The sequence below is a fragment of the Phormidesmis sp. 146-33 genome (genome assembly GCF_052939515.1).
The window spans coordinates 1-43,852 of the sequence record NZ_JBJPHU010000053.1; the positions used below are offsets into that span (position 1 = coordinate 1).

The 43,852-nt window shown below is 46.7% G+C and carries 32 protein-coding genes and 1 other RNA gene; 9 read left to right on the forward strand and 24 right to left on the reverse strand.

Annotated features, from left to right (window positions below):
- The first annotated feature begins 109 nt into the window (after window positions 1–109).
- Window positions 110–496: a transfer-messenger RNA gene (gene ssrA / locus ACJ2PR_RS20225) on the forward strand.
- A 362-nt stretch (window positions 497–858) separates the two neighbouring features.
- Here the strand turns inward: ssrA and ACJ2PR_RS20230 are convergent.
- The 24 genes from ACJ2PR_RS20230 to ACJ2PR_RS20345 form a co-directional block, all read right to left on the reverse strand.
- Complete coding sequence (locus ACJ2PR_RS20230; RefSeq protein ID WP_446878310.1) at window positions 859–1,053, reverse strand: hypothetical protein; 195 nt, start codon at window positions 1,051–1,053, stop codon at window positions 859–861.
- 368 nt (window positions 1,054–1,421) lie between these two features.
- Complete coding sequence (locus tag ACJ2PR_RS20235; RefSeq protein ID WP_446878311.1) at window positions 1,422–1,742, reverse strand: hypothetical protein; 321 nt, start codon at window positions 1,740–1,742, stop codon at window positions 1,422–1,424.
- 292 nt (window positions 1,743–2,034) lie between these two features.
- A complete protein-coding gene (gene crtC / locus ACJ2PR_RS20240) occupies window positions 2,035–2,946 on the reverse strand; it encodes a cyanoexosortase C (protein ID WP_446878312.1) in 912 nt (303 codons plus the stop codon).
- 25 nt (window positions 2,947–2,971) lie between these two features.
- Complete coding sequence (gene hpsJ-C, locus ACJ2PR_RS20245) at window positions 2,972–3,580, reverse strand: HpsJ-like protein, cyanoexosortase C-associated (protein WP_446878313.1); 609 nt, start codon at window positions 3,578–3,580, stop codon at window positions 2,972–2,974.
- A gap of 238 nt (window positions 3,581–3,818) precedes the next feature.
- Complete coding sequence (locus ACJ2PR_RS20250) at window positions 3,819–4,490, reverse strand: PTPA-CTERM sorting domain-containing protein (RefSeq protein ID WP_446878314.1); 672 nt, start codon at window positions 4,488–4,490, stop codon at window positions 3,819–3,821.
- A 661-nt stretch (window positions 4,491–5,151) separates the two neighbouring features.
- Window positions 5,152–5,733: a hypothetical protein gene (locus ACJ2PR_RS20255; protein WP_446878315.1), complete on the reverse strand. Its 582-nt coding sequence runs from the start codon at window positions 5,731–5,733 to the stop codon at window positions 5,152–5,154.
- Between the two features lie 832 nt (window positions 5,734–6,565).
- Window positions 6,566–7,759, reverse strand: a complete 1,194-nt coding sequence (locus ACJ2PR_RS20260; protein ID WP_446878316.1) for a glycosyltransferase — start codon at window positions 7,757–7,759, stop codon at window positions 6,566–6,568.
- 6 nt (window positions 7,760–7,765) lie between these two features.
- A complete protein-coding gene (locus ACJ2PR_RS20265; RefSeq protein ID WP_446878317.1) occupies window positions 7,766–8,938 on the reverse strand; it encodes a glycosyltransferase family 4 protein in 1,173 nt (390 codons plus the stop codon).
- Between the two features lie 191 nt (window positions 8,939–9,129).
- Window positions 9,130–10,389: a glycosyltransferase family 4 protein gene (locus ACJ2PR_RS20270; protein ID WP_446878318.1), complete on the reverse strand. Its 1,260-nt coding sequence runs from the start codon at window positions 10,387–10,389 to the stop codon at window positions 9,130–9,132.
- Entirely contained in the window at window positions 10,386–11,813 is a 1,428-nt protein-coding gene (locus tag ACJ2PR_RS20275; protein ID WP_446878319.1) for an O-antigen ligase domain-containing protein, read from the reverse strand. The genes ACJ2PR_RS20270 and ACJ2PR_RS20275 overlap by 4 nt, the downstream gene beginning before the upstream one ends.
- The gene (locus ACJ2PR_RS20280; protein WP_446878320.1) at window positions 11,810–12,778 is read right to left on the reverse strand and encodes a glycosyltransferase family 2 protein; all 969 of its coding nucleotides are present in this window, start codon (window positions 12,776–12,778) and stop codon (window positions 11,810–11,812) included. Before ACJ2PR_RS20280 ends, ACJ2PR_RS20275 begins: the two co-directional genes overlap by 4 nt.
- Window positions 12,775–13,899, reverse strand: coding sequence for a glycosyltransferase family 4 protein (locus ACJ2PR_RS20285; protein ID WP_446878321.1), 1,125 nt, complete (start codon window positions 13,897–13,899; stop codon window positions 12,775–12,777). Before ACJ2PR_RS20285 ends, ACJ2PR_RS20280 begins: the two co-directional genes overlap by 4 nt.
- 172 nt (window positions 13,900–14,071) lie before the next feature.
- The gene (locus tag ACJ2PR_RS20290; protein ID WP_446878322.1) at window positions 14,072–15,205 is read right to left on the reverse strand and encodes a glycosyltransferase family 4 protein; all 1,134 of its coding nucleotides are present in this window, start codon (window positions 15,203–15,205) and stop codon (window positions 14,072–14,074) included.
- A 23-nt stretch (window positions 15,206–15,228) separates the two neighbouring features.
- Window positions 15,229–16,359, reverse strand: a complete 1,131-nt coding sequence (locus ACJ2PR_RS20295; protein WP_446878323.1) for a glycosyltransferase family 4 protein — start codon at window positions 16,357–16,359, stop codon at window positions 15,229–15,231.
- A 41-nt stretch (window positions 16,360–16,400) separates the two neighbouring features.
- Window positions 16,401–17,240 carry a hypothetical protein gene (locus tag ACJ2PR_RS20300; protein ID WP_446878324.1) on the reverse strand — a complete coding sequence of 280 codons (840 nt, stop codon included), beginning with the start codon at window positions 17,238–17,240 and terminating at the stop codon, window positions 16,401–16,403.
- Window positions 17,241–17,546: 306 nt separating this feature from the next.
- Complete coding sequence (locus ACJ2PR_RS20305) at window positions 17,547–19,643, reverse strand: HAD family hydrolase (protein ID WP_446878325.1); 2,097 nt, start codon at window positions 19,641–19,643, stop codon at window positions 17,547–17,549.
- Between the two features lie 73 nt (window positions 19,644–19,716).
- Window positions 19,717–20,664, reverse strand: a complete 948-nt coding sequence (locus ACJ2PR_RS20310; RefSeq protein ID WP_446878326.1) for a glycosyltransferase family 2 protein — start codon at window positions 20,662–20,664, stop codon at window positions 19,717–19,719.
- 30 nt (window positions 20,665–20,694) lie between these two features.
- On the reverse strand, window positions 20,695–20,862 hold the full coding sequence (locus tag ACJ2PR_RS20315) for a glycosyltransferase (protein WP_446878327.1): 168 nt from the start codon (window positions 20,860–20,862) through the stop codon (window positions 20,695–20,697).
- Between the two features lie 13 nt (window positions 20,863–20,875).
- Window positions 20,876–22,309, reverse strand: a complete 1,434-nt coding sequence (locus ACJ2PR_RS20320) for a glycosyltransferase family 4 protein (RefSeq protein ID WP_446878328.1) — start codon at window positions 22,307–22,309, stop codon at window positions 20,876–20,878.
- A gap of 68 nt (window positions 22,310–22,377) precedes the next feature.
- Window positions 22,378–24,225: a heterocyst formation ABC transporter subunit HepA gene (gene hepA / locus ACJ2PR_RS20325; RefSeq protein WP_446878329.1), complete on the reverse strand. Its 1,848-nt coding sequence runs from the start codon at window positions 24,223–24,225 to the stop codon at window positions 22,378–22,380.
- A 269-nt stretch (window positions 24,226–24,494) separates the two neighbouring features.
- Window positions 24,495–25,415 carry a heterocyst development glycosyltransferase HepC gene (hepC, locus tag ACJ2PR_RS20330; RefSeq protein ID WP_446878330.1) on the reverse strand — a complete coding sequence of 307 codons (921 nt, stop codon included), beginning with the start codon at window positions 25,413–25,415 and terminating at the stop codon, window positions 24,495–24,497.
- Window positions 25,416–25,418: 3 nt separating this feature from the next.
- On the reverse strand, window positions 25,419–27,635 hold the full coding sequence (locus ACJ2PR_RS20335; protein ID WP_446878331.1) for a GumC family protein: 2,217 nt from the start codon (window positions 27,633–27,635) through the stop codon (window positions 25,419–25,421).
- Between the two features lie 35 nt (window positions 27,636–27,670).
- Window positions 27,671–28,759, reverse strand: coding sequence for a glycosyltransferase (locus tag ACJ2PR_RS20340; protein ID WP_446858310.1), 1,089 nt, complete (start codon window positions 28,757–28,759; stop codon window positions 27,671–27,673).
- 699 nt (window positions 28,760–29,458) lie between these two features.
- A complete protein-coding gene (locus ACJ2PR_RS20345; RefSeq protein WP_446878332.1) occupies window positions 29,459–30,928 on the reverse strand; it encodes an SLBB domain-containing protein in 1,470 nt (489 codons plus the stop codon).
- A 1,097-nt stretch (window positions 30,929–32,025) separates the two neighbouring features.
- Here ACJ2PR_RS20345 and ACJ2PR_RS20350 point away from each other — a divergent pair.
- The 8 genes from ACJ2PR_RS20350 (at window position 32,026) to ACJ2PR_RS20385 (ending at window position 43,410) form a co-directional block, all read left to right on the forward strand.
- Window positions 32,026–33,501, forward strand: a complete 1,476-nt coding sequence (locus tag ACJ2PR_RS20350; RefSeq protein ID WP_446878333.1) for a hypothetical protein — start codon at window positions 32,026–32,028, stop codon at window positions 33,499–33,501.
- Between the two features lie 912 nt (window positions 33,502–34,413).
- Window positions 34,414–35,844: a hypothetical protein gene (locus tag ACJ2PR_RS20355; protein WP_446878334.1), complete on the forward strand. Its 1,431-nt coding sequence runs from the start codon at window positions 34,414–34,416 to the stop codon at window positions 35,842–35,844.
- Window positions 35,841–36,881, forward strand: coding sequence for a DUF1822 family protein (locus ACJ2PR_RS20360; protein ID WP_446878335.1), 1,041 nt, complete (start codon window positions 35,841–35,843; stop codon window positions 36,879–36,881). The genes ACJ2PR_RS20355 and ACJ2PR_RS20360 overlap by 4 nt, the downstream gene beginning before the upstream one ends.
- Before the next feature lie 229 nt (window positions 36,882–37,110).
- Window positions 37,111–39,540: a CHASE2 domain-containing protein gene (locus ACJ2PR_RS20365; protein WP_446878336.1), complete on the forward strand. Its 2,430-nt coding sequence runs from the start codon at window positions 37,111–37,113 to the stop codon at window positions 39,538–39,540.
- Window positions 39,537–40,277 (forward strand): DUF928 domain-containing protein, encoded by a 741-nt coding sequence (locus tag ACJ2PR_RS20370; RefSeq protein ID WP_446871714.1) that lies wholly within the window; start codon window positions 39,537–39,539, stop codon window positions 40,275–40,277. The genes ACJ2PR_RS20365 and ACJ2PR_RS20370 overlap by 4 nt, the downstream gene beginning before the upstream one ends.
- 321 nt (window positions 40,278–40,598) lie before the next feature.
- Window positions 40,599–40,865, forward strand: coding sequence for a hypothetical protein (locus tag ACJ2PR_RS20375; protein WP_446871713.1), 267 nt, complete (start codon window positions 40,599–40,601; stop codon window positions 40,863–40,865).
- Between the two features lie 688 nt (window positions 40,866–41,553).
- Window positions 41,554–42,243, forward strand: coding sequence for a sigma-70 family RNA polymerase sigma factor (locus tag ACJ2PR_RS20380; protein WP_446867288.1), 690 nt, complete (start codon window positions 41,554–41,556; stop codon window positions 42,241–42,243).
- Between the two features lie 243 nt (window positions 42,244–42,486).
- Window positions 42,487–43,410: a DUF1822 family protein gene (locus ACJ2PR_RS20385; RefSeq protein WP_446878337.1), complete on the forward strand. Its 924-nt coding sequence runs from the start codon at window positions 42,487–42,489 to the stop codon at window positions 43,408–43,410.
- Window positions 43,411–43,852 lie beyond the last annotated feature (442 nt).

Below are 43,852 nucleotides of genomic sequence, written 5' to 3' on the forward strand. Positions count from 1 at the left end.
CTGTACCCAACTCCTAGCCAGAATCCCCCGTGCTTCAGCCGGGGGAGTGGCTCAATTTTAGAAACCATTTACCACGGCCACAATCTCACGCTATAATGAGAGAACGCACGGGGCTGTAACGGTTTCGACAGGTTGGCGAACGCTACCACGTGATGCAGGTCGAGAGGGAGTCCACTCTCGTAAATACAGGCTCAAAACACAGTACATGCGAACAACATTGTACCCTTTGCTCGTAAAGCAGCAGCAGTTGCCTAACAAAAACCTCTCATAGGTTCGAGCGTCTACGGTTTGACACCGTTAAGGATCGTAGACAAACCCCAACGGTTGCTCTAGACGATCGCCTCTGGTCGGTTTTCTAGCTAAGACAATACTAGAGAATCCCACTGTTCGGGATAATGAACAGTTCCCGCTTGAGGATCAGAAAAGCTAAACCTGTGAACGATCGGGGTACTAATACCCAATTTGGACACGGGTTCGACTCCCGTCAGCTCCACTACAACTCGTCGCTTTAGATTCAAATCTTTGTGCGACTCAGCCCGAAGGTTAGACAACTTATTTAAGACTCATCTCGGAGATGAGTTGTCTAACCTCTAACCCCAATAAACTTTCTCCAAGCTCTCGCGATCAAGACGGCATTAAAGCCTGCGCTAATCGACAAAGCGCATAATAGATTACTTCAAGCCAGGATGCTTGGGTGGCGGCAACTTCTCTACAACACTGCCTACCGCTGGTCACACATTAAAGACTTTACAGTAGACTTCCTGCCTGAATACCTGGCGATCAATGTTAGCTTCGCAAGTGCCTTCGGCAACGCGGCTATCAGAACAAAGTCCACCTTCGTGCACTAAGAGCACATTTCTAAATTAATTGGCATTGAAATGGAAGTCCAGCTTTTTGACATCGCGCGCTATCGGTTGAGAACAGCCCCCCATAGCTCGGCTTGTGAGGTTTGCGGGTGTCTTTGAGATAAGCGAGGCGAATTTGACGCTTGAGAACAGCAAGCAGTGCCAGCTTCTTATTGTGCGGCGGCAAAATGGCAACGAGCAAAGGCACCTTTCACAAAGACGACTGTTATCGATGCACCGATTTGACCCAGACAATCCCCTCTGCCAACAGCAAGCCAGAATCGAAACAGTGCAGCGCAACGGACTACGATTGTTAACAGCGACAGTTGAAGGGACTGGTTAACGCACAAAACTTGGGTAAATTGGAATTATTATGCAGATGTTTGGCGTTCGGAAGAATTTTGTAGCTCGACCGATGTTAAAGCCCCTCAAAATTGGCAGCTTGGGGGCAAAACCGCCAAACAACAGAGCGAAAAGACTTCATCAAATCGACAAAGGCTCAGTACCATGCTTGTATTATGCAGGTTCCCTAGAGTTGGGAAAAAGCACTAACAATGTTACTTCAGAGATTCCCGGTTAGAGAACATTAAGTTTAAGCACCACTAAACCCACTAGCGCGACCAGACCGAGTGCCTGACGGAAATAGTTTACTCCCTCAAGTAGCTCTTGCCATGCCCAGGTAAATAGAGCACCAAACGCGACTAAATCTAATCCTGTGTGAAGAGTGCCGTTGGGAATCACGACTTGAAGTAAAGTTGCGGTCAACCCAACCAAAAGCGGCAAATTGGGCATCTGAGCAATCACGATGTTGCCCTGATCATCTCGAAATGTACGATCGAACAAAGTGGCGTTCTGAGCTTCAATGCTCTCTGGATTGCGGTTCAATTGGGACGACATTTGATCTATGTGAATGTGTTTGAAATCAAATGTTAGCGCTGTTCCGCCGCCTCGGTGCCTGACTAAAGTAAGAGAATAAAGTAAGAGAATCGCCACCAGCTTTTGAGAGATATCCCCAAAGGCAATGTTGAGAATTAAGGCTAACTTCTAACCTTCACCAGACACTTGTCTAATCTCGATCGTTTAATGCGTCCTCGTCAGGGCTGACACCTTGAATTTCCTCCTGCCCCAAAAAGAGGGAAAAAGTCAGCCAAGTTGCAGAGTAACGATTGTTAAGTTAGTCATTGGGGAATCAAGAACGCGACTTACGGGGCTGTAGTTGCAACATCCACATAATCAAGTAGTAGTAGAGCGTGAACAGAACCCCAGAGAAAATCTGTCCCCCGATCGGCCCATGCCAAAACTCAAATGAAGCCTTGCCCCAGTAGACGGATGCAAAGGTCAGCAGCACAATGCGAGGAATGTTTGTCAGCAAGGCTAATGTGATTCCAAATCCAATCAAACCAATAGTTCTCAGCCAGTTTAGTTTGAGAAACAACCCCAAGACTAACCCAGTGAATGCCAGCGTAATTGCCATATCAAATCCACTACAACCCCCTAACACCTGTACACCACCTGTCGGAAGCGTGATAGTGTCATTAAGAGAAACAGCGGGTTGCCCGATCGCCCTGAGCGCCAGACCTGCAAACCAGGCCATACCGTTTTCTAGCATGTTGAGAGGAGTCAAAAGTCGCCAAACTGTACTACTCAAATACACATAATCAGCGTACAAACTAGCTAGTAGTAAAACAGCGGGAAGTCGATATTTGAGCAAAAAAGCGCTGCCCCAGGTACTCAAGACAATTCCCACAAGCACTAACATGCAAATGAAGGCTTCTAGCGAAGATGAAAAGCGACAGAATGGAAAGAAGCCTGCTCCTCCCAAAATCATGAGATACCCGATGACTCGATCGTCTTCAGCCGCTCTAAGTTGTTTGATTCGAGATCGTTGTTGCCAAAGGTGCTGTACACCCAAGTAAATAAAGGCAGCATTCAATAAGACACTGGGTGATCCGTTGAGGGTGCTTCTCCAGAGAATGCTGAACCAGGTCGGGAAGTAACAGGCTCCTACCAGTACACCAAAGGTCACAATGCAGTGGTGAGGAGTCTTGATACTATACTTCAGCAGCTTTGGCCCATTGCGGACGATCGTTTGCCATTGCATAAGGGGGGACTAAGACGGGGAGCAATTAGTTTCTAGTAGACCGGATTCCAAATTGACCTAAACCAATTAAAGCAATCCCCACGACGACCAGGTTGCCGACGCTAGCAATGCCTGTGCGAATGACGGAGGATTGAGCGTTCTGCTTAAGAGATTCGACCTGGCGATCGAGGAGTTGAGGCACTTGTTTAAGCTGTTCTGGCTTGAGGTTGGGAGCCGCAGACGGATTTTCTTGAAGTTTATCTAATTGCGTTCTGACCTGAGCGGCCTGGTTGCTGATATTCGTGAAGGCGAGTTGCTGAAATACCAGGCTATCGCGAATTACCAGAATGCTAGACAGGGTAAAAATTCCTCCTACTACCAGGCAAGTTAGGGCAAGCCGTTTTCGCCAGAGACGTAGGTCTAGAATGCCATACATCAATAGGGCTAAACCAAAGAGCAAAATGATGCTGCGATCGCTCATCTGTTGTAGGAAGCCGATGCGCCACTCGATCGAGGTGACATTAGGTGGAACTGCCAGCACCAGCATATCGATGAGGAAGCCTGCGAGACAAGCGGCCCCGACTAACCGACAAAGCGATTTGGCACCATAGGAACTGGTACTACCTTGAGCAGAGAGAGAAGTCATACTAGCCATAAGACACCTGAAAGAGGCTGACGATACCAAAGAGAGGGATACAAGACGTATCTGATAAATGATTCAACAACTGGATTGCGAAACCGGAGCTAAGATTACAATCTAGCGTGGGTAGAAAGGGGGATTTTGAGTTACAGTCTTCTCCTGTTAGAAGGAAGCTTTCAACTCTAGTCCCCCAAGAAAGTAAGGCAGATCAACCCCCATCAACTTGAGCCGATGAGAGTTCTACCTATTCTGATTAGGCTTCGGTTTCTACTTCTACAGCTTGCTGTTTCCGCTTCCGCAGCACCCCGGCACCTAGCGCCAAAAGACCTGGCAGTAAAGCAGGGGTGGGAACAGCGGTCAGAGATAGAGAGTAGCTGCTGCGAGTAACCCCAGGGAGTTGGGAGGTGAAAAGACCTGTCGCAGCGATCGAAGACGTACTAGTTCTGAAAATACCAGCAACAGTAGCGTCTCCATTACCAGTGTTGTAAATGAACTGAGTCAGATCGAAGAATACGGGTGTGGTCCTTAAACCACCTAGAGAAAGGTCTAGACCCGAGATGAAGTTAGAGATCAAACCATTGAAGGTGAGTGTTGGTGCACTACCAGTTAAGGCTAGATCTTTAATGCTAGGCAAAGGAGACACAAGAACACTAGCAATGTTAGCATTCAAAAAGCTGCCTGTGTTGCCCCCATCAACACCAATCCCTTGACCAGAAATCGCATTATTGAGGGGATTGGTAAGGCTGAAGAAGTTTAGGGCGTTGCCACTCAAAGTTACACCACCACCTGTCACGCCTGGAGACGACAAATTAATGGTGCTGCCTGGGGAGATTGAGGCTGCTTGAGCAGGAGACACGGCTACTGTTCCGACCGTTACCGTTGCTGCAACTGCTGCTGCTGCAAAGAAAGTTTGCTTGAGATTCATAATCGTTGTTACCTACCAATGTGTACAGTTGTTTTGAGTTGAGCCGTTCAGACTAAACCAGGCAGGCTACCTGCATGTAATGTGTGATGATATTCATAGCACAGGTGAATGTTAGGGAAAACACCAGACCAAACACATCGCAACTAAGGAGTCAGCTTGTGAGTTGAGTCTAAGACCTGCCAATTTTTGGTAGCCTGGCAATGCACCGCTGGTAGATTTGATAAACTCCAGAAAGCCCCAGTAGAATTTCTAGGATCACGCACCCAACATGTTCTTTTAATCCCTCCATCATTGTACGTGTTATCGCAGAGGGACGAACAGTGAAACTAACATCTTCACCGGAGGTTAATACAATATGACAGTTTGAAGAACGTCACTCTCCGAGTGTTTACGTAACGTCTGAGAAAAACCAGCAAGCCCGTCCTAGCCTTAAATTTATCGCCAAAAACACAGTGCTGCTATTGGCAGGTAATTGTCCTGCTAGAGTTATCAAGTCCGCTATCAGTAACGAAGACTTACAGTAAAATGGATGCTTGGGTCGCCTGGATGTGTAATCAAAAAAGCTTGAATCGCGATCGCCCCAGTCTGTGGCTTGCTTCGATCTAACAAATAACCGTTGTTGCAATAGTTACCGTACCTGCCCTTCCTGTACAAGATTGCTTTATTTACGCTTTGCAGTCCGCTTGCCGTTGCTGTAGAGACAACAAAGTTTTGGCGCAACTTCGACGATCGAGCAGCCATACTTTCGCACAAAGCGACCAAGGCTCTCAGCGTGGCGCAAAATCACCGCTATCGGATTGATCCCATGCCAAACAAGCCAAATGCTCCAGTTGATTAACTTTAAGGTGTTGTAGAAAGCAGGTCGAGTCAGCCACTCATGTACTGCAACTCTTGCCTCATCCAAAACACCTGCATACTCAGCCTCGATCGGAACATCACAAAACATAGAAGAATAAAATCCATGAATTCCGCTTACCCTTTGATTGCTGATCACAATGCGGTCTAAACAACTAACTTCAAAATGGTAGAGATTGTGGTAGCTCAGTGCTTCGCCACGTATCATCAAGGGACGGTCTACGAGTTTGACTTCCTCGGAACTAACACAGCCCAATTGCTTGCGGAGGGTGTTGTCTATCTCAGGTCGCCAGTAGGGTCTAAATTTACGAGGGGGAGCGGACTGTTGTAAACAACCCACTGTGCCAATATCAGCCTGTATCAACTCAATGAGCATTTCTACTTCCATCTAAAACTCCTGATCTTAAAGCCAAGGAAATCTGGTACAGAAATTCCGTAGATGCAATAGAGACGATGCACCGATGTGCGACTTCTTTAAGCCTCCTTTGGGGGTTGGGGGAATCGACTTGTAGATAGCCTCCCGTTGAAGTTCCTGGCGGGAGCATCCCAATTGTGTAGCCCAGTCTTTCTGCCCTCACCCTCTCCCCAGGGAGCAACCGTGTACACACAAGTCGTTGTCGCTTCGTTTCAGGCGGCTTCAGCCCCCTAAATCCCCCATGCTGGGGGACTTTGACCAAGGAAAGATTTCCAAAGTTCAAAGCCATGACGACGGCTCAAAGTTCCCCATTTTTGGGGGATTTAGGGGGCGAAGGGTCTCAGCAATGACAGATCGATCAACTTGTGTGTACACGGCAGCCCCAAGGAGCAAGAGATCTGACTCCCTTCTCCCTGGAGAGACGGGCTGGCGAGGCTCTCGCCCCACTTCGTGAGGAGGGAAATCCGAGAGTTTGCACAATTGGGATGCTCCCGTTCCTAGCTCTCTCGAAAAGGACGGCATGAGTCTAAAGCACATCGCGCTAGGATCGTTCTGAGAGCCATATCCTCTCAAGAATTTTTGAGAAGCTTAAAAACTGGAAAAAGTAGCCCTGCACCCTTTCTCCTAGCCATTACCTTGAATTATCAGGAAAGAAACCCTAGTAGATTCCTGCCAACTCTTTGTATTATGCGAAACTTTCTAAAATAAAGCAATCGTATAAAAAGCAATCACTAATAATCAGCACTCTATGGAACTAGAATTAGACATTTTGCTGAGACTGACGTGAAGCCCTTACATCCCCTAATCACTCCATCGTCACTTGAGAAGTCGATCGCTGCGGGATCTGTTGTAGAAGTTGAGCAATTTGTTGATTTGTGACGGTTAGGTGAAAGCGCTGTCGAGCGACTTGTTGGGCGTGAACTGCGATCGTCTGACTGTGATCTGGGTGATCTCGACAGTTTTGAATCGCTGCTGCCAACTGCAAGGAATCTCCTGGCGGAGTCAACCAGCCTGTTTGGTTGTGGGTGATTAGCTCGATCGCGCCTCCTGCTGCTGCCGCTATAACAGGTCGCCTACACAACATTGCCTCTACAATCACTCGTCCAAATGGTTCTGGTGCTGTTGAGGTATGGGTAATTAGATCACAAGCCGTCATCAGAGCAGAGATATTCGTCTGAAATCCCAAAAATTGTACCCGCTGTTGTAGTCCCAACTGTTTTACTTGTTGGTGCAATTGTTGCACGTATGCCTCTTCGCCAAACAGTGCATCCCCCACAAAGATCGCCATCACCTCCTCTGGACAGTGGGTGAGCGCCGTTAGCAGAATGTGCTGTCCTTTCCAAGGAGCGAGCCGACTAAAATGACCTACAACAAATTTGCCTGCGTGCTTTAAGTTCTCCAATGCTGCGGGACGCTCAACACTGATCTGCTCAGAAGAGTTCATGGAGGGTGCTACATCAGATTCTAGTGCAAACCCGTTGTACACGACAGTGGTTAACTCTGCTCGTCCCCCTGCTGCTACAAATGCCTGCTGTGTTGCTTGGGAGTTGGCAATGATTCGTGAAGCAAATTGATTGGCAAGTGTCACCGCGAGACGAAGATTCGATCGGCTAAAGTGTTCCTGTGACAGAATATCGTGCAGGTGATACACCAGAGGACGACAGCCGAAGTAACTAGCGATCGCTCCCACAACTAGCGCTTTCTGGGTATTAGCATAGATGAGATCATAATCCTGGCTCAGGTAGATGACTTGCTGAATCAAAGGCACCAGCCGCCAAAAACTCCCCAGACTATGCAGGAAACTGCTATCTTTACGAACCTTGAGTGACTGCTCAGACAAGACTCGTACCGGAATCTTGGCTTGCTCCAATCGCTGTCGGAAAACACCATCGGTAAACAATCCCACCAAACAAGCATCCCCATAGTATTTAGCAATGTCGAGAAGACACAGTTCTGCACCTCCTAAATTGCCCGTCTGGTCTAGAAACAGAATTTTCATCGCTGTTTAACTTAGTAACACAGTGCGAACTTGGGGCGCGATCGTTTGCCAATCAAACCGATTACAAGCATACTCCCGACACTCCTCCCGCGTGGGCAATGACAAGGCACCTGTTAGTAGATCAATAATGTGATCGGCAATTTCGTCTGCTTCTGGCGTTAGGGTGACTAGATCTGGACTCAAAGGAGCTAAAACTTCAGGCATTCCTCCCACAGGCGTACACATTGCTGGAGTGCCACAGGCTAGAGACTCAACGAGAATTAAACCAAACCCTTCTAAGCTCTGACTGGGAACTACAGTCAAATCCGCCGCCTGATAAGCAATAGGTAATAAATCATCCGGGATGTACCCCAAGAGTTGAACATGATTGCTTAACCCCAATGCCTGCACTTGTTGTTCTAGGGGGTCGCGCAGGTGTCCTTTTCCCGCGATCGCTAACCACACTTCTGGCACCGCTTGCTTAACGCGAACCATTGCTTTTAGTAGTTGCGGTAGTCCCATCCGTTGGACAAGACGACGAGGCGTAAACAAAATCTTGCGATCGGGGTGCCAGTTTAATTTAGCGCGGGCCGCCTGACGAGAAAGATTGGGCTGAAACGTTGTGGTATTAACACCGCCTGGAATAATGTGAATCTTCTCCCACGGAACGCGATAGGTTTCATGCAGCAATTGACCAAAGGCTTTACTCAAAACAATGAAGCGATCGCTGCGGTTATAAACTTGTTGTTCTAACCAGCATTGAAAGTAGTATTTCAAGTTCTGTTGTTGGGCACTCTCCATTGCCCAAGGCCCATGAAAAGTAAACGTAACTGGAACATCTTTGGGCAGTTTTTCCAGAATTGGAAAGCTGTAGAGGGCAAAATGCAAGTTAATGGCGTGAGGGCGATGTAGAGATCTTTGAGAAAATTGTTGCCGAGCAGACCATAACCGATGTAGTAGAGGCTGCTTGGAAACAGCAAGATTAGTCATCATAATCGATGAATTTGTTAGCGTGGCTGGCAACTCTAAACCACACAACTCAACCTGATCGTTTTTGGCAGCAAGTTGCTGAACTAACTCATACACATAGCGATTTAACCCACCTGCAATGTTGGGAGACCACTCTAATGCTACTAAAAGAAGTCTCGCAGCTTCATTAACCGTGTTTTCCCTTTCCAGTGTTGTTGTGTCTACAGTCATAGTTTTTTGAAGGTGAAATCGACGCTGCAAGGTAAGTAAAATTGCAGAAATGGTAGCTTTTGAAGAAAGAAGTAGTAGATCGTTTCGACTGCACCTCAATTTAAGGTACTGGGATCAAATCGAACTTCCTCTCTAGCTTTGAATTCGCAACTAAGGCAATAGAGCAAACCCAATGATGCAGGCATAAGTTTCTAGTACGGAGCTATGTGATTCAACAAAAGCTCTTGGTAGAGAGCAACTGTAGACTGAACCATGTGAGGGATTGTGAATTGTTGGTTAGCAGTTTTCACGGCTGCTTCTGCCATCTGATTCCTTAAGTGACCATCTTCAACAAGTTGCTTTAATCGTGCTGCTAATTCCTCAGATTGATTGAAGGGTACAATAAATCCGTTCATTCCATCTTGGATCTGGTCAAATGCCCCAGGCCCCGGAGTACGAACTGGAACTACTCCACATAGCATTGCTTCAGGAATAACTAGGGGAAATCCTTCTGCAAGACTGTGGCTTGGTAGAACTAGAGCATCCGCAGCCCAAAGTACTTGGCGAGTGTCAGTCATGCCAAGCAAGCGGACTAGATCAGAAACACCCGACTGAGTAACCTTTGCTGCGATCGCTGCTTTCTCATTGCCGTATCCTTTCCCAGCGTACAAGCCAATGATCTCAACGCCTGCTGACCGCAAGTGGGCGATCGCTTCCGTCAGAACAGCATGGCCTTTCTCTGGAGCCAACCGCCCCACATGACAGACGACCCAATCTTCTGGCTTTAATCCAAACGCCTCCCGTGCTTGGTGACGCTCTGTTGGGGTGGGAGGACGAAAGTAATTTTGATCAACCCCATGACAGATTAATCGGATTTTCTCCTTGGGAATCTCCAGTCCTATTTCAAAAGCCTGCTGTAATTCGCTACTGATAGCAATCATGCGATCGCCAAAAATAGAGCCAACATAACGGCTTAATACTCTACTCAACTTAACATCACTTCTCTCAGCGGCAGGCAGTAAATGACAGGTTGATACATAGGGAATACCATACAGTTGCCGCATAAGATAAACATAGGGGCAAAGCGTTAGAGAATGTACATGAACAATGTCAGGACTGAACTGACGGATAGCAGAAGCAAGTTGAAATAACGCCCGAACAGCCTGTGTCGCGTTTTGAATCGTAGGCTTTAGGCTTGAGAAGGGCATGAAGAAATGTTGAATCCCCTGCGCCTCAAATCGAGAAATGGCTCGTAATGCTTCATCTCGCGCTTCACTGGAACCAGCAGCCAAGTTACAAGCTAGAGCAACCTCCCAGCCCTGCTCTATCAGACTTTTTGAGAGTGTTAGCAGATGGACTGTAATCCCATTTTCACCCCACAAATCGCCTAGTACAAATAGGACACGCGGCTTGCAGTGAGCTTGAGTTGATTGGTGAACCTGCACAGAAGTAGAAATGGGTGTAATCGTCATAAAACTGACTCCTCAGATCGATTCACGTCAGATGATGTTAATGGGTTGCGATAGTACTGAATGGCTGCCAGACCCAATCCTAAAAATCCCCACAGCAACATTCCAGTAACTCCAACAAGAACTGTATTTAGCAGGAAGCGTGCTAACACAGTTAACACAACCGCTTGAATGACTCGAATAAATGGATCAATGCGAGTGGCGTTGGACTGAAAAACTTTAAGTAACAGCAACAGTAAGCCAATCAGATAAGGTAGTCCTCCTACCCAACCTAAATCTAACAGCATCAAAAATAGTGAACTATCGATCGGAGGGCTGCCAGTACCATCTCCCGTAATATTCGCTAAAGCGCCGTCTAGTTGAGTTGCATAAAACCCTTTTCTATCATTAGCGCTACCGTCATTCTCTAAGTCAGAGAACGTTGACAATCGAGAGTTGAGTAGCCCAGCGAACGGCTCAATAATAGCAAGCGGTACAACGCATAGTGCCATTACAAGTAGAGTTACGTGCATCCGAACCTGGGCACGTCCTTGCAGCAAAGCAATTAAAGAGAGTAATCCGACGAACCATCCGAGCCAAGCAGAGCGCATGATGGATAACAAGAAGCTTAAATAACCCACGATCGCGGCGGGCAATTGTAATGGAGTCTTACTGTGAAATAGCACAAGCAGCCCACCAGCCATTACGCCCCCAAAAGGCTCAACAGAATTTAGCGTACTCCAAACTCTTATCCCCATTGGTTCAGGGTTGCCCATCGTGGTTAGCTTAGTGCTAATTAACCAAAACCGATCCCATTCTGGTGCAACGAAGTACTGATACACCCCATACGCCCCCATCACCAAGACTGCCCACACAAAAACTCGCTCCAGATTGCGCCGATACTCTGGATAGTGTCGCCAATGGGCAAATAGATGGAAGCCGAAGGTAATGGGTAAAATCCATCCTAAAAAAGAGAGTGTTGCTGGTACAGGTTCACGACTAAGCAATCCAATGCAAAACGCATACCCTATCCCTGCACCAGCCAGAACAAAGGGGAGTGCACCTCGCCGGGACAAACGAGGGAGATGTTGCCAGACTGTGATGAACGTGAGCAGCGCGACGAGTGATGGTGCTAATAGAATGGGACTGGGATCGGTAAAACTACTTCGATAGTCTGCCAGCCGCCGAACCAGGGGAGTCAGAAACCAGAGCCACCAGCTAAAGCCTACATAAAGTAGGGGTGCGCGATAGTACAGCACAAAGCCAACGACAAAAGCTCCAGTCGGAAAAGCAACATTAAGGATGCTTCCAGCACCAACCAGGACAAGCATTGTAGTAAATGCAATTAATACCAGAATGGACATCCAAGCAGTGGCGGGTTGAAAGTCAAACCAGGCTGCTTGAGTGCTGAGGCGATGATTTGGAGTCGTGCTGGCCATCCCTTTCATAGTGAATCACTCTTTGGCAGATGTAGTAGATCAGGTGGTTGGTAGCTACTCCACCAAGTCTGGCAGGCAAGCCAGCGGGCTGCTAGAGATACGAAAAGTTTTTGTTGAGCAAGGTAAGCTCCTCTAGGTAAAAATCGCAAATACTGTAGGAAGCCTGGTGCGCTGCTTGTCCCAATCAAGACTGCCCAGATAACAAATATGAGCCGTTGAGGAACAGAGAAATGCTCCAGTAGCGCTAAAGTCTCATTGTGAACAGCATTGCTGAATGCAAGGGCATTAAATTGATCTCGCTGATCTTCATCAAATCGCTGTCCGCGAAAGTGATCAACTGCGATCGCCGGATCATAAATTAGCTGCCAACCTCGTTGTCTGACTGCCAGACTAAATGCCAACTCAAAATGCACCTGGGCACCTGTTCCTCGCATTCGTGAATCAAACCACAACCCCTGAATTGCGGTACGGCGAAAGCTCATATTGACTCCCTTGAGGACATCTACCTCGCGAGCGGCTCCAATGCCAATGTGGTGATTGCCAATCACTCGTCCAGACCACTGCACCTTGCCCACGATCTCACGCGCACCTGCTTCAAGTTCTGTGCCGTGATAAACCCAATCTCGACCGCCTACTCCCCCAATTTGCTCACTGGCTTGAAAACAGGCTTCAATCTTGGCTAACCACGTTGGATGGGGGCCAGCATCATCATCCGTAAAGGTAATAATATCCCCTGTCGCAGCTTCCAGCCCCCGATTCATAGCGGCAACAACTCCTGGCACCTGCACTGTAACAATTTGGAGCAGCAGGCGATCGCAGTTAAAGTCCCTCAACCATGACCAGGTATCTGCATCGGTATCTCGAACAATGAGTAAGACCTCATCGGCTAAACGAGTTTGTTGTTGCAGGGCTTCCAGGCAACGCTGTAAATCTTGAGGACGGCGATAGGTTGGGATAACGACGCTGATTTTCATCGCTGACCCACTTGCTCAAAGACATCAACGTAGCTTTTTGCTTTACTACTCCAGCTATGCTGTTGGGCGATCGTGCGTCCCATTTGTCCCATCCGAGTTCTCAGGTCAGGATCATTGGCGAGGTTTCTGAGTGCTTCTGCCAACGCTGTCGAGTCTTCTGAATCCCACAGGACGATTCCGCAGTCTGGCGTTACAATTTCAGCCGCTCCTGTTGTAATCGCTGTGATAACGGGCAATCCTGCTGCCATTGCTTCACTCACGACCATGCCAAAGGGTTCGTATCGGGAAGGAAAGACAAATAAATCGACGGCTCGCATGATCTCAGGCAAATCACGACGGTAGCCCATGAAATATACTCGATCGCTCAGTCCCAGGTTCGCGGCTAATTGGGGATAAGGGCTTCCATCGGTTGTGCCGACGATGGCAAGATGCAACTCAGGCACCTGCACTAGCGCTTGAAGAACCGTATCAAGATTTTTGCGATTGGTGCGAATGTCTCCAGCAAACAGGGCAAGGGGAACCTGCTTGGGTAAGCTGAGTGGAGTGCGATCGACAGAACCTGGTGAAAATTCGTCAGCATCAACGCCGTTGTAAATCACGCGAATACGATCGTCTGGAACGCCAACCTCCAGAAGCTCTTTCTTGACTCGTTGTGAGACAGCAATGATGTGTTTTGCTCGATGAAAGGCCTGTTTTTCCCAATGCGCATTTAAGACGGTGTAAAGCCACTGATAAGCGCTATGGGCATCGCGACGGATGTGAGAAATGTGGGAAGGCGATCGCAACCAGGCGCTATGGACAAACTGAACAGTATTGATATCACCGGAAGCTGAGGTGACAGCGCCATAAACTTGCACGACATCAAACTGTTGGCGATGAGTTTGCAACCATTGAGCACTCCGTTGGGCGAACACCAGTTCTTTGAGAAGTCGAGTTGGATATCCCTTAACAGGAATATTAACCCAGTTGACTTGGCTATGCTGCTGTAGGTCTGATGCCAGGTTTGTTGCAAGCAGAGTGACCTGATGCCCCTGCCGAATTGCTTCCCAGACAATTTCATAGTTGGCGCGCCCCTGTCCATCGCCTTTGATGACGCTAGGCGTTACGATACAGAGTTTCATTGGTCAGTATTTCCTAGATTCATTATGGCAAGTTTCGTTTTAGAGTTGCTATCTGTGTAGTTATCCATCTATGAGGACTCAACGTTACTGCATGGATAGACTTCCTTGTTGAGATGGGAAACAGAATGACTGTTGTCCAGGGGTCAACTAAGGCGCTGCATGATAAATAAGCTCAACAACGATTTTTTTCATAGAGTTCTAAAGTATGCTTCGCAATGGAACTCCAGCTATAGCTCTGTGCAGTAGTATAAGCGTTACGTCGTAGTTCTTCCAGTTTGAGGCGATCGCTAATCAACTCCTCCAAAGCCTGAACAATTGCTTCACTATCCCGTGGTTGAACTAAAATTCCATTTACTCCATCTGTTACAATTTCCATTGGCCCTGGTGTTTTTGTCGTAACGGGTGCCAATCCACACGCCATTGCTTCTGGCAGTACTAAACTAAAACCTTCCGATAGCGTGGGAGAGACCTTGATGTGATGTCCCTGAAGAAGAGCAGGCAACATTTCATGATCGTAGTGAGGAACGACTTTGACGCGATCGTGTACCTCAGAATCAAAATCAGCATAAACCTGTGTCTCTGAAGAGCCAGTTCCTAGGAAACTAACCATGACCTGTGGATACCGCAACAGAATCTGATTCAGTGCGGGTGTTCCATAGTGAATGCCTTTACGGGGAATATAACTACCAACTTGAGCAATACGAATAATGTCTGTTGGGTCTCTAGGGGTTAGTTCATAGGGCAAGCTCGTAAATTTTTTGGGGATACCATTCGCTACGATTTGTGCCCGTTCAAGTCGAACACCTAAATTCTCCACGGCATACTTCAGGTCAAGTTGGTTTAGTAACACAGCTAAATCAGCATCACGCAGCGAACTGGACACTTCCCAAAGCCGAAATCCACCATGATAGAAGGGATATTTCCAACTCAATGACAAATTACCGCGCTCTGCTTCTGTCAGATTTTCCAGATGCATGATGTGTTCTAGTCCGTGACTTCGCGTGACTAGCAGTGGGTTCCTGTCAGGGTTACGATGACGCAATTTTGCCCAAACCCAAGCATCTCCTGTTGATGCATCAATTACGTCCAGGGATTGCTGTTGTGTCAAGCCGCTAATATGTCTAGCAACAAACATTGGAAAGACGATCGCTTTAACAATTCCAGGCAGTTTGGGTGGTAGATCACTGAAGGAGTAGAAATGCACATCATGCCCTAGTCTGCGGTATTCTTGACCAAGTTGCCAGGTAACACCAGGAGCACCTGCATTTGGATCAAGGTCATGATGAATGGTAAGTAAAATGTTCATAGTTGAGATGGTTCAAATCTTACTCATCGATAAGCCCTCTGAATGTAAAAATCCTCAATTGCTTTTTCATATATTTTTTTCAGCCTATTAACATGAATGTCCATTGTGAATTCTTTTAGAAACAAGGCATAACCCTGTTCGCCTAAGTGGTAGCTCTTTTGATAATTGATACTTAAGTCGGTGATGGCATCAGACAACTTCAAGGTGTCATTAACTGGAACAAGAATCCCTGTTTGTTCATGTTGTAAATATTCTGGAATCCCACCTGCACGACTGGCAATCACGGCTCGGTGACGGGCATAGGCTTCTAAGGTAACTAACCCCGCAGGTTCAGGCCAAACACTTGGGAAGATCACAGCAAAACACTTTTCATAGAGTACGTCTAGCTTTTCAGAGTTACACCAACCATGCCAAACAACACGATCGCTCAATCCCAGTTGATTAACTAATTTCTCTATTTGAGGTTTATACCAACCATCCCCAGCAATATCAAGCTGAATCAGTGCACTCGTTTTTACTAAGGCAGTGATCAACCATTGAAGACCTTTGTCAGGAACAATGCGCCCTACAAACAAAATTCTTTGATTCCGGTGTATCTCCTGTGTTAAAGGGGCAAAAGTGCTTTTTAGAACTGCGACACCGCATCTTAATGTGACAGTCTGTTCCAAAGGTAGGCCATTCTTAATTAATTGGCTACGAACATAATCACTATTTGCAATAACAGGGATTTTGAGTTTTTTCAGTTTGCTTAATAATTGATAGGAGGTTGATATTTTATGGACAATGTTTTGAGGTCGCTTGCTACCACAGCCGTCTACTAAATGCCCCCAAGTACATCCCATGACCGACATAGAGCGCGGGCAACTGACTGTAGTACTTGGTAGATAATGAGTTCCACTCGGACAGTAAGATGCATGATTGTGAGCTGTGAAAATTGAGGGGCATTCTCCAGTGATTTCCCCTATTGCTGTTTCTTCGTGCGCGTGAAGCAGTTTGAACTGGCTCTGATCCAGGCTCTTTAGAGATCTAATGATATGTTCACTCACTCCAGGCATTTTGTGGCTCGCTAGGGTAGAGACATAAGTCTCAAGCCCCCCTCCTCCCTTGCTGACAAGACTGGAAGCACACAGATAAACCAGCTTTTCGTAGTTCATTAGCTACCCTAACCCTATAAATCTTGTTCAAATCGATTGTCCTAAAGGCCTACGTTAAACCAAAATTTGTGCCTAACATCGTTAACGTAGTGTCTTAAAGCTATCTCACCACTAGCATATTTATCACAGTAGATAAATTGATCCTCAACGCTCAGAACATATTGATCAGGATTCAGTGGTAATGCCTGATTATGATGCAGTGTCAGATGAACCAATGTTTGCTCAGTGAAGTAGTTATTGAGTTCTTTCAGTTTTGATAATCGATGCAACGCAAAATCCCAGTTTAGATAGTCTTTGAACAAAACAAACCCTGCATTAATGGGGTTCAAGTTCTCAGATTGAGAGTAAATGATTCGCTGATCGAACTTAGCAGCGCAGTCAGGCAAGTATCGACAGATTCGGTCTTCTGACAAGAGCAAATCAATTAAATCTGCTGCCCCTGGGAAAAATAGAATATCAGAATCAGTATAGATAGTTGCTCCAGTAATCGGCAAAGATAAAAGAGCTGCTAACTTCTTTCCCATTGCTTGTTGTGCTGCATATTCATAAACAGCCTGAGGTAAATCCTTCCGAATTAATTGATTAATAGAAACAACTTGAACGCAGGGATGGATCTGGTGGAGTAGATTACAGCTTGATTCGGTGTAGCTACCATCTGAAATTACAATGAATTGCTCAGGAATTCCAACGTGCTGAATAAGCGATCGAATACTAGCAATCTGCTCGGGTAAATCTCGTTCGCAAGAAAGCGCGTACACTGTAACTGGAGTTTTTTGAGTTTGAGCAATGGGTTGCCTTACGATTTGAGGAAGAGCAGCCTTGTATATAGACCGAGTTATACGTCCTCGCAGCCTTGCAGTATGGTAGCCAACATTCACCATGGATTGATTTCGGTGTGAAACGACAGATATCTTCAGTCAGGATGAGGAGCGTCAGCGTTTTGAACCCCTGACCTCAATCACCTTCTAATCAGTTTAAGTAAATCGAGATAAGTTCTTGAAGCCCCCTAATACTTAACCATTCCCTCATCTGCTGCCCATTTAATTTCGGTCACTTGCTAGTTGCGTCCGAGGTTAATTTAAGAATTTCATAGGGTTGTTACCGCAATCGCATTTGGAATCGTTCAAAAAAATGTCCGAAGTATTGTTTTAAGAAACTCAACTCCTACTGCGCGAAACTTGGCGTAATCAATTGCAGCCTCTGGAACTGAACTTCAATCGTGCAACGAGGGAAATATTGGTAAGAATAAAGCTGCGGGATAGCAAAATAGCAGGGCAAGACTGTACTGCTTTTTTAGCTAGATTCCAAGCTAGTTGTTCCTTTCCTACAAGGTGTGCTTGTTGAGCAGAGCGAGCATAATTTAAGCTATCTCTCAGTCCTTTAATGATCTGGAGAACAACTTTTGCGAAGGGTGCGCTGCGTTGAATTGACGCAGGAAGCCAGACAAAATTGCTGACATAATGTTTGTCAAACATCATTCTAAAGCCATCTACTAGAGAGTAAGCGGGCGCAAGGTCATGAACCGTATCTTCTAACTGTTGATCTGAAAATGATTGACTACCGAACACTTGGGCTTCCTCTTTGTTTGGGGAATGGATAAAGGCTCTCAGCACGTCCTCTGTCACTTGATGAAAACACTTTACTTCACAGTCTTCAGGCTGCAAATAATCAGTCAATCGCTCAGTAAAATCTAGAATGGCTTGCTGCTGCACTAAGACTCCCCATTCGAGACCTCTTTCATTTTTCTCAGATCGCAGTATCGGAATGTAATGCTGGTCTTGTTTCTCGTATCTAACTGTGCTGCCATGATCCGCAGCCAGGGAAAGCTCTAAAATCGGAGAACTGCTGAGCGATCGCCGTTCAGTGATGTTATCAGGTTCTAAGAAGCAAGGAATGAAACGATCGACTAAAAATGGTGTAATCCGTCTTTCTAATCCAAAGTAAAACCCTGTCACTCCCTCTGGCGGATAGAGATTCGCGATCGCTAAGATTTGGCTGAATGAGCGTTGCGATCGCCCAGTCCAGCCAGAATCGACGATCGCAAACGGTGTCCCGTCACCAATACCTGTTTGTTTGAAGTAGCCGATCGCTTTTTCTCGATAGGTAGCAGCCAGGTCAACAATCCGATCAATGATTTCCCGATCCTGAAATGCTGATTTCAGGGCCGTGAACTCTTGATCTATCAGGCTTTTATCCCACATCGGGGCAGGTAAACTGTAACGTGTGAGCGCCTCAGCAATCTGTTCGGGTTGAAGGTTGACACGGGCACACGCAACCCGCACTGAAAAGAATGCAGGTCTATCAAAGAGCCATTCCTGCTCATTTTCACCAATTTGTTGAATTGAGGGAAAGTGAAAAGCTTGCCGGGAACCATAAAAATATTGACAATCAATGTCATAGCCCCACTTACGGCAGATAATTTGGGCGATTTTCCAGAGAATTTGTCCGTCTCTTGCCATGAAATACAGCCTCCGGATTCCCTGACGCTTCGCCTCCTGCAAGACCCAATGCACAAATCCGAAAAATACAGGGCCGATGACATTGGCAGCTGTATTCCAAATTATTTGCCGATGCCAGTCTTGTTCCTGGCAATGCAATCGAGATAAACGACTGGCACCTGCTAAAAGCGAACGAAATCGAAGTGGCAAGTGTTCGTTGTCTGCAATAAGTTCTTCATAGCAATTTAGATGTGTTTCTAGGAAGGGCTGTACTTGAATACCTAGTTTTTTGGGGACTTTGATATCAGAATACAAATTGTCTCCGGTGTGGTGGAGCTGAGAGGCTTTAAGCTTCTGCTGGGTGAGATGATGTTGGAATAGTTGTCCGGATACCTTATGAAGTCCGACTTCATTGGAGACATGCAGTACATCACCCTCTGCCCAAATTTGATGATCTTTGAGAAAGCGTCGAATCACCTCTAAGGGTAAGTACATATCTGAGAGATAAGCGATCGATTGATTTTGCTGATGTAACGCTTGAATTTTGAGCTGAGTGGCTGGAACTGGACGGAGGCTAGCACGTTCTAGTTGAATTTCATTGTGCATTGCTTTCTTGCTATCTATTTCGCTCCAATTCAAGGATTCAGCTAGTTGATCATAAATTTCCTGTAGTGTTACTTCATTCGTTGTAGATCCTTGTCTTGCTTTGTCCTCAGCTTTAATTCTCAGTTGACTCCAAGCTTCTGGAGAAATTGTAATTAGACCGCCGTACTTTAAGTGATTGCCTAACTCCCAAAATAAATCGGTTGGTTTAGCCCAGATGCGAGTCAAGATCGTGTCAAACACATCAAATGAGTGAAAGTGCGGCCTGATTGATTCAAGAGTCGGGTAAGATTGTTTCATAGAAGTTGCAAATTAGTTAAACTTTTTCGCTTTGTGCCCAACCCAATAATCTTGAATGTAGGGCTTTATAAGTCTGAGGTTTCAAAAATTGCTTGGCAGCAATCAAGAAAATTAGGTGAAGATAAGAGATAGAGAATATTAATTTTGGTCTTCTAATGAAAGCCTGCTTGGCGAACCAAAAAGCTTCATGAAAATCGTTTTTAATCAGGTATCCCCAAGCATATAAAGTGCACAGATGGCTAGAGCCAGTTCTTTCTACATTCTTAAATTCTTCTGGAGCTGACTGAAACGAACGTTCCATTACCCGATCAACTTCTTGAATCATTAACCTGAAGTTTGTAGACATACTATTGGGATATCTACGATATTGAACTAGTGGTTCTTGGATCACAAAAATTGGAAAATGCAGAGCAATGCGTAACCACATATCCCAGTCGGCCGCCGAGCTAAGGCTGCGTTCAAAAAAACCTACTTTTTCAAAACAAGTGCGTCGGACTAATGGAGTGCTACCGCAATAAAAGATATTAGAGCGAAATAGTTCTTTTGTAAGATCCTTCCCAGCTTCAGAACAATCATAGAGATCGATAAAATTTCCGTTGCGATCGACATTAGCTATCCAAGAACTTACCAAACCAACGTCTGGATGTTTTTCCAAATACTCTACTTGCTTTTCTAACTTCTCAGCTTCCCAAATATCATCAGCATCTAAAAATGCTAAATATTCACCTTGAGAAGACCAAATGCCCGTGTTCCGGGCTCCTGATAAACCTTGATTTTCTTGAGAAATTAGTTTTACTCTTGAATCTTTGATCTCAGAAGCCCATTCTACAATGCCATCAGGGCTTCCATCGTTAATGATTAAAACTTCAAAATCAGTAAAGGTTTGGTTTAGGACGCTTTCTAACGTCTCTGGAAGATAAGCCATTGCATTGTAAGCTGGGATAATAACTGAAACTTTGGGCATAATAACTCCTATTTTAATAACATGATTGCATTATTCTGTTACTAGCCTGATTCGTGGATTGTTATAGGATAGGATGATGTTACGACTGCTATCTGTAAACCCATCGTTAATGGTCAAAACCTCAAAGTCTTGAAAGGTTTGTGACAAAATGCTACCAATCGCCTCTCGAAGATAGCGATCACCATCATACACAGGCATCAATACAGTAACTTTAGGCCTTTTGTCTCGCCTCTTTTAGAACGTTCTCGTACAAAATGCTGTAACGCTCAATCATCGTCTCTGTTGAAAACAACTCCTGTGCCCGTTGACGGTTTTTTGAACCAATACTCAATCGCCGTTCACGATCTTCTAGAAGCTCAATAACAATATCTGCTAAAGCATCGCTATCACCAGGTGCAGCAAGCAGATTACGATCACCAAGAATTTCAGGAATCGCGCCGACATCATAACCAACAACTGGAAGCCCCATACTCATGGCAAAAGGGCTTACCTGTCCAAAACTTTCCCAATATACGGGAGCAATAAAAATGCTCATCTTCTCAAACTGATTAGGCAGTTGCTCATAAGAGACATAGCCAGTGAAAGTAAAAGCATCAGTGACACCAGCTTGTTTTACAGCGTCCTGATAGACTTCTAACAATTTGCCACCCCCTACGATAAGAACCTTTGTTTGTGAACGACGCTGAACAACTTTAATGAAAACATCAATAGCCGTTTCATTAATCTTGTCGCCATCTAAGCGGTAGACCATGCCAATGCAATCATCTGGAAAATCAGCAGTATCTTTTCTTGAAAAGAAGCAAACATCTGAACCAGGATAAACCGTTACATTTCGGCTGTTTAGGTGACCATGCTCACAAGCAACATAGTCACTAACATAGACATAGTACTTCACCTTATCACTGACGTAAGGATCAGTTGGAATATTAATGTTTTCAATCACACTGTAATTGTTTACTTGGATAGCCTGAAATACCTTGTCGTACCACTTCCAATCTCGTCCAACCCAATCATTCTCATGTGTACCCAAATAATGAATATGAACAATATCGGGCTGAAGCATTTGAAGGATTTGAAGCGGTTCACGAAAACCTTTAAACTGCTCAAATAGATGGATATTTATTCCTGCATATCCAGCAATATCTGGGAGTTCTTTAGTAATTACTTCTTGTTCAAAACGATGCCCCAAATGTTCAATCAAATCTACAACTAGTTGCGCCGAGCCACCCGTTCTAAAATTCCCGATAACGTGTAAAATCCGGGGTCGTCTTTCCTGAATAGGATGAATAATTTTAACCTGATATGGTTTGAAATCAGAGCTAAAATTTTTCTGGTTTCGGGAGCTTCTCTTCTGTTTAAGGATATCCTCTTTAAACCCATGGAGCTTATGTCTAAGGAAATGATACCTTTCGCGTAGTTCACGCTTTGTAGCTTTAAGAGTATAAAAAATTAGATAGTGTAGGTCTGAAAACATCTCTAACTGAGTGTAGAGGTGTTGATTTTCCACCCGAAGGGTATCAAATTTCGTTCTTAATGTTTGAATTTTTTCTGAAGACATACTATAAATATCAGTTTGAGATACATCTAGTATTTCTGAGCTAGAGGAATAAATCGATTTATTTGATTCGGTTTTTGATGTATCCACGTTCCAGGTTCTCCTAATAACAAAAACATTACATACAGTACGGAAATTGGTTCTAAACAAGGGTTGGTCTAACTGGAAGCCCCTGATTCATGTTGCATTTGGTGATACTTCCAGAGCCTACTGTGTTGTTCTAACAACTCTTGATATTTCCCTTGCTCTACAATTCGTCCCTGCTCAAGAACTACTACTTTGTCAGCTTTAGCGATCGTAGATAAACGATGCGCGATCGCTACCACCGTTCGACCTACCGACAGTTTCTCAATCGCGTCTTGAATCAACCGTTCTGATATCGAATCCAATGCGCTGGTCGCTTCATCCAAAATCAGAATTTCGGGGTTTCGTAGTAGAGCACGAGCAATCGCAAGGCGCTGACGCTGACCACCAGACAAGCGCACACCCCGATCGCCCAACAATGTATCAAAGCCCTCCGGCATATCGCGAATAAAATCTAGAGCATTTGCCCACTGAGCCGCCTCGATAACTTCTGCCTCTGACGCTTCAGGACTCCCATACGCAATGTTGTCGCGAACACTGGCATTAAAGATGAAAGTATCCTGACTAACCACCGCCAGCTTGCGTCGGAGTGAATTAACTTCAAATTGACACAAATCTACACCATCTAATCGGATTTGTCCCTGAGTCGGGTCATAAAACCGTGGAATCAAATCTACTAAAGTCGATTTACCTGCACCCGAAGATCCAATTAGAGCAGTCATTTTACCTTGTTCGATCGTCAGAGTAATATCTTGTAGAACTAGATTCAGGGGATCATAACCAAAGTCTACTGCCACAAACTCGATCGCTCGTCTCAAACCCAAGAATTGCTGTGTACCATTGTCGAAGTAGGTCTTGTCCTGTGTTTGGAGCAGTTTCTTTAAGCGATCGGCAGCCCCTTTGACGAAATTAAGCTGCATTCTAGTGCCATTGACCTCTTGCAAAATAGGAGCCAGCCGAAACAGCACAAAGAAAAACGTTAGTAATGAAGCGACCTGAAGTGTTCCCTGAGCTACGAAGAAGGTGAACGAAACCACAATCATCACAATCAGAATGGTAGTCGCGATGCTTTCTCCTAACGGTCTGACGATCGCCATCGCGACCACGGCTCTCTTAGAGGTACTTACTAAATCAGAACTTGCCCGATAGTAGCGTTGACGCTCAAAATCATGTGCTGCAAAAGCATGGACTGTGCGAATCCCATTGATAAATTCGATCGCTCTTGACGTAAAGTTCTCGCTGGCAATGGAAACCGCATAACCTGCTTCTCGCACTCGCGCATTCAAAGTAGAGATTCCGACTATCAGTAGGGTAAAGAGGAGGAGTGCAGCGATCGTGACTTGCCAAGAAATTAGAAATAGCGCTGTAAAATAAACCGTCGAGGTTAACAATCGAGTAATTAGAAACGCAGTCCCGCTAAAAACGGTTTTAAACCGCTCAATCTCGGTAGTAATCGTATTGACCAGTTCACCAGAACGAGTGGTAACAAAAAACTTGAGTTGGACTGCCTGAAGCTGCTCGAAGATCTGTTTTCGCAGCCGATCCATCAGCAAGAACTGAGTAGTTTCAGTGTAGATAGAGGATAGATAGCCGAGCGTCGATCGTAGCCAAGTCGTCAATAGAATAATCCCAGACAGACGATAGAGCCGATTCGTCGCCGATGCCTGACTGCCCAAAACCCACTGATCCAACCACTCAATCCCAGTTTGAAAAGCAGCAGCATCCGGTGTGGTCAGACTTTGCAAAAAAGACATCAGCAACCCAATTCCAACACCTTCCAACGCGGCTGCCAGCAAAGAGAAGACGATCGCTAGAATAGCCACACGAGGGAAATACTTAAACTCTCGCAAAATCAGATAGTGGTCTTGCCAAAACCGGGTTGTCCTCAGCAGTTTGTAAAGAGGCGAGCGGATTAGAATCATGCCTTATCTATAAGCTCCCAATTAACTTCTATGCACTTAGTTAGAATCTTTTCAAAAGGAGCTAATAAGCCCCAAATTCTGGAATTACTCTGGAGATCCTCAGCAAAGATGTCTAAATTTAGTCACACTGTCCCTACCATTCCACCTTCCTAACTAGCAAACAAGCTTTAACGGAAGGCTACGTTGGAGGGACTGAGATCTTAAAGACCGTCAAAGTCCACTCCGAAAGAATTCTAAAACGATTGAGTTGTCGATCGTCGTTTCTGAAGTTAGTAAGCGCCAAACCCCGAAAGTACTTTGGGAATTGTCAGCAGCAAAAACTTAAAGTCTTGCCACAGTGACCAATCCGCCAAATACTGAAGATCCCGTCGATTCACCGCATCCAAATCCAACTGGTGCGATCGCCCCTCTACCTGCCATGCCCCCGTGATTCCTGGTAGTGCATTCAGTCGATGTTGTAGTGCAGGTTCAATTCGCACAGCGTCATACAACGCCCACGGACGCGGGCCCACTAGGCTCATCTCCCCACGCAACACATTCAACAATTGCGGCAATTCATCCAGACTATAGCGACGCAGCCAATAGCCGAGTGGCGTAATGCGGGGATCATCTTTGCGCTTATGTAGCCCTGGTTGATCCGTCATGACTTGATGGTGCAAGGCTTCTGCATTAACAACCATTGAGCGAAACTTGATGATCTGAAACAGCCGACCACGTTCTCCGACTCGCCATTGACGAAAAAACAGAGGGCCTGGCGAAGTAAGGACGATCGCGACCACAATGCCAATCATCAAAGGACTCAACAACACAAGCAACAAGGCTGCTGTAAAGACATCGAGCGATCGCTTCACCCACCAGCCAATAGAATTTTGCCAGCGCGGAAGTTGTCGGGTTACTGGAATGCGTAAATAAGTAAGTTTGCCTGCCTGCTGACAAGCCTGTGCCCAGAGTCGCAATCGGGCTTCACCTAGTTTGACATCCAGCTTCACCAGTTTGATGGGCGATCGCTGCAAGCAGTCAGCCAAGGACTGCGAATCGCGAATCGGCGGAAAAACCATTCCACGATTTTGAGACGCATACTCAACAATTAGTTGCTTTCGTCGCCACCGAAGGTCGTAGTGAGTGGTTGGAATAAACTCAGTGGCAGTGGGTAGCGGGCAGTAGTCCAGAATAGAGAGGGATGGATTCATGATCTAAGAAGCTTGAGCTTGATAAAGGGTATCTATCGTGGCAACCTGAGTAGAGCCATTGGCAACCACTCCAACGAGATTTAACGAACTGAGAGCAGCGATCGCTTGAGTCACCTCATCGCGCGTCACTCGTCCCATGCGTCCCACCAAAATCACTCCTCCACAGCAGGAAGCCGCCAGTATGGTATCGACCATCCCCAACACAGGCGGCACGTCGAGCAGGACTAGATCATAGGATTGCTCAAACTTTGCCACCACTTCCCGCATCCGTCGAGAACTGAGTAGTTTTGCGGGATCACTCGGAATGGGGCCAGAGGTCAGCACAGCAATGTTGCCGCGTAAACTAGAATTCTGCTGAGTATCAATGTCTTGGGGCAGTGGAGCATTGCTAGTAAGGAGGGTAGAGAGTCCCTGATCGTTGGGGAGATTTAGAATCTGGTGCAAACTGGGACGACGTAAGTCTGCATCAATCAACAACACCCGTTGGTGAAGTCGCGCTGCACTAATTGCTAACCCCATAATCAGCGTTGATTTGCCTTCTCCCGCGAGCGCAGACGTGACGACCAAAGAGTTTAATGGCTGACCCTTCGTCAAAAGCTGAATGTTTTGATAGAGCAAATCCAGTGATTCTCGCATCGATCGCTCTTGAAGAATCTGATTGAGCGAAGGCGGTAACTCTCTAGTCTTGCGAAAAGGCAGACTCAGCATCGTAGGATTGAGACCCTCCTGGGCCGCTAATTCAGGAATCACACCCAACAGCGGCACAGGAGACTGCTTTTCTAGCTCATCCGAACTTCGCACAGCACTGTCAGCAGCATCACGAGCAAAGGCTGCAATCCCACCCAAAAACAATCCTGCTACGACTCCCACTAATACGTTTCTAGAGAGATTAGACCCCGACGGGAAGCCGAGTTGAGGTTCTTCGACAACTTGCCAGTCAAAGCCTCCGCGCGCAATTTCTAAGCCAAGTTCTTGACGAGCTTTGAGCAGTTCCCGCAAGGTTTCACGATTGAGTTCAACTTCTGGCTGTAGTCGTCCGTAGGCAGCGAGCAGCTTAGGAAATCGCTTTAGGGCTTCTCGTACTTGCTGTTCTGTACTAAGTAGGCTGCTATAGCGGGCAACAGCGGCCTGAAGTTCTACCTGGGCGGTGGCGAGTTGACCTACTAGACCTAAGTCCAGAGTATTGAGTTGTCCTTTGGTCAAGAGGCTTTCATCAGTGCGGCTGACCAAATCGGTGCCTAGGATTCGTCCTGCCTCCTCGCGCAACAATCCCAAGAGCCGCTGACGCTGATCCACAAGCTGTTGGACAAAGGGCGTAGTGTCCTTAAATCTCAGACGTTGCTGCACGAGGGCTAAGTCATTCTTCTGCACCTCAACAAGCAGATTTTGATAGCGAGACGATTGACTTAACCGGGCTGAGAGGGTTGCTTCTTGAGGAGCCAGCGCTAGTTGTTGCTGTAAGGTGCTGTAACGACTGCGGAGTTCTCGAATTTTGATGAGGCTGGATTGCTTCTCTTGTTGGATTTGCTGAAGTAGTGCAGCCTGCGTTTTAGCTTCTCCTTCGGGATCGATTAGTTCTTGTTCGCGTCGAAAATCTTCTAAAGCGGTCTCTGATCGCTTCATTTTGTCGCGAATCTGGGGTAGCTGCTCATTGATAAAAGACAGTCCTCGCCCTAATCGTAGGCGTTGTTGTTCGAGGTTATAGTCGAGATAAACTTGCTTAAGGGCTTTGAGAACTCGTTGTGTTTTGGCGGGGTCAGTATCGGTATAGCTAATTTGAAAAATTTTCGTGGTGCCTTTGTCTGATCCGACTTTGGTATCTGTTCCGCCCAGTCCGATCGTTAATCCGCTTTTCAAACTCAGCACACTACTCGGATTATTCGCATCCAGTTCGGGATAGTCCGTCTGGAGCGATTTCATCGCTTTTTGCAACAAGGCTGAACTTTGCAGCAGACTAATCTGAGTAGCTGGGTCGATCTCCACATTAGAATCGGCAAAGTCTGTTGTTTTTTCGGCTTTGCCCTTGTAGTAAGGCTCCACTAACAACTGCATTGAGCTAGCGTAGCTCGTTGTTTGACGAGAGGCATAGTAGGCTGAAACTCCTAGCACGATCGTAAAGATGCTGGCAAACAAAAAGCGTCGTCGCCATAAGACAGTCAGAATTTGCCCGTAGCCCGGATCGGTTTCAGCCGTTGGTTTTGTGAGGTAAGTCGGATTCATGGCGGACGCAAAAAGAGGTGGGGAGGCAAGGCGGCTTAAATAGAAGGCACGACCTGATTGATCACGCGATCGACTTGACTAAAAAAAGCAGGCTCCGAAAAATGACGCACCACATGATCTCGAATCTGTTGATAGTTCCAGGAGATGTCTCTGGCTTCGACGATCGCCGTTTGCAGCGATTCGGGAGTTTGACGGTTAAAAAATACGCCCGTCTGCCCTGGAATTTGAGTATCCAACACGCCACCCGCACCGTAGGCAACGACAGGCGTACCGCTGGCATTGGCTTCTACTGGAACTAGCCCATAGTCTTCTAACGCAGCTACTACAACAGAGCGGGCATTTGCCATCAAGTTTTGGCGTTCTGCATCACTGACATGACCGAGGAATTGAATGTTTTTGGAAGCGCGTGCCTGGAGGCGATCGCGTTCGGGCCCTTCCCCCGTGATCAGCAAAGGTAGCTCTAACCAGTTGAAGGCTTCAACAATTACATCAAGACGCTTGTAGCTAATTAGACGGGCCGAGGCGAGGTAGAAGTCTGCCTTGTGAGCGCAAAATCGGAAGCAGTTAGTATCGATCGGGTAGTTAATCACGATCGCAGCTTTGCCGTAAATCTGTCGAATCCGTTGAGCAACAATGGTGGAGTTAGCAATGTAGAGGTCAGGTTCTTGAGCATACTTGCGGTCAAAATCCCGCATTACGTGAAAGATTTTTTGCAATAGCGGATAGAAGCGTTGATAGTTGTAGTACTCCCGCAGATAGGTGCGAGTATCCCACAAAAACCGCGTGACATTGTGGCAAAAGCAAATGTGGTAGGCACTGGGTCGCTTTCGTACTGATTTGGCAAAGCTGGTACTGCTACTAATAATCAAGTCGTAGTCACTCAAATCAAGGGCGCGAAATGCTGGGTAATAGAGCGGGGCTAACATGCGGAAGTGTTGGGCTGCACCTGGAATCTGTTGGAGTAGCGTTGTATTAACTGATCGAGTGCCTAAATCAATCGTGCGATCGGGGTCATAGAGAGAGGTAAAAATATCGGCTTGAGGATATCGTTTGCAGAGTAGCTCAAACACTCGCTCTGCCCCACCTCGTTGGGTTAGGTAGTCATGAACCAGAGCAATCTTCATCACCGCAGACTCACTAAGTAAAATTAAACTGAGAGTTAAGACTGCCCCTGAATTGAAGTTAGAAAGTTTAGACGGCTTGTATGTAGATTCACGATTAGTGATGCGGTGGTCTGCGTGAATCTGTAATTGCTCGGAGCGTTAACTAAGTGGTATTCTTACAGAGCATTATCACCCAGTTTGGGAAGTGACACATCGGTTTTTACTTATTTTTACGTAAACTTAATAATCCAAAAGTGCGTTTTATACTTTTAGAACATTCTTCCACGATCTAAGCAAACCTGCTGTAAAAGCACGACCAGCAATTCCACTGAGACGATACAAAAGCAGTCGATTCGTTTACTAGACTGGCACCACAAAGCCTGATTATCAGGGTAATCTACGCCTTTAAAGACTTCGTTTATAGACTACATCTCACTGTTGTTTTATAACAAGCATTAACCATAAACTCACTTCAAAATGTGACCTCATGACTAAGAACTGTTGTCAAAAATTTAACAAATAGTCCAACTTCTTAGAAAGACGAAACAGCGAATCAAAAGGACTTGAGTAAATTGGTAGGTGTTGCTGATTGAAGGGATGAATGCGTGGGAGTTGTTAATCTTTTCGCCCCCTAAATCTCCCTAAATGGGGGACTTTGAATAGTTAGTTCCCCTTTGCATTTGGGCAATTCATCCCCTGATTCAGCAACGCCAATTGGTATTACAAGCCAAACAAGCGGAAGAAACTAAAGATGCCTGTAAACGGGGCTGTGATTGCACCCAACGTTTCTGTAACGCCTGCCAAAGGCGATTTGCGAACAATAATCGTGTCATTGTTGCGTAACGCTGGGTTATTTTGCTCGTTGACTCCCTGATCAAAATTGATGGAGACATCACGCTTAGTCACGGTGCCATTGGGATTTAAGCGAACTAACGTCACTGATCGTTTTCTAGCGCGACTGTTAAAGCCTCCTGCGGCTAGTAGTGCTTGATTTAAAGGTGTGTTGGGCGCAACGGTGACTGTTCCGGCACGTTCTACTTCACCCACAATGTTGACCGCAACGCGATCGGGTGAAAAACTTGCCACAGCAATTCGAGTGACTTCCTGATCATTCATTGCGGTAGCGGTGGGAATCTCGATCGTGTCGCCATCCTGTAAAGGTAAGTCTTGCAGCACATCCCCCGCCGACAGCAGTTGCCAAAAATCGATTTTGATTCGCTGCTCTACTCCTCCAGCAGACAGCCGACGCACCTGGATATTACGAATATCTGCTGATTGAGTAATGCCCCCTGCAATCTGAATTGCCTTTGTCACGCTGGTTGCTTGAGATTGGTTAACCCCTTGACTGCCCCCACCTCCAGCATCACTAATGGTATAGGGGCCAGGACGGCTGACCTCACCAACAATCGCAATTTTGAGTGGACGAGTGCTGCGCGTAGCAAAGTTAGCATTGGCGAGTTGACGAGCTTCTGCCAAATTGACGTTAGTAGCAGTGGGAATGTAAACACTATCACCATCCCGCAGTCGCAGGTCTTGACGAGTGTTGCCCGCCTGCAAAAGCTGCCACAAGTCCACGGTTAAGACTTCATCTTGATCAGGTGTCGTCGATCGCCGTCGCACCTGTACCCGTCGTAAGTCTGCTGCTTGAGTCACCCCTTCGGCAAGCTGCAAGGTGCGCGTCAGATTTGGGACGGTCTCATTGCCGATCGTATAAGAGCCAGGACGGTTGATTTCTCCTGCAAGAACTACCGTAATTGGGCGTGAGACGGTCAAACTGAGGGTGACGATCGGGCGTGTTAAATAAGGCGTAAACCGCGCCACAATCTCATCAGATGCCTGTCTTAACGTTTTACCCTGAACAACAATCGCCCCAGCTTGAGGAAAGTTAATTGTGCCATTGGGCAACACTAAATATTCTCCGCTAAACTCCGGCACACTAAAGAACTCAACTCGAACCCGATCGCCCGCTCCTAACACATAGCCATCCGACTCCAAGGTAGAAGCAGGTTGAGAAGGAGGCATCGGCTTGGCAGCATGCGCGATCGTGGCAGGAAACAAAACTGCACTTAGTAACAATGTCAAGAGCAAAGGTTGACTCATCGCGATCAGCCAGTGCCAACACAGACTATCTCGCTGACTTACAACAAGGGTGCTTCTGCAAACAGGTCGAATGGGGCGTAAATCCTTCATGAGACAGTTTAAGGCTAGAAAGTTTCAGCGTTGTAACCGTAACCAGGTCACTAAGGTCATAATCGCAACCAGAGCCAACTGAACGTTTGGAGAATCCCTAAGTGTTGAATAATGGGTATGACGAGCACTTTGTCTCGATCGCAAACCATATCGCCATCAAAACAAAGTTGCAGGAAAACTGGCACATGGTCGTCTTCCCACAACTAGTTACTGAGCCACTGCGTGTATTCCGGAGCTTTTCTACAAATAAGAATAAATTAGCCAAAGTACCGAAGTTTTACGGCTTTATACTTAGAGGCTAAGAGGTTAAGCGTCAAAAAGCTGTATACTCCTACGACCAAAAGAAATAAGGACTTGAAAACCGCGCAAACTGCTTGTAAACAGTCCTCACAGATAGGCTGGAGAGCTTCAGTTAAAGGAGTCGTTTTAAGTGCAAGCTTGCGATCGAGTTTATTTAAAGTAGCCTGTAATACTAATCCAGAAGTTTTTTAGGATCTATGGAGGTATCTCGATCGCCTCTGTTTATTTCTCAGCGTGACTGTGTTCTCGGTTACTTAAGGCGCGTCCCTGTTCAAGTCAACTTCCTCCTTATATAAGGTGGTGACTTTAGTCCTGATGAAGAAACCTGATTAAAGTGAATTTACCAACTTGTCTCACTTTTATTGATTGAGTGGCATTGTACATCTTTGTGTAATTTCGATAAAGCCTTTTCCGAAATTGTACTGACTGGTACTGTCATAGCTATTATTCTACCAGGGGGATCGACTAAGCCAAGTTAGCAAGATTTAGGGCAGCATTCACCGTAAGAAGAAATACATTTTTGATACTGCAAAACCAGCCACGCTGACTAGCAGCACATATCACTTTCATGGAGCATCTTGAGACAATCAAATTCATCCATAGACAGGAGAGTAGCTACAACTAAAAATCTTATTCGCAAGCTACCAAACTCGGATAGATAGCATTGCTTTCCCCTTCTATAAATCTTCCTGATTCTCCGTACAAGGTCTGTAACAATAAACGGATAGCATCGGACTCATCTGGTCAGTGAAAATAGCGTTGAATATATCCCTGTGGTGGAGAAGCGTTGGACTGATATGAACTCGATCTCAAAGAGAGCAATTAGCTCCATGTGGCACGATCGCCGCCTCGCTCGAATTACCCAAAGACCAACAAAGATCGCTCCGTCTGGACTAGAAGATCGCAGTAATTTCAGGAGCTTGCCCACGATGACTGAGTTTGATCAGTCCAAAGAACCGCAGGATAGCAGCCTTGAACAAGTCACTAGTCCTCAAGACCCTGTGATGAATACGATCGCTCAAAAAACAGCATTCAAAAAAGAATCTTCTAGCGAAACAACGACTCCGACGAACGATGACACAGTGTCCGAAACCACAAAAGCTCCCTATGAGACAATACAGCAGGGGCCAATCACCTATTTTCGCTACTACTACGAAGATGTAGAACAGCCTGCTTACTTCACCCCAGACACTGCGGAAGCCTCTACTTCAAGAAATCTTTTACCCTTTTATCTAGCGGGCGGTAGTGTTTTAGGAGTAACCCTGATTTCTGGCATTGTGATTGCTAGTTTAGCCAACAATTCTAAATCTCAGTCTCCACAAAATACAACTCAACCCGAAGTCAAAAAGACCCCCAAACCCAAAAAGACCCTGCCCCAAGTTGCTCCACCCGAAGTTATTCCCCAATCACGATCGACTCCAGCAAAATCTCGCCAAAAACCTAAAGACGCACCCCCCCAAAAATCCTCTGCGGCTCCAGTTCAGTCTTCTTCGGAGCTACTTGTCCAGCAGTCCCTTTCGTTGTCTGATCCTTTACCAGTTCCCACAGTTCCGGTGATTAGGCAACCCTTGACGGGTGACTCAAAGCAACTCCTCGCGACTAACTCGAAACGACCCCTGGCGGATAACTTGAAGGGATTGCTTCCCAAGTCTTCTCCAGCGCTCCCCGCTCTGACGGCTTCGCCGCTCACGCCCTCTGCGAGCCTGCCAACTCCTTCGCTGCCTCCAACTCTTTCTAATGAGACGTTTGCGCCTACTTCTGCGATCGCCGCATCTTCAAGCCAACCGACTACCGATGCTCGTTGTGTGAGTCCCCAAGTCAAGGCTGATCCCTCTTCTGCAACTAACAATCAACGCTTCTCCGATCGAGCCTCCAGACCCGTTTCTGAACTAGTGATAGGGGAGATTGCTACAAGCTCAAAAGCCGAGATTGCCAGGGATGCGCGACTCAAGGCGGCTCAGACGGTAGACCCTTCCCTATCCAATGCGGACAAAGAGCTACAAGCGTTTTTAGACCTTCCGCAGAAGTTTCCGACGAGTGCTGGAATTGCCGTTTTGCCATTGCCCTGTGACATTGCACAAACCGCGATCGACAAGCCACAAGTAGGGGAGTTTACAGTGTTGAAGTTAGATCCTCAAAACTACCAAAAACGCTGGGAAACAAGCAGCAAAAATCCCCAGGCGCTGACCCCGATCTATGGATTTGTGGACTATAAGCAGCAATCGATCGTTTTACTAGCGAGACAATCTATAGAGAGCAGACCTCGTGACTGAATTGTAGATGCCTCCTTAAGTTGGGACTAGAAGAACAAAGCGCGATCGCAGTTCCCATTAACTAAGTTTCTCGTAGTCTCTTGAACGATGTAGATTGTTAGGGTTAGGTTCTCAAGGTTCTAGACGCGCTGCCAAGTGCTTTATTCAAAATCTTATTCTCTCAATATTCCACCCTGAGTAGTTACGTCGTGAATTAAGATAGATTTTTGCTGGAATCTAGCTGCCAGATTCGATTCAGACGTTGAATGCGCCGTTGCAGAACTGTAGTTTGGTGCTTTCGATCGGGCAATAGTAGCTTGGTGAGTTGGGCTGTACTGCGTGGAAATGAATGGTTTCAGAGTGTTTGAGTCACCTCACATTTAGGCCTCCGCTGAGTTTTGATAGCGCCAGCTAGTTGCACGAGGGCTTTGATAGTGGCAGGTACGTTGTAAGCATTACCGCGATAGGTAAGTCTCATAATGAAGGCTCTTGGTGAGTTGAATGGTTGAATGATTGAATTGGTTGATTCCAAATCGGACTTGCTCCGCTACATTGAGTTAGTAGATGTCAATGTGAACTGATGCAATTAAGCGGTGAACATGACAGGCGGAAATAGCCACTTCAAAGATTCATGAAGTTAATAGAACTTTTCTATGAATGGATTATTGTTCAGACAACAGTTGCTTTTGAGGAGGTTAAGGCTGAGATGACTCAATGTTCATGTATCGACTGTTAGCATTGTCCGTCAAAAACTCTTCGGACTCGATCGTTAACTTACTCGTGCCGCCTTTTTCTACTGTAAGCGTTTTATCAATAGTCCTCTGTCAATTCAGATTAAAATACTGCTAGATCTGCATCAGTTGATCGGGTTGGCATCTATTGACCAACGTGGACAGGCAAAAACTTTCGGAATTCTTAGGGGGCGTAAACTCTATGACTGCTTCATCGAGATACGAAAGCATTTGGTGTGTTAGTCCTGCTAGTGAAAAGTTGGGGTATAAAAACTGTTTGATTCCCTCAGCACAAGAGTTTGTCCAAAATCTCTCTAGTTCTCAAGATGGAGGCATTCAATCTGCTTTACTGTCCTATTTTTATCCCAACGCCACTGAGACGACCAAGACTCAGGCTCAAGCTGGGCTTTGTCTCAGATGTTATGTGTCTGCCTCAATTCTCAAAGCTTGCCACACGATCGACCGTCTATTTGGCAGCGAGAAATCGTTCACATACCGCGACTTACTGCCCTTTGTGTTGAATGATGATGGAAAAACATTCGTGATTCTGGATCGCGATCGCAAAGCTCAATTACTGGTAATGGGCGACGAACCTCCCCAGCCGACGGCGTATCAGTTTTTTTCGGTTGATGTGTTGCGGACGTTTAATTCTGACGGTCAGTCCAGCTTGAGTTTAGACAATTGGGCCTTTCTACGCACCAAACAGAACACAGAACTCAAACAGTTTTTAGCAGAATTTGGATTTCAGCATCTCAGTGATTGGGCGCTATTAAATCGAGCCAGACCCCACCAGCTAGAGCGATTATCAGAGCGCGATCGTTCTCTAGTTGGGGTGTTTCATCAAGTTTATCGGCGCGATCGTCGCAAGCAAGCTACGGGCGTTAAGCGGTGTCCCGACCCCTCGATTGAGCAACTGCAAGAAATGATAGCAATGTTGCAGTCTGTAGTGATTTTTACAACTAGTGAGTTGATGCAGACCTTAAAACGGGTGGCAGTACAACTCAGGCAGTACGATATCTGGTCACATCGCGTCCCGCTAGAAGTCCACGATTCTGAAACTGGGCGTGACACCATTCGGTCAGATCTACCAAGCAGCGATGTGGACGAGTTAGATCTAGAGCAGCAAGAGCTACTGACGTTTTTTCATCAACAACTCAACCGGGCACTGATTGACGGAATTGTTCAGGAAGTCAGAGATCGCACCACCGCTTTAGAACACAGCAAAAAGTACGCACCTCTGGCGGCTCAGTTTATTCCCGGCTTGCAACTCTACTATGATCAGGGCTTGTCTCTCAGAGAGATTGCCCCAAGGTTGGGAATGAGCAGTTGGGATCAAGCCAGACGCATTCTAAATCCTGGAGACTTGCTCAGTAAGGTGCGGGCGCTGACGGTACAACAGGTACTCGATCGTTTGTTAAAACAGGCGCAGCAAAAGGGATTTGCCCACACCCCTCCCGAACCGAACTACTTGAGAACTTTGGCAGAGCAAGTAGAAGCCGTTGCCGATCAGGAAATCTTTCAAGAGGCCGTAGAAGAAATGAGAGCGGGTAAAAGTCGCTCATTCAATAGCGTCTACGCACAACAGCTTCGCGTTCATCTAAATACATTGAGACTAAAGAGAACAACCCCATGACTAACTTATCTAGCTTCCCGATGAGTTCTAGACAATTGCCGCCGGAGGTAATCTGGCTGGAGCCTGAACAAATTGAACAAGCAAAACTGATGGGCAGTGCCGCTTCTGAGGAGCAACAATGGCAAAGCTATTTGAATGCACTAGCGCTGCTAAGTTTTGAGCAATGGTTGAGCGATCGACTACCCGAACACGCGATTAACCGATTAGCGCAAACTCCACCCAATAGCTCGATTCGGTCATGTTACCTTGAGGTGAACGGATTCAAATTCTGTCTGATTGCCGTCGAACATGTGCTAGATGAGAGCGTGCAAATTCCTCAAGCTCTGGTCGAGCACCCTGAACTAGCCGCCCATTTCTATGTTGTGCATGAGGTGTCAGAAGAGCAAGCATTGGTTATGGTGCGAGGCTTTCTGCGTTTTGATGAACTGATGAACTACCGCGCGCGCTATCGGGTACAAAGCGATTTCTACCAGCTACCCCTTTCGTTACTCGATGCTGAACCTAATCATTTGCTGTTTTACTGTCGTTCTTTACAACCTGCCGCGATTCCTTTACCAGTTCGGGCAGCCTCAGACCCATCTTTAGTCACGCTCACCCAGACAACTACAAAATTGATTCAATGGCTTCAGGATGCTTTTGATCAAAATTGGCAAACGATCGACCAATTAATCAACCCCGAAGCTTATTTTGCCTTAACGACCCGTAGCACCGAGTCAGGAGCAAAACGAGGAAAGTTAATTAACCTGGGTGTACAGCTTGGACAACAAGGCGTTGCGCTCCTAGTGAATGTCACTTCAGAAGCAGAAGGAAAGTTGGGGGTGTTAGTACAACTGCATCCCACAGGAGAAGCTCGATACTTGATCCCAGATCTCAAATTGAGCTTGCGATCGCCCACAGGTAAAACACTGCAAGAAGTAACTTCAAGGAGCCAGGACAACTACATTCAACTAAAACCAGTCAAAGGTAGACCAGGAACTCGTTTTAGTGTTGTCATTCATCTGGATGGCGAAACGATTGAGGAAAACTTTGAGCTTTAAATCAGATTATGATGTGAACAATCACTGCTCTGGGTGAGTAGAGGAGTTGAATCTGAGCTTATTCTGAGAGGGCTGATATAAAGTCTTGTCATGAAAAACGGGCAGACACTCCCTTGATGGACATTTGTAGACATGCTTTGCTCCATACTCACGCTTTGCTCCATACTAAAGTTGCTTCGCTCAACAAATCTGACCTTGAGAAGACCTATACTCTGACTGAGATTAGCAAATGCCCAAGTCGGTTGTGATCCATCTAGGAGCTGGAGACTTGTATAGTGGCTTGCCGAGAGTCACGGCTCAAGTGTGGGCAGGACGCTCTCGACCAGAGCAGTTTGTAGGCAGTTTACCCGCCGCCCCTGCCGTCATAAACCTATACCGAGACTGGCGGTTACTCTATCAAAGTCTGTGCGATCGCCGCCCCTTACGTTCGATCACGGGAGCCAGCCATGACCTTGACGATGAGCTAGAAATTGATGAAATTGGCATTACCAACATCTCTCAGGTCAGTTTTGAGCAACTTTGCCAAAGCTTACAGGATGCCCTAAATACCTGGCTACAGTCAGAAACCTTTCTGCCGATCGAGCGACAATTGCGATCGCAACTCACGCCCTTGGAGGAAGCCCGAATTGTAATTGAGACTGATGATGAACTGTTGCGACGACTACCCTGGCAGCGCTGGGATTTCTTTAGAGACTATCCCCAAGCAGAAATGGCGTTGAGTTGCTCACAATATCAGTTTCATCACGCGACTCCGCCCACCCCTCGCAAAAAAGCCAGAGTGTTAGCTGTTTTGGGCAACAGTCAGGGCATTAACTTAGAGCGCGACGGGCAATTTCTCAAGGCGCTAAACGATGCAGAAACTCAGTTTTTGGTGAATCCGTCTCGTCAAGAATTTAACCAGCAGCTTTGGGCTAAACCAGGGTGGGATATGCTCTTTTTTGCAGGGCACAGCCAGACAGAAGGTCAAAAAGAGAGCCAGACGGGACGCATTTATATCAATGAGAATTTGCAGCACAACAGTCTGACGATCGAACAGTTTGAGGCTGCGATCGAGGGGGCAGTCAGCAATGGCCTAAAGCTGGCAATTTTTAATTCCTGTGATGGGTTAGGGTTAGCGGCTGCCTTGAGTAGATTACAGATTCCTCAAGTGATTGTGATGCGAGAGCCTGTTGCCAATCAAGTCGCTCAGGAATTTTTTAAGCATTTTTTAGAAGCATTCGCCAAACAGCACTTATCTCTCTACTTAGCGGTGCGGCAGGCTCGTCGGCAGTTACAGGGGTTAGAAGATGAGTTTCCGGGTGCCTCATGGTTGCCCGTCTTGTGTCAAAATCCAGCCGTAGAACCATCTACTTGGCAGGACTGGTGTGGAACTCAGAAAGTACATCCCAATCAAGTACATCCTAATCAAGTAGATCCTAATCAAGTACATCCCAATAAGGTTTACCATTCCTGGCAAGCGATCGTGTTCACGAGCCTGATCGCCACCGCTTTCGTACTCGGAATTCGCCACCTGGGAGGATTACAGTCCTGGGAACTACAAGCTTTTGATCAACTTCTGCGACTGCGCCCCTCAGAACCGCCCGACCAGCGTATTCTCATTGTCGCCATCACTGAGGATGATTTGAAACTACCGGAGCAGGCACAACGCAAAGGATCACTCTCAGACCTGGCGCTGACAAAACTTTTGCACACCCTGACCCTGCTCAAACCTCGCGCGATCGGCTTGGATGTCTATCGTGATTTTCCCCTTGATCCACTATCAACCCAACTAGCCGCCAACCTGAATCAGCCCAATTTTTTCGCGATTTGCAAAGTTGCCGATCCAGAAGCGAACTACCCCGAAATTGCTCCGATGCCCAATCTACCGAGCGATCGTCAGGGGTTTAGCGATGTCATCACCGATGCAGATACTGTACTTCGTCGCCATCTGCTATTTATGGATCGGATTCCAGGAGCCGCTTGTAGTACCCCCTATGCGCTGAGTACTCGATTAGCATTTCAGTACCTCAAAGCTGAGGGGATTGTTCCTCGCTATACATCCCAGAGAGATTTGCAATTGGGCAACCAGGTTTTTCGGCGATTACATAAGCACACCGGAGGTTATCAACAAGCAGACACCGCAGGCTATCAGATTCTACTAAACTATCGGTTTTCTCAATCCTCCCGCAGTCCGGCTCCTACTGTCACGCTCAAAGAGGTCTTGGCAGGGCGACTAAAGCGAGAAGATGTGAGCGATCGCATTGTTTTAATTGGGGTCACTGCACCGAGCAGCAAAGACTATCTAACAACACCAGAGGGTGAGAGAATACCGGGCGTGTTTATTCAGGCGCAGATGGTGAGCCAGTTGATTAGTGCGGTTGAGAACGGACGCGCACCGATCGAGGGTTGGGGCTGGCGAGTAGAAATTCTTTGGGTCTGGACTTGGGCTGTCCTGGGTAGCGTTTTGGTCTGGCGATGTCGCTCAGTTCGCTGGCTGATTGGGCTAGAAGTCACGGCACTGGGAGTTTTGGGCGTTCTCTGTTTTTATGGGCTGACACAAGGCCAGTGGGTGCCGCTCGTTCCGACTGTGTTTGTGTTCATGATTGGCAGCGGTGTCCTTATTGTCGCAACTCAAGACCGAAATCACAGAAATCACATTAATACATCAACAAAACCATGACTCGACTCAAACAAGCAACTCTATTCGCGATCGCATTCCTAGTTGCCTCCTCTGGTCATCAGGGGCAGGCGCAGTCGGTGCCATCCGTTCTCAAGGATTCGATTATCTTTAATGCTGATCCGCCCCCTAGTACAGGAGTTCCCGGACGGCGATCGGATGCAGGGAGCCGAGGCTGTGGAGTCGAGGAGTCCTCTAAGGAATCTAAACCGCTAATAGCTTTGGTGCCAATCCAGAAGACGGCGAGTTTGAGAATGGTGTTTGGCAAAACTGCGGCAGAACATCCCACGTTTTGGTTTTATGTGCCATACCGTTCCTTATCAACTGCAACGTTTGTTTTGCAAGATCAAAACGGCAACTCGATTTACCAATCAAATGTAGCGCTGCCCAAAACCGCAGGGGTCTTGAGTTTGAAACTACCCGCAACGGTGGCTCCGCTACAAGCTAGCAAGCGCTACCACTGGTTTTTTAAGCTGTACTGCCGATCGGTTTCGCCACCAGATTCCTTTGTCGATGGTTGGATTCAACGCGAAACGCTTCCGTCTGATGTGACTCAGAAACTCAAAACGGCAACGCTCCAACAACAAGTCAGGCTGTATGCGACCAATGGTTTTTGGTTTGATGCTTTGGCGACTGCGGCTGAACTGCGTCGTACCAATCCGAGAGATTCTACCTGGGCGGAATTGTTGAAAGCGATCGAGCTAGAGACGGTGGCAGATGAAGCGATCGCGACACCGTAAGTACAGAGAATACTGTCTAATACCAATTCTTTAGGAAGCTGCATAGAGTCGATCCCCTTAGCCTCCATTCAGTAAAATTCTTGAAATCGAGTTCTAGTAAACAAGACAGCATTGAGCATACAACCCAACAGTTAACAGGTGTTCCCACGGGCAATACGATTCGCTATCATCTCGACAAACTCAACGATATGGAAGCGTTGGAAGCGCAACTGAATCAAGCGTTGCAAAGCCGAGTCCCATCTCGGATTCGCGGGGGCAAGCAGCGATTGGCAATCGACCTGCATCTGGATTCCGTACTATGGCACCCCCACCGCGACAGAGTTGCCCTATATCTACCGTTCTCACGCCAAATCGGGCACGACTTCTTTCTTTGCCTATGCCACCGTCTATGTGATTGCTCGAAATAAGCGAGTCATCGTCAATTTATGGATCTATTTGCTGTGGTGTTTTGTCAGTCATCGCGGCTCCGGTGTGCGACGAGTCTATCGCGACCGCTTCCCGCTCAAAACGATGCTGGAGTTCTTGGTGCAGGCCGTTGAGCAGCGCTTTCCAGTGCGTCGAACCATTTTCTTACCGCTGACGATCTAAACTTATCGATCTACTGAGGCTAACTTTTCTGCTCGTATTCATGCCCTGCTCCCGTCTAGTGAAAGCCGAACTTGTGGGTAATAGTCAGAGCAGATCTGGGGGGTTACCGCCGACTTGCCCCACGTTGTGGGCACAAGCGGTTACTTGCTACCGACCCTCGCCCCCTAAATTCCTCAATTCTGGGGGGACTTTCAAGATTTGATTGAGTAGACGTGAATTCAGTAGAGTTTTCTGGCCTCGTTGCTTAGAGCTTTTGCCTGCCAGTCTGCCAATTTTGAAGGACTTTTAGACAAGCGTTTTGATTCAAAGTCCCTCACTCGTCGGCGATTTGGGGGGCGTTTTCGGATGGATAGTAGCGAAAGACTTCATCGATCTCGCGTGAATTTAACGTGAATTCGATGGAATTTTCTCGCTTCGTTATTCAGCACTTCTGCCCCCCAACCCCCCAATTTTGGGGGACTTTGAGACAATATTTCTCGTTCAAAGTCCCTCACTTGTGGGGGATTTAGGGGGCTGAAGCCGATTGAAACGAAGCGAGTCACTCTCATCGGTCTCGCGTGAATTTAGAAAAAAATTATCGATCTTGCATAAAAACTGCCTAAAATTTCTAAGAGTGATGTAGGGTGACAGAATTCCTCACAAACGAGGAAGCTCGATCGCCTCAAGCCCCTGCACGCATCTTGCCGATATGACTGGAACACAGACATCATCGAGTCAATTGCTTGACCCATCCTTGCTTGACCAACAGTTAAAGCAGATGGCGATCGCCGCTCAACACCATCCGCCCAAAAGTCGCCTCCGTCAGCGCGCACTATCTCAGTTAATTCGGGCGCTCCAGCAGTCAAAAAAGCTAGTACGTCCCCGTCGATCGCAGTTTCAAGGATTCTACGACGAAATCTATGCCGAAGCGGTACAGCGATTGTTTGTCCATTTGTGCGAAAAGATTGATGCTTACCAACCCCACCGGGGAGAAGTGCTGCAATGGGTGAATTTTTTGCTCGATCGCCAGTTTTTTATCGAAGCCAGCCGAGACATTTTGCCAACTTTACCCAAAGGAATTGATCCGCGTCGGGTCATTTGTTTGACCTTGGAAGATCTCGACCACAGCAACCCCAGCGAAGTCAATCCCCAATTAGTACCTTTGCCGTCCCAACAAGTCCAACAGTGTTTGGAAGAAGACCCAGATGGTAAATTTCGCGCTACGTTTATCGATCGTAGGCCAGCAGCCAATTTTCAAGTTCTCGCACTGAGACGACTTGCGGGCTATTCCTGGCAAGATCTGTCTTTAGAACTAGGCATTAGCATTCCGACTCTCAGCAGCTTTTATCAACGATGTCTGACAAAGTTTGCGCCTCAGTTAAGAGCCTACTTGTCTTGAGACGTGAGGATCTATCGACCGGATTATGCAAGCTAGATACTATACCACTGTGAATTTGATGAAGTTTTTTCGCTTCGATGTCAAGCTTCTGCCTCCCCAACCCCCCAATTCTGGGGGCTTCAAAATCAGTTGAGCTACAAAGTTCTAGTAACTATGGCTTGAGCCATCAAGCAAAAAGTTTTGTCAGTTAACTAGCCGAATCCATCTCAACACCTTCATTCCTATAACGGAGCTAATTGCAACATGAATCCTTCTACTACAGTCGATCAGGCAACAGTGACGATTCCTATAACGCTGAGAGCGCGTGAAATAGCCGATCGCTTTCGTCAAGAGCATCCTCACAAGGCAAAGCAGGTCTATTTGAATACTTTGGCAGTTCAAGTAGTGCAGGCTTACTTAAGTTGGTTTGGGATTGCGACGGAGCTATCAGAAAGTTATAGCTGGAATCCGGTGATGCAAGCGTTATCGAATGTTGCAGACCTGATGGTTACGGGAGTAGGTCGATTAGAGTGTCGATCGGTCTTGCCCAACGAAGTGACTTGTCAAATCCCCGCCGAAGTTTGGGGTGACCGGATTGGCTATGTTGCCGTACAGTTTGATCAAGCTTTGACAGAAGCCGTTTTGCTAGGGTTTACTGCTCAGGTGACCACTGAAACCGTGTCGATCGCACAGCTACGATCGCTGGATGAGTTACTCGATCGTTTAAAGCAGTCAGAACCCGAAGCACCCACACACTTGAGTCGCTGGCTAGAGGGCACGATCGAAGCAGGTTGGCAAACCCTAGAGGAATGTTTTGGACAACAGCCTATTCTCAATTTTCGAGGAACCAGTCAGCTTCAAGCAGTCGAGTCGCCTGTAATTCGTAGTAAGATGCTGAATCTGGGAATTGGCTTAGAAGAAATATTCGTCGCGCTTTTAGTCGGCGTGATTCCTACTGACACTGAATGGATGGAAGTCTGGATCAGAGTGTGTCCCCTTGATCGTCAAACCTACTTACCCGCTGGACTAGAAGTGATTGTATTGGATGCAGAAGACTGTGCAGCGATGCAGGCCCAATCTCGCCATACTGATATGATTCAACTAAGGTTTACTGGCACGATCGGCGAAACCTTTAGCATCAAAATTGCATTAGGACGACAAAGCGTTATCAAAGCGTTTGTAATCTAAGAAGACATCAGTTCGACAAGTTTTTTCGCTGCTCGACAAGTTTTTTCGCTGCGCTGCTTGAAGCTTGTGCCCCCCAACCCCCCACTTGTGGGGTAGGGCTGATTCATTCTGATTAAGGGAAAATCAAGGAAACCCAAAACCCTGATTCTTTCATTTGGATGGTTCTTAGCAACTAATGAGGGAATCGGCTGTTCGCTTTTCTCTCCCTAGAATAAATCAACCCTACCACTTGTGGGGGACTTTCGGACTTTCATCAACGATTCAGATTGGATTCAGCAATGCGTTTTAAAAGTCACCAAAAACCTAATCGAATTCATAGCTTAATCAGCGATGAAGAATCAAGCAAGTTGACAGCTTAAGTAACTTCATCCGAGAATACAACTCACTGCTTCATCCCTCATCCCTCATCCCTCATCCCTCATCCCTCATCCCTCATCCCTCA

Bases quoted from the DNA above. Each gene is read 5' to 3' on its own strand.
- ACJ2PR_RS20235 (WP_446878311.1), bottom strand. From the start codon at position 1,742: ATGTCGTCCCAATTGAACCGCAATCCAGAGAGCATTGAAGCTCAGAAC.
- crtC (WP_446878312.1), bottom strand. From the start codon at position 2,946: ATGCAATGGCAAACGATCGTCCGCAATGGGCCAAAGCTGCTGAAGTAT.
- hpsJ-C (WP_446878313.1), bottom strand. From the start codon at position 3,580: ATGGCTAGTATGACTTCTCTCTCTGCTCAAGGTAGTACCAGTTCCTAT.
- ACJ2PR_RS20250 (WP_446878314.1), bottom strand. From the start codon at position 4,490: ATGAATCTCAAGCAAACTTTCTTTGCAGCAGCAGCAGTTGCAGCAACG.
- ACJ2PR_RS20255 (WP_446878315.1), bottom strand. From the start codon at position 5,733: ATGGAAGTAGAAATGCTCATTGAGTTGATACAGGCTGATATTGGCACA.
- ACJ2PR_RS20260 (WP_446878316.1), bottom strand. From the start codon at position 7,759: ATGAAAATTCTGTTTCTAGACCAGACGGGCAATTTAGGAGGTGCAGAA.
- ACJ2PR_RS20265 (WP_446878317.1), bottom strand. From the start codon at position 8,938: ATGACTGTAGACACAACAACACTGGAAAGGGAAAACACGGTTAATGAA.
- ACJ2PR_RS20270 (WP_446878318.1), bottom strand. From the start codon at position 10,389: ATGACGATTACACCCATTTCTACTTCTGTGCAGGTTCACCAATCAACT.
- ACJ2PR_RS20275 (WP_446878319.1), bottom strand. From the start codon at position 11,813: ATGAAAGGGATGGCCAGCACGACTCCAAATCATCGCCTCAGCACTCAA.
- ACJ2PR_RS20280 (WP_446878320.1), bottom strand. From the start codon at position 12,778: ATGAAAATCAGCGTCGTTATCCCAACCTATCGCCGTCCTCAAGATTTA.
- ACJ2PR_RS20285 (WP_446878321.1), bottom strand. From the start codon at position 13,899: ATGAAACTCTGTATCGTAACGCCTAGCGTCATCAAAGGCGATGGACAG.
- ACJ2PR_RS20290 (WP_446878322.1), bottom strand. From the start codon at position 15,205: ATGAACATTTTACTTACCATTCATCATGACCTTGATCCAAATGCAGGT.
- ACJ2PR_RS20295 (WP_446878323.1), bottom strand. From the start codon at position 16,359: ATGAACTACGAAAAGCTGGTTTATCTGTGTGCTTCCAGTCTTGTCAGC.
- ACJ2PR_RS20300 (WP_446878324.1), bottom strand. From the start codon at position 17,240: ATGGTGAATGTTGGCTACCATACTGCAAGGCTGCGAGGACGTATAACT.
- ACJ2PR_RS20310 (WP_446878326.1), bottom strand. From the start codon at position 20,664: ATGCCCAAAGTTTCAGTTATTATCCCAGCTTACAATGCAATGGCTTAT.
- ACJ2PR_RS20315 (WP_446878327.1), bottom strand. From the start codon at position 20,862: ATGCCTGTGTATGATGGTGATCGCTATCTTCGAGAGGCGATTGGTAGC.
- hepA (WP_446878329.1), bottom strand. From the start codon at position 24,225: ATGATTCTAATCCGCTCGCCTCTTTACAAACTGCTGAGGACAACCCGG.
- hepC (WP_446878330.1), bottom strand. From the start codon at position 25,415: ATGAATCCATCCCTCTCTATTCTGGACTACTGCCCGCTACCCACTGCC.
- ACJ2PR_RS20335 (WP_446878331.1), bottom strand. From the start codon at position 27,635: ATGAATCCGACTTACCTCACAAAACCAACGGCTGAAACCGATCCGGGC.
- ACJ2PR_RS20340 (WP_446858310.1), bottom strand. From the start codon at position 28,759: ATGAAGATTGCTCTGGTTCATGACTACCTAACCCAACGAGGTGGGGCA.
- ACJ2PR_RS20345 (WP_446878332.1), bottom strand. From the start codon at position 30,928: ATGAAGGATTTACGCCCCATTCGACCTGTTTGCAGAAGCACCCTTGTT.
- ACJ2PR_RS20350 (WP_446878333.1), top strand. From the start codon at position 32,026: ATGAACTCGATCTCAAAGAGAGCAATTAGCTCCATGTGGCACGATCGC.
- ACJ2PR_RS20355 (WP_446878334.1), top strand. From the start codon at position 34,414: ATGACTGCTTCATCGAGATACGAAAGCATTTGGTGTGTTAGTCCTGCT.
- ACJ2PR_RS20360 (WP_446878335.1), top strand. From the start codon at position 35,841: ATGACTAACTTATCTAGCTTCCCGATGAGTTCTAGACAATTGCCGCCG.
- ACJ2PR_RS20365 (WP_446878336.1), top strand. From the start codon at position 37,111: ATGCCCAAGTCGGTTGTGATCCATCTAGGAGCTGGAGACTTGTATAGT.
- ACJ2PR_RS20370 (WP_446871714.1), top strand. From the start codon at position 39,537: ATGACTCGACTCAAACAAGCAACTCTATTCGCGATCGCATTCCTAGTT.
- ACJ2PR_RS20380 (WP_446867288.1), top strand. From the start codon at position 41,554: ATGACTGGAACACAGACATCATCGAGTCAATTGCTTGACCCATCCTTG.
- ACJ2PR_RS20385 (WP_446878337.1), top strand. From the start codon at position 42,487: ATGAATCCTTCTACTACAGTCGATCAGGCAACAGTGACGATTCCTATA.